Annotated in this window: 50 protein-coding genes (2 of these 50 only partly in view); 6 read left to right on the top strand and 44 right to left on the bottom strand. The window is 51.3% G+C overall.

Annotated elements, in window-relative coordinates; translation table 11 throughout:
• The 17 genes from OOT00_RS03570 to OOT00_RS03490 form a co-directional block, all read right to left on the bottom strand.
• A protein-coding gene (locus tag OOT00_RS03570) for an aldehyde ferredoxin oxidoreductase family protein (protein ID WP_265423918.1) crosses the window boundary here: on the bottom strand, positions 1 to 957 show its 5' portion. The gene continues 909 nt to the left of window position 1, outside the view; only the first 957 of its 1,866 coding nucleotides appear in the window; it begins with the start codon at positions 955 to 957; its stop codon lies off the left edge, out of view.
• Positions 958 to 969: 12 nt separating this feature from the next.
• The gene (locus OOT00_RS03565) at positions 970 to 2,559 is read right to left on the bottom strand and encodes an aldehyde dehydrogenase family protein (protein ID WP_265423917.1); all 1,590 of its coding nucleotides are present in this window, start codon (positions 2,557 to 2,559) and stop codon (positions 970 to 972) included.
• Between the two features lie 66 nt (positions 2,560 to 2,625).
• The gene (locus OOT00_RS03560; RefSeq protein ID WP_265423916.1) at positions 2,626 to 3,807 is read right to left on the bottom strand and encodes an iron-containing alcohol dehydrogenase; all 1,182 of its coding nucleotides are present in this window, start codon (positions 3,805 to 3,807) and stop codon (positions 2,626 to 2,628) included.
• Between the two features lie 27 nt (positions 3,808 to 3,834).
• Positions 3,835 to 4,356 (bottom strand): hypothetical protein, encoded by a 522-nt coding sequence (locus OOT00_RS03555; protein WP_265423915.1) that lies wholly within the window; start codon positions 4,354 to 4,356, stop codon positions 3,835 to 3,837.
• 71 nt (positions 4,357 to 4,427) lie between these two features.
• Positions 4,428 to 5,039, bottom strand: a complete 612-nt coding sequence (locus OOT00_RS03550) for a TetR/AcrR family transcriptional regulator (RefSeq protein ID WP_265423914.1) — start codon at positions 5,037 to 5,039, stop codon at positions 4,428 to 4,430.
• A 298-nt stretch (positions 5,040 to 5,337) separates the two neighbouring features.
• Positions 5,338 to 5,901: a gamma carbonic anhydrase family protein gene (locus OOT00_RS03545; RefSeq protein ID WP_265423913.1), complete on the bottom strand. Its 564-nt coding sequence runs from the start codon at positions 5,899 to 5,901 to the stop codon at positions 5,338 to 5,340.
• 111 nt (positions 5,902 to 6,012) lie between these two features.
• Positions 6,013 to 6,798: a GTP cyclohydrolase FolE2 gene (gene folE2, locus OOT00_RS03540; protein WP_265423912.1), complete on the bottom strand. Its 786-nt coding sequence runs from the start codon at positions 6,796 to 6,798 to the stop codon at positions 6,013 to 6,015.
• On the bottom strand, positions 6,795 to 7,586 hold the full coding sequence (locus OOT00_RS03535; protein WP_265423911.1) for a tRNA lysidine(34) synthetase: 792 nt from the start codon (positions 7,584 to 7,586) through the stop codon (positions 6,795 to 6,797). The genes folE2 and OOT00_RS03535 overlap by 4 nt, the downstream gene beginning before the upstream one ends.
• A gap of 2 nt (positions 7,587 to 7,588) precedes the next feature.
• Positions 7,589 to 7,804 carry a DNA-directed RNA polymerase subunit omega gene (rpoZ, locus tag OOT00_RS03530; RefSeq protein ID WP_265423910.1) on the bottom strand — a complete coding sequence of 72 codons (216 nt, stop codon included), beginning with the start codon at positions 7,802 to 7,804 and terminating at the stop codon, positions 7,589 to 7,591.
• A gap of 24 nt (positions 7,805 to 7,828) precedes the next feature.
• Entirely contained in the window at positions 7,829 to 8,296 is a 468-nt protein-coding gene (gene greA / locus OOT00_RS03525; protein ID WP_265423909.1) for a transcription elongation factor GreA, read from the bottom strand.
• A gap of 224 nt (positions 8,297 to 8,520) precedes the next feature.
• Positions 8,521 to 9,543, bottom strand: coding sequence for an aspartate-semialdehyde dehydrogenase (locus OOT00_RS03520; RefSeq protein ID WP_265423908.1), 1,023 nt, complete (start codon positions 9,541 to 9,543; stop codon positions 8,521 to 8,523).
• Between the two features lie 260 nt (positions 9,544 to 9,803).
• A complete protein-coding gene (gene pssA / locus OOT00_RS03515) occupies positions 9,804 to 10,568 on the bottom strand; it encodes a CDP-diacylglycerol--serine O-phosphatidyltransferase (protein ID WP_265423907.1) in 765 nt (254 codons plus the stop codon).
• Entirely contained in the window at positions 10,565 to 11,236 is a 672-nt protein-coding gene (locus OOT00_RS03510) for a phosphatidylserine decarboxylase family protein (protein WP_265423906.1), read from the bottom strand. The genes pssA and OOT00_RS03510 overlap by 4 nt, the downstream gene beginning before the upstream one ends.
• Positions 11,237 to 11,454: 218 nt before the next feature.
• Positions 11,455 to 12,132, bottom strand: coding sequence for a class I SAM-dependent methyltransferase (locus OOT00_RS03505; protein ID WP_265423905.1), 678 nt, complete (start codon positions 12,130 to 12,132; stop codon positions 11,455 to 11,457).
• 41 nt (positions 12,133 to 12,173) lie between these two features.
• Entirely contained in the window at positions 12,174 to 14,441 is a 2,268-nt protein-coding gene (locus tag OOT00_RS03500; RefSeq protein WP_265423904.1) for a DNA translocase FtsK, read from the bottom strand.
• A gap of 10 nt (positions 14,442 to 14,451) precedes the next feature.
• Complete coding sequence (locus tag OOT00_RS03495; protein WP_265423903.1) at positions 14,452 to 16,101, bottom strand: ribonuclease J; 1,650 nt, start codon at positions 16,099 to 16,101, stop codon at positions 14,452 to 14,454.
• Between the two features lie 154 nt (positions 16,102 to 16,255).
• Positions 16,256 to 16,576 carry a hypothetical protein gene (locus OOT00_RS03490; protein WP_265423902.1) on the bottom strand — a complete coding sequence of 107 codons (321 nt, stop codon included), beginning with the start codon at positions 16,574 to 16,576 and terminating at the stop codon, positions 16,256 to 16,258.
• Between the two features lie 461 nt (positions 16,577 to 17,037).
• Here OOT00_RS03490 and OOT00_RS03485 point away from each other — a divergent pair, with 461 nt between their 5' ends.
• Positions 17,038 to 18,282, top strand: a complete 1,245-nt coding sequence (locus tag OOT00_RS03485) for a M48 family metallopeptidase (RefSeq protein ID WP_265423901.1) — start codon at positions 17,038 to 17,040, stop codon at positions 18,280 to 18,282.
• Between the two features lie 56 nt (positions 18,283 to 18,338).
• Here the strand turns inward: OOT00_RS03485 and OOT00_RS03480 are convergent, their stop codons facing one another.
• From OOT00_RS03480 to ilvD, 7 genes are all read right to left on the bottom strand, one after another.
• Complete coding sequence (locus tag OOT00_RS03480) at positions 18,339 to 19,226, bottom strand: DMT family transporter (RefSeq protein WP_265423900.1); 888 nt, start codon at positions 19,224 to 19,226, stop codon at positions 18,339 to 18,341.
• A gap of 153 nt (positions 19,227 to 19,379) precedes the next feature.
• Complete coding sequence (locus OOT00_RS03475; RefSeq protein ID WP_265423899.1) at positions 19,380 to 20,921, bottom strand: 2-isopropylmalate synthase; 1,542 nt, start codon at positions 20,919 to 20,921, stop codon at positions 19,380 to 19,382.
• Positions 20,922 to 21,325: 404 nt separating this feature from the next.
• A complete protein-coding gene (cimA, locus tag OOT00_RS03470; protein ID WP_265423898.1) occupies positions 21,326 to 22,915 on the bottom strand; it encodes a citramalate synthase in 1,590 nt (529 codons plus the stop codon).
• 212 nt (positions 22,916 to 23,127) lie between these two features.
• On the bottom strand, positions 23,128 to 23,460 hold the full coding sequence (locus OOT00_RS03465; protein ID WP_265423897.1) for a CGGC domain-containing protein: 333 nt from the start codon (positions 23,458 to 23,460) through the stop codon (positions 23,128 to 23,130).
• A 191-nt stretch (positions 23,461 to 23,651) separates the two neighbouring features.
• Positions 23,652 to 24,140 carry an acetolactate synthase small subunit gene (gene ilvN / locus OOT00_RS03460; RefSeq protein ID WP_265423896.1) on the bottom strand — a complete coding sequence of 163 codons (489 nt, stop codon included), beginning with the start codon at positions 24,138 to 24,140 and terminating at the stop codon, positions 23,652 to 23,654.
• A gap of 14 nt (positions 24,141 to 24,154) precedes the next feature.
• Positions 24,155 to 25,849, bottom strand: coding sequence for a biosynthetic-type acetolactate synthase large subunit (gene ilvB, locus OOT00_RS03455; RefSeq protein ID WP_265423895.1), 1,695 nt, complete (start codon positions 25,847 to 25,849; stop codon positions 24,155 to 24,157).
• A gap of 60 nt (positions 25,850 to 25,909) precedes the next feature.
• Positions 25,910 to 27,580 (bottom strand): dihydroxy-acid dehydratase, encoded by a 1,671-nt coding sequence (ilvD, locus tag OOT00_RS03450; RefSeq protein WP_265423894.1) that lies wholly within the window; start codon positions 27,578 to 27,580, stop codon positions 25,910 to 25,912.
• A gap of 434 nt (positions 27,581 to 28,014) precedes the next feature.
• On the opposite strand from ilvD, the gene OOT00_RS03445 reads away from it, so the two are divergent.
• Positions 28,015 to 29,421: an amidophosphoribosyltransferase gene (locus OOT00_RS03445; RefSeq protein WP_265423893.1), complete on the top strand. Its 1,407-nt coding sequence runs from the start codon at positions 28,015 to 28,017 to the stop codon at positions 29,419 to 29,421.
• Between the two features lie 7 nt (positions 29,422 to 29,428).
• On the opposite strand, the gene OOT00_RS03440 is transcribed toward OOT00_RS03445, so the two are convergent.
• From OOT00_RS03440 to OOT00_RS03420, 5 genes are all read right to left on the bottom strand, one after another.
• Positions 29,429 to 30,286, bottom strand: coding sequence for an N-acyl homoserine lactonase family protein (locus OOT00_RS03440; protein ID WP_265423892.1), 858 nt, complete (start codon positions 30,284 to 30,286; stop codon positions 29,429 to 29,431).
• Between the two features lie 344 nt (positions 30,287 to 30,630).
• Positions 30,631 to 33,075 (bottom strand): heavy metal translocating P-type ATPase, encoded by a 2,445-nt coding sequence (locus OOT00_RS03435; protein ID WP_265423891.1) that lies wholly within the window; start codon positions 33,073 to 33,075, stop codon positions 30,631 to 30,633.
• A gap of 209 nt (positions 33,076 to 33,284) precedes the next feature.
• On the bottom strand, positions 33,285 to 33,881 hold the full coding sequence (locus OOT00_RS03430) for a hypothetical protein (RefSeq protein ID WP_265423890.1): 597 nt from the start codon (positions 33,879 to 33,881) through the stop codon (positions 33,285 to 33,287).
• A 74-nt stretch (positions 33,882 to 33,955) separates the two neighbouring features.
• Positions 33,956 to 35,080 carry a response regulator gene (locus OOT00_RS03425; protein WP_265423889.1) on the bottom strand — a complete coding sequence of 375 codons (1,125 nt, stop codon included), beginning with the start codon at positions 35,078 to 35,080 and terminating at the stop codon, positions 33,956 to 33,958.
• Between the two features lie 116 nt (positions 35,081 to 35,196).
• Positions 35,197 to 35,451, bottom strand: a complete 255-nt coding sequence (locus OOT00_RS03420) for a hypothetical protein (RefSeq protein WP_144684398.1) — start codon at positions 35,449 to 35,451, stop codon at positions 35,197 to 35,199.
• 592 nt (positions 35,452 to 36,043) lie between these two features.
• Here OOT00_RS03420 and OOT00_RS03415 point away from each other — a divergent pair.
• Both OOT00_RS03415 and OOT00_RS03410 read left to right on the top strand, forming a co-directional pair.
• Entirely contained in the window at positions 36,044 to 38,680 is a 2,637-nt protein-coding gene (locus tag OOT00_RS03415) for a 1-acyl-sn-glycerol-3-phosphate acyltransferase (RefSeq protein ID WP_265423888.1), read from the top strand.
• Positions 38,681 to 38,775: 95 nt separating this feature from the next.
• Positions 38,776 to 40,452, top strand: a complete 1,677-nt coding sequence (locus OOT00_RS03410; protein ID WP_265423887.1) for a sugar phosphate nucleotidyltransferase — start codon at positions 38,776 to 38,778, stop codon at positions 40,450 to 40,452.
• 58 nt (positions 40,453 to 40,510) lie between these two features.
• On the opposite strand, the gene OOT00_RS03405 is transcribed toward OOT00_RS03410, so the two are convergent.
• From OOT00_RS03405 to OOT00_RS03390, 4 genes are all read right to left on the bottom strand, one after another.
• Positions 40,511 to 40,972 (bottom strand): YaiI/YqxD family protein, encoded by a 462-nt coding sequence (locus OOT00_RS03405; RefSeq protein WP_265423886.1) that lies wholly within the window; start codon positions 40,970 to 40,972, stop codon positions 40,511 to 40,513.
• Positions 40,969 to 41,112: a hypothetical protein gene (locus OOT00_RS03400; protein ID WP_265423885.1), complete on the bottom strand. Its 144-nt coding sequence runs from the start codon at positions 41,110 to 41,112 to the stop codon at positions 40,969 to 40,971. Before OOT00_RS03400 ends, OOT00_RS03405 begins: the two co-directional genes overlap by 4 nt.
• Positions 41,113 to 41,300: 188 nt before the next feature.
• The gene (djlA, locus tag OOT00_RS03395) at positions 41,301 to 42,080 is read right to left on the bottom strand and encodes a co-chaperone DjlA (RefSeq protein ID WP_265423884.1); all 780 of its coding nucleotides are present in this window, start codon (positions 42,078 to 42,080) and stop codon (positions 41,301 to 41,303) included.
• Positions 42,081 to 42,353: 273 nt separating this feature from the next.
• Positions 42,354 to 43,964 (bottom strand): FumA C-terminus/TtdB family hydratase beta subunit, encoded by a 1,611-nt coding sequence (locus OOT00_RS03390; RefSeq protein WP_265423883.1) that lies wholly within the window; start codon positions 43,962 to 43,964, stop codon positions 42,354 to 42,356.
• A gap of 226 nt (positions 43,965 to 44,190) precedes the next feature.
• On the opposite strand from OOT00_RS03390, the gene OOT00_RS03385 reads away from it, so the two are divergent.
• Positions 44,191 to 45,150, top strand: a complete 960-nt coding sequence (locus OOT00_RS03385; protein ID WP_265423882.1) for a calcium/sodium antiporter — start codon at positions 44,191 to 44,193, stop codon at positions 45,148 to 45,150.
• 6 nt (positions 45,151 to 45,156) lie between these two features.
• On the opposite strand, the gene OOT00_RS03380 is transcribed toward OOT00_RS03385, so the two are convergent.
• The 7 genes from OOT00_RS03380 to OOT00_RS03350 all read right to left on the bottom strand — a co-directional run bounded on the left by OOT00_RS03380 (position 45,157) and on the right by OOT00_RS03350 (position 52,489).
• On the bottom strand, positions 45,157 to 46,053 hold the full coding sequence (locus OOT00_RS03380) for a mechanosensitive ion channel domain-containing protein (protein ID WP_265423881.1): 897 nt from the start codon (positions 46,051 to 46,053) through the stop codon (positions 45,157 to 45,159).
• A 23-nt stretch (positions 46,054 to 46,076) separates the two neighbouring features.
• Positions 46,077 to 47,780: a GspE/PulE family protein gene (locus tag OOT00_RS03375; RefSeq protein ID WP_265423880.1), complete on the bottom strand. Its 1,704-nt coding sequence runs from the start codon at positions 47,778 to 47,780 to the stop codon at positions 46,077 to 46,079.
• A gap of 495 nt (positions 47,781 to 48,275) precedes the next feature.
• Complete coding sequence (locus tag OOT00_RS03370) at positions 48,276 to 48,410, bottom strand: hypothetical protein (RefSeq protein ID WP_265423879.1); 135 nt, start codon at positions 48,408 to 48,410, stop codon at positions 48,276 to 48,278.
• Positions 48,407 to 48,790, bottom strand: coding sequence for a response regulator transcription factor (locus OOT00_RS03365; protein WP_265423878.1), 384 nt, complete (start codon positions 48,788 to 48,790; stop codon positions 48,407 to 48,409). The genes OOT00_RS03370 and OOT00_RS03365 overlap by 4 nt, the downstream gene beginning before the upstream one ends.
• A gap of 257 nt (positions 48,791 to 49,047) precedes the next feature.
• The gene (locus OOT00_RS03360) at positions 49,048 to 50,280 is read right to left on the bottom strand and encodes a carboxylate-amine ligase (RefSeq protein WP_265423877.1); all 1,233 of its coding nucleotides are present in this window, start codon (positions 50,278 to 50,280) and stop codon (positions 49,048 to 49,050) included.
• Positions 50,277 to 51,740 carry a RimK family ATP-grasp domain-containing protein gene (locus OOT00_RS03355; RefSeq protein WP_265423876.1) on the bottom strand — a complete coding sequence of 488 codons (1,464 nt, stop codon included), beginning with the start codon at positions 51,738 to 51,740 and terminating at the stop codon, positions 50,277 to 50,279. The genes OOT00_RS03360 and OOT00_RS03355 overlap by 4 nt, the downstream gene beginning before the upstream one ends.
• Entirely contained in the window at positions 51,737 to 52,489 is a 753-nt protein-coding gene (locus OOT00_RS03350) for a C39 family peptidase (protein WP_265423875.1), read from the bottom strand. Before OOT00_RS03350 ends, OOT00_RS03355 begins: the two co-directional genes overlap by 4 nt.
• A gap of 354 nt (positions 52,490 to 52,843) precedes the next feature.
• Here OOT00_RS03350 and OOT00_RS03345 point away from each other — a divergent pair, with 354 nt between their 5' ends.
• The gene (locus OOT00_RS03345; RefSeq protein ID WP_265423874.1) at positions 52,844 to 53,212 is read left to right on the top strand and encodes a hypothetical protein; all 369 of its coding nucleotides are present in this window, start codon (positions 52,844 to 52,846) and stop codon (positions 53,210 to 53,212) included.
• On the opposite strand, the gene OOT00_RS03340 is transcribed toward OOT00_RS03345, so the two are convergent.
• The 4 genes in view from OOT00_RS03340 to OOT00_RS03325 are tightly spaced (each overlapping or abutting the next) and all read right to left on the bottom strand, a layout consistent with a single transcriptional unit that may run on beyond the window.
• The gene (locus OOT00_RS03340; protein ID WP_265423873.1) at positions 53,202 to 53,987 is read right to left on the bottom strand and encodes a TIGR02757 family protein; all 786 of its coding nucleotides are present in this window, start codon (positions 53,985 to 53,987) and stop codon (positions 53,202 to 53,204) included. The two genes, OOT00_RS03345 and OOT00_RS03340, sit on opposite strands and share 11 nt — an antisense overlap.
• On the bottom strand, positions 53,971 to 55,308 hold the full coding sequence (locus OOT00_RS03335) for a sensor histidine kinase (protein WP_265423872.1): 1,338 nt from the start codon (positions 55,306 to 55,308) through the stop codon (positions 53,971 to 53,973). The genes OOT00_RS03340 and OOT00_RS03335 overlap by 17 nt, the downstream gene beginning before the upstream one ends.
• Positions 55,305 to 55,982 carry a response regulator transcription factor gene (locus OOT00_RS03330; protein WP_265423871.1) on the bottom strand — a complete coding sequence of 226 codons (678 nt, stop codon included), beginning with the start codon at positions 55,980 to 55,982 and terminating at the stop codon, positions 55,305 to 55,307. Before OOT00_RS03330 ends, OOT00_RS03335 begins: the two co-directional genes overlap by 4 nt.
• A protein-coding gene (locus tag OOT00_RS03325; protein ID WP_265423870.1) for an efflux RND transporter permease subunit crosses the window boundary here: on the bottom strand, positions 55,976 to 57,671 show its 3' portion. It continues 1,451 nt past the right edge of the window; only the last 1,696 of its 3,147 coding nucleotides appear in the window; the start codon falls outside the window, past its right edge; its stop codon occupies positions 55,976 to 55,978. The genes OOT00_RS03330 and OOT00_RS03325 overlap by 7 nt, the downstream gene beginning before the upstream one ends.

Genomic DNA, 57,671 nt, shown 5'->3' with positions numbered 1-57,671 from the left:
ATTGGTACCCAACAGGACCGTAGTTTCAAATTCCGGAACCGGCATACGTGTTCCACTATAATTACCCGAATGACCACAGAGAATGGTGCATGGCTTGCACGTATGGTAACGGGTATCATGAATATCTTTTGTCATTTCACCGGAAAGCTCAAAAGACCTGTCATGGCGGCCAGCCTGAAAATTATGAACCGGCAGGATATTGGCCTCATTACCAGGATTAAGGTTCATATTGGTACCATAGTTGCGAAGACCCACCGCGCTGGTTTCATTGCGCTGAATATAGGCATTTCCCCGTTTCTTCACCCTGGAAAAAGCTTTGGGACTGGCAGGAGCAATGGTAAAATTGCCCCCCTCTGCCACAATGCCTTTCACCTTTTTGGCTCCGAGGACAGCGCCTATCCCTCCCCTCCCCAGAAAACGATGCCCGGAAGCCACATTGGCAAAAACGACTCCCTTTTCTCCTGCCGGGCCGATAACCAGAGCTGATTCCTTCCCGTGAACCATCGCTTTCTGGCTTTCTGAGATATTCATACCCCAGAAAGGCCGGGCATCTTCAAACACCACCCCTTCCGAATCCACCCTTACAATCACAGGATCTGATGACTGGCCCCGGATCAGCAGGCCATCCCAGCCCGCTGTCTTCAACTGCATACCGAAAGGTCCGCCGCAGGAAGAAGAAGTCATAATGCCGGTCATGGGCGACCGGGTAACCGCATGGAAACGGCCGGAGCAGGGAGCCCCCGTCCCCATCAGTACCCCCGGCATCAGGGCAACCATATTATCAGGGCCAAGAGGGTCAGCATTCATGGGCATACGGTCATAGACAAGCTTCAGCCCAAGCCCCTTGGCGCCCAGCCATTGCCTGCGCTCTTCGCGGGAAACGATATATACGGAAAAGGAACGGGTTCCCAGATCCACCTCAAGAACCCGGTTGGATGTACCTGTAATACACTTCATGTTTTTCATTCCTCACGGTTTTAGCATTCTTGGCAGAATCCGGATCAGACCCCAGCTTCCCTTCAGGCGCTGCATGAGATCATGACCATAAAAAAAATGACAGGCTCCGCGAATCCCCTGATAAACGGAAGGACCGTGGGGATACCACCAGAGATTCTTTCTTGCAAAAAAGGCAAAACGGTCCTGCACCAGCACCGAAGGCAGGGTCATTTCATCAAACCCCTGCTGACCATGGGTGCGCCCTCCCCCCGTTTCCCCGGGACCTCCCCAGGGGGTTTCCGGCAACCCGTGGCTCATGAGGTGGTCATTGATGGTGGCTACCCCCACAAAAATTTTCCGGGCAAGGGTCTCCGCCCTCTTTCCATTGCGGGACCAGACGGAACAGGTCAGACCCAAAGTGGAGTCATTGGCCAGCCGGACTCCCTCATCCATATCCTGCACCTTCATCACGGCCAGCACGGGACCAAAGGTCTCCTCCCGCATCACCTTCATGGAATGATCCACTTCCGTCAGTACGACAGGAGTCACAAACCGGGAGGAATCCTTTCCTGAATATGATGCTGCACGGACGAATACGCTGGCTCCCTTCTCCAGGGCATCCGCCAGATGCCCCTGCACGGTTTCCACCTGACGCAGGGTCGTCATGCATCCCACATCCACCCCATGGTCAAGGTCATATCCTACTCTCAGTCTCAGGGTCTTTTCCTTCAGAATCTCCAGAAACGGGGCGTAGACATCTTTATGGACATACACCCGTTCCACCCCGCCACAGGACTGGCCCGCATTCTGAAAACCCGCCCACAGAGCTCCGGATGCGGCACGATGCAGGTCCGCATCCTCACAGACCAGCATAGCGTCATTCCCGCCCAGCTCCAGACAGACGGGAATCAGTTTTCTGGCAGCCAGTTCCGCAACCTGCTTTCCTGCGGAAACGGATCCTGTAAAAAAAAGTTTCTGCACTCCATGCTCCAGAAATGCCCGGGAAGCATCCGGTCCCCCCATATTTACATAGGAAAAAACTCCCTCCGGTAATCCCCCCGCATCCAGACACTCCTTCAGTGCCAACCCGGCCATCTGGGTTTCCGTTGCCGCCTTGAGCACCACACAGTTTCCCGCAAGCAGAGCCATCACCACTTCTGAAAACGGAATGACAAAAGGATAATTCCAGGGAGAAATTACACCCACCACACCAAAGGGTAGGCGCCGGATCCTGCTCCGTTTGTTCCAGAAAAGTAAAGAAGATGGCCCAACGGAACGGTCCTTGAGAAAAAAAGCCGCTTTTCTGCAATAATAACCAAGAGCGGCTATGGCTGGAAAGACCTCCGTTGCCAGTGCATCCATTCTCGTTTTGCCATTATCCCTTGCTATGCTCAGTGCCAGATCATCCAGATGATCCACCATGTAGCGGCGGATCTTTTTCATTGCTACGATTTTTCTTTTCAGGGGAAGGGCAGACCATTCGGAGTGCACCTCCTCCGCCTTACGGATAAAGCCTGCCACTTCCTCCGGACTGTGCAGAGGCGAATACCCCAGAACCTCATCCGTTGCAGGATTTCTGCACTCCGTATGGTGTCCATTACCCCCGACCCGATTCTCACGCATAGCAATCTCCTTCTGGTGGGTAACAAGCCTGTTCTGTTTACCCATAATACAAAGTCCGAAGCCGCCTCAGAAAGCTTCGGCAAGGAGCCTGCGGGCATCATCCATATCCATCTCTGCGGGGTTCATCATCAGCGCGCCATCATTTATGGCTTTCAGCGCAATGGCTCCCAGCTGATCGTCACGAACTCCCGCATCCTTCAGACGCATAGGCAATCCCGCTTTTTCTTTCAGGAAGCGCTGAAATTCAACCAGCAACGCAATGAGCCGGTCCGCTCTCTGGGCTGAAGGTGTTGCCGCATAGATATCGGCCCCCGCAAAGGGCAAAAGAAGCTCTCCGATGATATCCGCCCTTTTCAAAAGATTATACCGGAGCCCGTGGGGCAGAAAGATACCCATGGCCACGCCATGGGGTATATGGCAGACCGCACCGGCAGCATGTCCCAGAGCATGCACCATTCCCACCATGGAGTTGGAAAAAGCAGCCCCGGCCATGCAGGAAGCATTGGCAAGGGCCAGCCTCGCTGTGCGGTCTTTTCCATCCGCAATGGCAAGGGGAAGATAGTGGCGGATGAGGGTAATGGCTGCCGTGGCATGGGCATCACTCAGGGGATTTTTTTGCAGACCAACCCAGGCCTCCATGGCATGACTTAAAGCATCCATCCCCGTTGACGCCGTAATCTTTGCCGGCATGGTAAGGGTCATCCTAGGATCCAGCAGGGCTACATCCGGCATCAGATGACGCGAGACAAAAGCCATTTTCACATTATCCCGGGTATCCGCAATGACAGCTACAAGGGTAACTTCCGACCCCGTTCCGGCTGTGGTAGGCACCACAACCAACGGTTTCAGGGGGCCACTTAGGCGATCCGCCCCCATATAATCCTTCAAGGTCCCCTTTTCATGGGAAACCAGAATATTCACGCCTTTGGCCGTATCTATGGGAGAACCGCCTCCCACAGCCACCAGGCTATCACATTGGTTTTTCCGGTACACATCGGCTATGGCGTTAACCGTATCCACGGACGAATCCGGAGGAACATCATCATAAACAGCACCAATGGTCATACCGGAACTGTCAAAAGCAGAACGGACTATGCGCACAAGACCCGCCTCCACAACGCCCCTGTCCGTTATGATAAGGGGACGTTCAGCACCCATCTGCGAAAGCTCATAGGGCAGATTATCCAGTACTTTGTAACCGGAAATAATTTTAACCGGATTATGGAACTCAAAACTGGAAGGCAGCATGATTCTTTCTCCTTACGGTGGGTTCAATCAGATACCAAATGGAATTCCCAATACATACAAATAGAGCCTGCGCCGGAAGGGGCGTTTGATCTGAGGCATACGTTTCACCAGCCTGTTGCAGATAAATGCCGGGTACATATAAGCCAGCAGCCGGTCCAGACAGCGCACAAAGGACATGGAACGGGCCACATCCCCCACAAGCCCGATGCGATTCTCCGCAAAGGCTCTGGCAGAGCCCATCTGGGGCGTCAAAACAAGGAAGGCACTTTCGATATTTTTAAACCGGATCACCAAATCCGCATCCACTGAGCCTTCACCCACATAACGGATACGCCCATCTCTTTTCGTCAGCCCCATGGATGGACCATCGGGAAGAATTCTCATGGCAAGGCGAAACCCCTCCTCCCACTGGGCAACTTCCCTACGTATCCCCTCATCCATGCGCGCTGCTGATTGAAATGCTCTGCCCAAAACAAAAAAAACAATACGCGCAACCCCCTCCTTCAACCACTTACGTCCCGGTTTTACGGGGCCATATTCTCGCGGCACGGCTTTCTCCTCTCTGGTTTAGTGACCGATGGCTGACTCCTACTCCGTAAAGTAACGACTCACCTGCATATCTACCCCTTCCGGAAACTCTCTTCTTCCGAAATATCCTGCACCACAAAGCTCCTGTTCATAGCCATCAAAGATTCAATCAGCAGGGACAGCGGCAGCTCATTCTGCCTTATAAGATCCTGAATAATAAATCCGTCAATGATGGCTATCATAAGGCTGGCCACTGCTCCCGCCGCTCTGTGGCCTGGAAACAGGCGTAATAATGCGGCAGACAGCATTTCCTCCCAGCGCTGGTAGCTTGTTTCTATCCTTTTCCCCAATACGGAATTATCGCCTACGGCCTCACCAACCAGATGAAGATGAAGACGCCCTCTGGTTCTGGCCTCAAGGAGAGACGTCATAAGCAGAGAAAACAGCTCTTCTGGATTCTCCCCCCGATGATCCAGAACTCTCAACAGTTCTGCGGTAATCGACTCCATGTGGGCTTCCGTGATGGCAAATATCAAATCATTTTTAGATGCAAAATGGTAATGCAATGTCCCCTTGCTGACACCCGCACCGGAAGCAATATCCGACAAGGAAGCCTTGTCTACGCCTTTATCCAGAAAAAGACGGGTTGCCGCATCCAGAATCTCACTGCGGGCATATCCCCTGGTTCTTTCCAAAACCGTCATGGCCCCTCCGCTTTTTCGCTCGGCCGACCGGCCGAATCATTGTTTTGTCTTTTAACCATAGAAAAAACCTTCCTGTCAACCTCCATGATCAGAAGCGCGCCCATGCATGCAACCCGGTACTTCCGCACGAAGCCCTCAGATACAGCCGAAGGGTTTCGGCTGCTCGACCGAGCCGCACAAAAAAATACGAACGTCTGGACGTTCAAAACAAAAAAGCCTGAAAAAAACACCCCTTTATTTCAAAAGAGCTGATTTTTTCAGGCATCATTACCAGACACAAACCATGGATCACAGCATGTTAAAACTCATTGCTCAAGGCCTTGTATCCCTTTACCAGTTCATGGTTGGCACAGACAACAGATTCCGAAAACTCTGATGCTTCCGCATGCACCCTTGGAATATTATCCAGGTCGGAATCCGCATCCAGCTGCATGGTGGAAGGAACATAGAATTCCGGTGGCAGATCACAGCCATCCACCACGGCATTGTGGCGGACAACACAACCGTCTCCGACTGTGGAATTGAAAATAACGCTGTTGAATCCGATAAAAACCTTGTCACCGATGGTACAGGGACCATGAATAATCGAACGATGGGCAATGGATGTGGAAAAACCTATGGTTACAGGTGCACCGGCCTTGGAATGGATGACAACGCCATCCTGTATATTGGAATTGGCACGGATGACAATGGGATCCAGACTGCCTGATGCATCCGTTTCATCGGCTCGGATGACCGCATAAGGTCCCACATACACATTTTCCTCAATGATTACCTTGCCACAAATGATAGCTGTATTGTCCACATAGGCTTCCGGGTGGACCTGCGGCAAATCCCCACTGGGGTTACGACGAATCATCATTTCTCTCCTGTAAGGGGGCATAACAGAATTGCCCGCTGTTCAACAAAACGGATACCCCGAAGGTAACCGGACTGTTGCACCATACGCCCATGCTTCAGGAAAGAAAAGCCTTTAAAGAGCTTGCAGAGATTCGCTGGCAATCTGGGCAAAGGCACTGTGGTTATGAATGGATTCATAATTTTCCGCACTCACGGAAAACCAGGTAATGTTGGGATCTTCCTGTAAAGAAAGGGCCACATCCCGCACAATATCCTCTACAAATTTGGGATTCCGGAAAGCATGCTCCGTTACCGCTTTTTCATCCACTCTTTTCAGCACGGAAAAAACATCGCTGGAAGCACAGCCTTCAATTCTTTGAATAAGAGCCTCTATCCAGAAAAATTTCCGGAAACGCACAGAAACCGTCACCATCCCCCTCTGGGTATGGGCACCAATGTCGCTGATTTCTAACGAACAGGGACAAACCGACATTACCGGTACCCGAACCGTGGAAAGAAGATCCGTTCTGCCTTCTGCGGATATGGACCCGGAAATGGTGCAGGAATAATCCATCAGTCCCGGCTCTTTACTCACGGGTGCTTTCTTTTCGATAAAATACGGAAAGGTCACATCAATATGAGCTCTTTCTGCCTCCAGCAGGGTACGCATTTCCTGCAGAATGGTTGAAAAGGACCGAAGGGAAACCTCCTCACGGAAAAGATGCAGCATTTCCACAAAGCGGCTCATATGGGTGCCCTTGGCATCATGGGGCAGATCCACATACATGGATATATCCGCAACGGTCTGCTGCCTGCCCTTTTCACGGTCCAGAACCGTAATGGGATATTTCAGATTCTTGATACCCACCTTGTCAATGGGCAGATTACGCTCATCCCGCTGACGCTGCACATCTTTCATTCCTCATCCTCACCCGTATGCGGGTTGTGACAGTCTGCCTCCGGGGGAGACTGCAGCATGTACTCCATGCGCACATTGCCCATAGATCTGAAAACATTGTTTTTAATTTTTTTATCCTGACGATAGAGGGTTTCGAGAAACCCCTTAATCTGCCTGCGCTTGCTATGTGCCGCAGATGGGCATGGATTGCTGAACACGGGAAAAAGATCTGGAAAAGTCCGCGTCAATTTCACAATCTGCTGCTCATCCACCAGACTGAGAGGCCTTATAATGCGCAACCGTCCCTTAAAAAGATCCTGGCGGGGTACCATGGTACCGATCTTACCCGCGTAACACATATTCATAAAAAGTGTTTCAATGATGTCATCTTTGGTATGCCCCAGAGCAAGAGTCCGGCATCCCATATCTCCGGCAATGGAAAAGAGACGCTTCCGCCGCATAAGTGCGCAGAGAAAACAGGGACTCTTTTTACGGTTTTCCTCACTGTGGGCAAGGGGGCCATGGGTCGTTTTTTCTACGGTAAGGGAAAGTCCCAGTTCGGCGCACCACCGGACCAGGTCTTGATCGAAACCGCCGTCAAAACCAGGGTCCACATAAACGGGATGCAGCGTGTACGGGATGGCCGAAATGCGCTGCCGGTCCACCAGCACCCGGAGCAGAGTAAGGCTGTCTTTACCTCCGGAAAGGCCAACGGCTATACGCTCTCCTGAATCAAACATCCGATACTGAAAAGCGGCCCTGCCTACCGCCTTGGAGATTTTGGTATAATTTTTATTTTTTTCCAGCAAGCTTATTTATCACCCTTTTTGCTGCCGGAGTCCGTATCCGAGACAACCCGACCCGCGGCAATCTCCCGCAAAGCCATTACCACATCCTCATTTTTTGCCCGCTGTACCAGATACTCAGATCCCTCCCGCAGCTGGCGTACCCGTTTAGCAGCCATATGCACAAGCTTAAACCGGTTGGGAACTTTACTCAGACAGTCTTCAATGGTCACACGTGCCATGAACGGCTCCTTTGTTACTGGGTTTTATAAAATATCCACAAGCTCATAACAACGTTTACCACCGGGAGCATCCACCACAACCTCATCTCCGGGGACCTTGCCAAGGATAGCCCTGCCCAGGGGAGAGGATACGGAGATTTTGCCCTTACTGATATCCGATTCATCCGGACCCACGAGCTGATAGGTCACCTCAGCACCGGAGTCCACATTCTCCAGAAGGATGCGGCAACCAAACACCACCTTATCTCTGGTAACCTTCGATGTATCAATTACATCGGCATTAGCCAGCTTGAAGCTGAGGTCTGCAATACGGCCTTCAAGAAAGGACTGCCGCTCCTTGGCAGCATCGTACTCAGCATTTTCAGAAAGATCGCCATGGGCACGGGCAACCTCTATGGCCTCTATATTCCTGGGCCTTTCTACACTCTTCAGATGTTCAAGCTCCTTTTTAAGGTGCTCATACCCTTCCTTGGTAATGGGAATACGTTCCAATGGAAAAACTCCTGTTTTCTTTGTTCAACAGCCTAAGTAAAAGAAGATGAAACTTCTGCCATGATCGGATAAGAAGTTCCATCCTCTTTGATATTTCACCGATACTGTCTTCAGAATGAAGACATATGTTTCAGAAACGCCTCCGTCAGTGATCCCACGATGGAAGGCATCCCACACAGTAAAAACCGTACTTATTCAAAATAAAATTCTCACAAGAACAGATATCAAAGGTACTTTTCAGCCAGTATTTCGGCAATCTGAATGGTGTTGGTGGCTGCACCTTTGCGGATATTATCCGCCACAATCCAAAGGTTCATGGCATTCTCCATGGATTCATCCCTTCGAATACGTCCCACCAGAGTATCATCCTGGCCAGTCGCATCAATGGCCATGGGATACACATTACCCGCAGGGTCATCCACCACACGCACACCGGGTGCAGCTCGAAGCAGGTTCCGGACATCCTTCATATCAAAGGGCATACGGGTTTCGACATTCACAGCTTCAGAATGCCCATAAAAAACTGGCACACGAACGGTTGTAGCCGTGATACCGATGGTGGCGTCCCCAAGAATTTTTCTGGTTTCGTTCACCATCTTCATCTCTTCTTTCGTATACCCATTTTCCAGAAAAACATCAATATGGGGCAAACAATTGAAGGCAATACGATGGGGATACACTCCGCATACCGGATCTGCCCTGTCAAGAACAGCCTGTGTCTGTACGGACAGTTCGTCAATGGCTTTTTTACCCGTACCAGACACCGCCTGATAGGTTGAAACCACAATGCGCTTCAGCCCGTATGTACGATGAATGGGCGCCAATGCCACCAGCATCTGTATGGTAGAACAATTCGGATTGGCAATAATACCCTTACCCACATAGCCAGCAACAGCCTCCGGGTTGGCCTCAGGGACCACAAGGGGGACATCAGGGTCCATGCGCCAGGCACTGGAATTATCCACCACGACACACCCCGCTGCTGCCGCATGGGGGGCAAACGCAAGGCTCGGTCCACCGCCTGCGGAAAACAGAGCTATATCCACGCCCGTAAACGAATCTGCTGTAAGCTCTTCCACGGCTATATCCTGCCCCCGAAATGACAACGTCCGTCCAACGGAACGGCTGGAAGCAAGAAGTTTCAACGACTTAACGGGAAAGTTACGAGACTCAAGACCACGGATCATTTCATTGCCAACGGCACCCGTTGCACCGGCAACGGCAACATTCAAAAGTTTTCCGGACATGGTAATGCAAACTCCTTACGGTTTTCAAACAAGGGGGTATAAAGTCCGGCCTGCTTGCAGAGAGAGACTATTGGTAAAGGCCAACCGGAGGTTCCATAAAACTCTTCGGGCCTGAAAATCACCCGAATGACGGCAGGGACCAGACCGCCTGTCTTTTATACACCATTCTCAGAACCTGATAGAATTATAAAAATAAAGATCCATTCCCAATTCCTTCAGGATTGAAGAATGGATCCTTGCCTGTCTCTCTTATTCTCTGATCAGCTGTCCAGCTTTTCTTCTCCCAAAACCTCTTCTACCGGTTCATCCTTATGCCCCTTCAGCATCCCAAGGGGACCGGAAAGAACATAGATAAGGGAAATAAGAAAAAGGGCCACCGGTGGTTCGGCAGCAATGAACACAAAGATCAGTATGCAGGCCACCAGCACATGGAAGTTAAACCGTTTGAAAAGGCTGTGTTTTTTAAAACTGCTATAACGGACATTACTTACCATGAGAAAAGAAAGCGCATACAGCATAATCATGGGAATAAAAGGCCATTCCACAAAACTTACCAGCGTTCGTTCACACAAAAGCAGCGTTGTGGCCGCCATGGCCGCCGCTCCGGGAATGGGAAGACCAGAAAAATCACTTCCGGGAGTCGCGTCCACCATGGAATTGAAACGAGCCAGGCGCAAAGCTCCGCAGATCATGAAAAGAAAAGCAGCAAGCCATCCCAACCTTCCCATAGGCTGTAAAGCCCAGAGATAAATCAGCAGACCCGGGGCCAGACCAAAGGAAATCAGATCGGCAAGGGAGTCATACTCTATGCCGAATCGGCTGGTTGTATTGGTTGCCCTGGCCACCTTGCCATCCAGTATATCAAAAACAATAGCGACAAAAATAGAGATAGCCGCTGTCTCGTACTGCCCGTTGATGGCAGAGATAATGGCATAAAAGCCACAGAAAAGATTCATGGAAGTTAACATATTAGGCAGCACATACACACCCTTCCGGGCGCGGGACATCCCATTTGTTTTTTTCATCTCAGACTCCCCAGTGTTGTTGTGCCAGCGGACACACGCTCACCCACTTTGACGGAGCACGCAAAACCTTCGGGCAGATACAGATCCAGGCGGGATCCAAAACAGATAATCCCAAAACGAACGCCCCTTGATACCTGATCACCTTCCCGTACTCTGCAGATGATACGGCGGGCCACAAGGCCTGCCACCTGCACGGTCCAGAATTTTACCGAAGACGGGGTCTCTATGAGAAGTGCATTCCGCTCATTATCCTTTGACGCTTTGTCAAGACTGGCATTAAAAAAACGCCCGGGCTGATACCGAATCTCCCGTACAGTACCGTCAAAGGGAATTCTGTTCACATGAACATTGAAGACAGACATGAAAATACTGATCTGAAATGCAGGCCCATCTCCATAAGGATGAGAATCCACCCTTTGTGCTACAATTACTTTCCCGTCGGCAGGCGAAACCATGGCTTCCGGATCAGCCGGAATCAGACGATCCGGGTCACGAAAAAACCAGAAGCAGAAAAGGCTGGCGCAAAGCCCCAATCCAGTCAGCCATGCCCACCCAGCAAGGGCAGCAATGGCCGTCACAAAAACGGAAATCAAAATAAACGGGTATCCGGCCCTTGCAATGGGAAAGCCGCTTTCAGAAGGAAGTTCAGGTCGCAGAAAAGCATTCATGTGTCTGTATTCAATCCGTTTGTAGGAACGTTTACTGTAAAATAACATCCACCAAAATATCCATCCGCTCCGGTCAGATATTCAGTTCAGTCAGTTTCTGTCAGAATGTTCATACTTCATTCAGATTTTACTTTCAAAACTTATATAAACTAACAAAATACACAGAATCTGTCAATGCAGACCATGTTCACCCCTACTCCGGCCATCCCGCCCCCTGCTCATTCAGGAAGATCCGGAGGCAATTCCCCCGGCCGATAACGCCGCAGCACCCCAAGGGACTTTGTACGGGGCAGCTCTTCAAAAAGACCTGATTTTTTAGCCGTTTCATAAACATACCAGGGAGCCTGCCCCCCGTCCTCCGGACGCTCAAAAATATCATGCACCACTAAAAAACCACCGGGCTGCACATGGGAAAACCAGCTCACATAATCCGTATACGCCGCCTTGAATGTGTGCCCCCCATCAATAAAAACAAGGGAAAGGGGAGTATGCCAGAAACGGGCAATGTGGTCTGACCCGCCAACAAGGGGGACCACCGTATCTTCCAGTTCCGCTTCTGCCAGAACTTTCCGCAGAAAAAACAGAGTGTCCATACGGCCGGTACGGGGGTCAACCAGCTCCGGGTCATGATAGAGTTCTCCAGGCTGCTGCTCTTCATTGCCCCTGTGATGATCAATGGAATAGAGAATCCCCCCATGTGACTGACAAGCCGGCCCCATGTAAAGGGCTGATTTCCCGCAGTAGCTGCCTATTTCAAGGCAGGGTCCCATACGCCCTGCATCCAGCGCCAGCTGAAAAAGGCGCTCCCCTTCTTCCGGGTCCATAAAACCTTTTGTCCGTTCAATCAGATCAGTATTATACACAAAAACAACTCCCCTTCCTTGCACGTTTTTCATGCAACCGTATCCCGCATTGCCACGGGTGTACCATGGCAGACCTAGGGTATTTCGTCAAAAGCAGGAACCAGCACCTCTCTGGGCTTAGCTCCGTCAGCAGGACCGATTACGCCCTCCTGCTCCATGGCCTCTATGATTCTGGCCGCCCGGTTGTAACCTATGCGGAGATGGCGCTGAACCATGGAAATGGAAGCCTGACGATTCCTGGCTACCAGAGCCACCGCCTCATCATAACGGGCATCGTGATCCCCGCCACCACCTTCACTGTCTCCATCTCCATTACCCGCAAAGGCTTCCGTAACTTCCGACAGATACTCCGGCTCCCCCTGCTCCTTCAGGAATGCAATCACTCCCATCAGAGCATCTTCTCCTATATAAGCCCCGTGTATACGCTGCAAGCGGGCCGTCCCCGGAGGCATGAACAGCATATCCCCATTACCCAGCAATGCCTCCGCCCCGGAGGTATCCAGAATGGTTCTGGAATCGATACGGGAAGAAACCTGAAAAGCCATGCGCGTGGGGAAGTTGGCCTTGATGATTCCTGTCAGAACATCCACGGAAGGCCGCTGGGTTGCAAGGATGATATGGATACCCGCCGCTCTGGCCATCTGGGCAAGTCGTGCCAGAGCCACCTCCACATCCTTGGATGCCACCATCATCAGGTCAGCCAGTTCATCAATTACGATAACAATATAAGGAAGCTTTTCAGGAAGACAATCTTCTTCCGGTTCATTCGGTAATTTTCCGGGATCTTCCCGAACAGCCCTGACTTTTTCATTATACTGACCGATATTGCGGCATCTCAATCCTGCAAGGAGCTCATAGCGCCGCTCCATTTCTTTTACGGCCCAAAACAATGCCGCTGTGGCTTTTTTCATATCTGTCACCACCGGAGTAATGAGGTGGGGAATACCATCATATACAGACAGCTCAATGCGCTTGGGGTCTATCATGATCAGCTTTACCTCCTCGGGAGAGGCTTTGAAAAGCAGACTTGTAATCATGACATTCAGCCCCACGCTTTTTCCTGCTCCTGTGGCACCGGCAATGAGGAGATGGGGCATACGGTCCATTTCAACGGCAACGGGAAGCCCCACTATATCCTTACCCAGACAAACGGTTAAGGGCGATTTACTCTTCCGGAAAGACTCCGAAACCACGATCTCACGGAAATGCACCATCTCCCGCACGGCATTGGGCACTTCTATGCCGATGGCGGCCTTTCCCGGAATGGGCGCAATGATCCGTATGCTCATGGCCTTCAGTGCCAGAGCAAGATCATCGGCCAGATTTGTCACCTTACTGATTTTTACACCCGGTGCGGGCTTATACTCAAAGGTTGTAATGACAGGCCCCGGTGTTACGGTGACAACCCGGCCGTCAACCCCGAAGTCCGCCAGTTTTTTTTCAAGTATTTCAGATTGTGAACGCAGAAAGTCTTCATCCACGGGGCTGCTGCTCTCCGGAACCTTCTCCAAAAGATCCAGGGGAGGAAGCCGGAACACACCCTCGGAACGGGTAACCGGGAGTTCTTCCTGCACCGGGCATGGACGGCTTTTCAGCTTTACAGGCATGCGGGAGGTAATAACAGGTGTTTCTTTACGCCCCCCGACCTCCTTCGGAGGCATCGGTGGCGGCACTACAGAAACAGGCAGAGATCCGGCACTGCTCACCGGAGCATTTTTTCGGAGGGAAAATCGTTGTCCTAACCATAAAACCAGACCTTTCAGCAGGCTGCAAAAACGGAGAACACACAGCCAAAGAGCCCGTATACCGGCAAAAAACAGCCGCACACCCCAAACCCACAACCTGGCAAGGCCTGCCAGCACGCGCCCCAGAGAAAGCCCTGTGGCCACCATGAATCCAGCAACAAAAAGAAAAGCAAGAACCAGAAGGGCTCCCTGCTCCTTCACGTAATGCTCCAGCAGATCCCGCAGCAACCCGCCCACAAGACTGTTAACCGCAAAACGGCCCTGCGGAACGAAAGACCCGGACAGAATGGCTCCGGTAGCAAGTATCAGAAGAAAACCGCCCGCCGCCCTGACCCCCGGTGAAAAAGGATGCTCTTTTTTTCGCAGCACCCTCCATGTGGTTTCTCCGATAAGAACGGGTAACCAGAAAGAACCTGCGCCAAAACAGCCAAGGAGAAAACCCGAAATCCATGCACCGACAATGCCGAAATGGTTGTATACCGGAGTGTCTCCAACGGATCGGATAATGGAGGGATCTTCAGGATGAAAGCTTGCAAGACTTCCCAGAAGTAAAACCGCCATAAAAACAAGAAAAAGTGCCGTAAACTCCCGCCGCATGGGCGTCTCCCTAGACCTCAAAAATATGGGCAAGAATAATGGGCCTTCTCCGGATCGTAAAATAGAAATACTGGCGCAGGGCCTTCTGTAGCCTTGCCTTGATGATCTCTACCCTATTGGCCACCTCAGGGCCCACATCTTCAACAATTTCCAGGATAACACACTGCGCATCGTCAAGGACATGACCTGTCTCTGTCCAGAAAACAAACCCCCTTGAAACCAGTTCCGGCCCATATAACACAACTCCGGTTTCCTGATCAATCACCATGGTGATAACGGCGATACCGTCTTCTGAAAGAATCCGTCTCTCCCTGAGCACGCTGCGGCCCACATCGCCGATCCCCTTACCGTCGATCAGCACCCTTCCCGTGTGTACCACATTGCCCATACGCCCACCCCGCCCGTCAAAGAGGATGGTCTGTCCGTTTTCCGCAAGCAGAACCCTTTCCGATGGGATTCCTGTTTCCACGGCCAACCTCGCATGGTGCACAAGATGGCGGTATTCTCCGTGAATGGGAATGAAATACTTCGGCTTAGTCAGACTCATCATGAGCTTCAGCTCTTCCTGAAAAGCATGACCAGAAACATGAACTTCCGCCATCTTATTGTAAATGACATTCGCACCGCGACGGTAAAGGCTGTTGATGATAGCTGTTATGGCTTTTTCATTACCGGGTATGGATTTGGAGGAGAGAATAACCGTATCTCCTTTACGGATTCGGATCTGCTTATGTGAACCCTCCGCCATACGCGACAGTGCACTCATGGGTTCACCCTGGCTACCCGTGGTAATCATAATCACCTTACCATCACTGTTCTGGCCCATTTCCCCGAGATCCATTTCCATACCCTCGGGGATGGACAGGTAGCCAAGTTCCCGGGCTACCCGAACACTGAGCTCCATGCTGCGCCCGTTGATTACTACACGGGCTTCCCTTTTCCTTGCAATATCTACGATCTGCTGAATTCTGGCTACATTGGAAGCAAAAAGCGCCACAATCACCCTGCCCGGTGCATCATGAATCAGCTGTTCCAGAGTCCGGCCCACGGTTTCATCGGAAATGGTGTAACCGCTTTTTTCCACATTGGTGGAATCGGACAAAAGAGCCAGAACCCCTTCTTCACCGCAACGGGCAAAGGCATTCACATCAGTGATCATACCATCGATGGAGTTATGGTTGATCCTGAAGTCCCCCGTATGTACAACAAGGCCGACAGGCGTGCTGATCGCCAGCCCCACCCCATCCACCGTACTATGGCTGACCCGGATAAAACGAAGGGAAAAAACTCCGATATCCAGCACGTCTCCCGGATGGACTCTTTTCAAGTCCGCATCAATGGGATAATCAAAATCCGAAAGCTTGTGTTCGATCATGCCGATGGTGAAAGGCGTCCCATAGACGGGAACACTGATTTCTCTGAGCAGATAGGGCAGGGCTCCTATATGATCCTCATGGGAGTGGGTAATGATAACTGCTTTAATCTTATGGGAAAGCCCCTTGAGATACTCCATATCAGGGATGACAATGTCAACACCCAGCATGTAGTCTTCCGGAAACATAAGGCCCGCATCCACCACAAACACATCGTCTTCATATTCAAAGACCATCATGTTCAGACCAATTTCTCCGAGTCCGCCAAGAGGCACTATTTTCAGCATAGCAACATATCTCCAGAAATGATTAGCGTACAAGATATACCCGGCTCCAGCAAAACGGACAGGCCTGCCGGGATAAAGGAAAGTCAGCGATTAACGGAATCTATACAAAAAAGAAAATGCCTGAAGACAGGGCAGGAATAACAACAGGAGGAAATCAGACAATAACGCAGGCCTCTTCCAGCAGAGCATCCACAGTATCCATAATCCATCCTCGCTGGTTTGTGTCCGCATATCCCATACAACCACAGTGCATGGCTTTACGGGTACGGATCAGGAACTCACAGCAAAGACGGTTTTCTTCCAGATCCAGTGCAACCACATGGGGACGGCACTCCTCATGTTCCAACTGGAGGGGAGAACAGATAGTTTCAGGGAGAGGTACCCAGTAAACACCGCCCACAAGGGGTACTCCGTAGCGGGCTTTCAGTATGGCTTCCAGTTTCCGGTAATCTTCAAGCCGCAGTGAATCGACCATATATTGTTTCATAATAAAAAAACCACAAGCATTTCATTCCAAAAGTTTTTTCCCACAAGCATGCCCGGAGCAGATATCGACCCGGGTATTCTATCAATTCTGTTATACTATCATGATTTTTTTATGCGTACAAGATGAAGCAAAAACCGGCATAAAAAAATCTTCCTAAGAGTACTTTTTTACCCATAAAGAATTCACAATCAAAAACAGACCGGCAGCCCAGCAACATCCGTATCATTCTCCGTTCCATGGCAGCTGCACGGAGGAGAACCAGCGTCTTTTTACATTGCTTTCAGGCGGGCTTTCCACTAAAAAAACTTTTTTATGAAGTTGTTCCAGAGGGACCTGTCATCTGACCCTTCCGGAAATACGGAAGCCTGATTTATTATACAAGATCCGAAAGCATTTTTCCCAGATCTCTACAGGCCTTCTTATAATCAATCTGCATCCACGGAGCACCCATGAATACCAGTTCGCTTTTTTTCCTTTTTCTACTGCCCTACCTCATTGCAGCTGCCTTTGAGCACTTCCTTGTCTGGTGCAATGACAGTCATCAGGCCAGAAAAAACGATGGGATCCCCAAAGCCTTCAGAGGATCCCTTGACAAAAAAAGTATAAGACAAATGCGCCGGTATGGTGTGGACCGGAATCGATTCAGCACCTTTCACCGGATCAGCGCAGACACCCTGCTCATCGCAGCCCTGTTCTCAGGCCTTATTCAGGGCTTTGATACCCTTCTGCTTTCCCTGCATCCCATTATGGCAGGTCTGTTTTTTTTCGGTGGTATCGGCCTTACCTCTTTTCTTATCAGCCTGCCATTTGACTGGGCCCATAACTTCATAGTGGAAAAAAAACATGGCTTCAGCACCAAAACCCTAAAGGTATGGCTGTCTGATCAAGCCAAAAACCTCCTCCTTTCCCTTATCCTCGGAGGTATTCTTCTAGGAGGCATCCTTGCCGCTTTTCTGTTTGCCGGCAATCTGTGGTGGCTGGCAGCCTACTGCCTCTTCATGGGATTCCAGCTTCTCATGATTCTGGTGTACCCAACGTGGCTCGCCCCGCTTTTCAACACCTTTACCCCCCTGCCCGAAGGTTCTCTGCGGGAAGGAATCCGTTGCCTATGCTCGCGTACCGGGCTCCACCTGAAAGACATTCTTGTAATGGATGCGTCCAAAAGAACAGCCCATACCAATGCATACATGACCGGCCTCGGAAAAAGCCGCCGTATAGTACTGTATGACTCCTTACTCACCAAGCACCCTGAAAATGAAATCCTTGCCATTCTTGCCCATGAAATCGGTCACTGGAAAGGTCGCCATCTTACCCGGCAGCTTCTCTATTTTTCGATTATCTCTCTTCTCATTTTTTCTATCGCAGGTCAGCTGATCTCATGGCCCCTGCTGTACGAAGCCTTTGGATTCCAGCAGCCCAGCGCCCACACAGGGCTGTTCCTCCTTACCCTCATCTGGACACCCGCTGCACTTATTCTGGCTCCTTTATCCAATGCCCTTTCAAGAAAGGCCGAATACAAAGCCGATGCCTTTGCCAAAAAAATAACCGGATCACCCGAAGGGCTGCAAAACGCCCTTCGACGCATGGCAAAGGATAACCTTGCCAATATCACACCCCACCCGCTGTATGTTTTTTTTCATTACAGCCACCCGCCCCTGGCAGATCGAATAGAGGCCCTTGACAAGCAGGGATGAGTATGGACTGGCGGAAGTATCGGGCAGAGCAGCATCCAAATAAAAAACATTACGAATCAAACACTTCTGCCAGCCATAATGCCACCGGCAACAATCAGCAGCCCCCCTGCCAGAGTCATGGGATGCAGTATTTCACCCCACACGAATGTCCCGAGTATGCTGGCAAAAAAAACCGTAGAGTAGGTGAAGGGACCAATCCGTGCTGATGGAGCCATGCCATAGCCGCTGGTGAGGCATATCTGTGCCGCAAAGCCCACCCCGCCCAGACAGACAATAAAAACTATCAGACCCACATTCATTGCCTGCCATACAGGCAGAGCCGCCGGTGCTGAAAACAGCGTGGCAAGAAGGGTAAACCATGCAACCGTCCGGAAGGGGGGCTCTGTTGCGCCCATCTTTCGAACCGTTGCCATGGCAATGGAGGCAAATGCAGCTGAAATCAGTGCCACCACAGCAGCCGGATGCACCTCATGAAAACCCGGTCGCAGGATCATCACAATACCAACAAACCCCAGCATACCGCCCACAACATGATGCCCTTCCAAAGGCTCTTTCAGCCAGATACGGGCCACCACCGGAGTCAGCAGCGGACTGGTATAAGAAAGCAGCACGGCTTCACCCAGAGGAAGCACGCTCAGGGCATAAAAATAGGCATACATGGCCACAAGACCGCTGAGAGAACGCAGAAGGTGGAGGCCGAAAGAGCCGGTACGCAGACCGATGCGTGCCCCGGGACCCCAGAACAGCTGAGGCAGAATGAAAAGACAGGTGGCCGCATTCCGTAAAAACACAACCATGGCCGTGGGCATATCTTCTGTGGCAGACTTCACCATGGCTCCCATGACCGCCAGAAAAAAACCTGCCGCAACAAGAAAAAGGGCTCCGGCAACCACCGCACCGGATGGAGATCGCAAAAAAGCCCCTACTTCATTTTTCTTCATCATCCCATGCCGCCTGAATCCGAAAACCGATATCCTGATTACAAGGATACCGGTTTCTTAGATTGATCAGTCCCTCACCGAATCCCAGCACCGACAAATCCGGCCCGGATTCCACACAAAAAACAGGGCTCAGACACCCGAAGCACGGTTACATTCTCAGATACTCTCCATGGACCGGTCCGGATTATTCTTCATGGCAACCAGACGGTTGAGACCATTAACAAAGGCCCTGGCACTGGCTGTGACAATATCCAGATCCGCCCCTCTTCCCATGGCCACACGGTCACCTTCCTTAATACGTACGGTCACTTCCCCCTGGGCATCCGTTCCTCCCGTAATGGCAGAAACGGTGAAGCGCAGAAGCTCCGGGCACATACCCGTCAGCTGCATAATGGCATTAAGGACAGCATCAATGGGACCGTTACCACTGGTGAAAACAGGCCCCAGAAGCACACCTTCCCTGCGGATGGTAACGCCCGCCATGGGATGAAAGGTATTGCCGCAGGAGATCTGCACATCCCCCACTTCAAAGAGATCATTGGCCCGCAGCACGTTCTCCGTAACCAGCGCTTCCAGATCCTCATCCTGTATACTCTTTTTCTTATCCGCAAGATCTTTGAACTGGGTAAAGATAACATTGATCTGATCAGGCTCCAGCGTATACCCCATGGCTTCAAGGCGGGCCCTTATGGCTGCCCTGCCCGAATGCTTGCCAAGCACCAGATTATTCTTGGCAAGACCGACCGTTTCCGGCTGCATGATCTCATAGGTCATGGGGTTTTTCAGCACACCGTCCTGATGAATACCGGACTCATGGGCAAAGGCATTGGCTCCCACTATGGCCTTGTTGGGCTGAACAATCATACCCGTGATCTCCCGTACCGTACGGCTCACGGGATAAATTTTGGTGGTATCAATACCCGTCTCCAGACCAAATACATTTTTGCGGGTGTTGATAGCCATGACCACTTCCTCAAGGGCCGTGTTGCCTGCCCTCTCACCGATACCGTTAATGGTCACCTCCGCCTGCCTTGCACCAGCAGCCAGAGCAGCCAGAGTATTGGCCGTTGCAAGCCCCAGATCATTATGGCAGTGAACCGAAAGTACCGCTTTGTCCATTCCCGGTGTCCGGGTCATCACATAACGGACCAGCGCAGCATATTCTTCCGGAACAGCATAACCCACCGTATCGGGCAGGTTCACCGTTGTGGCACCCGCCTCAATCACGGCTGCGAAGACCCTGCAGAGAAAATCTCTGTCCGAACGGGAGCCGTCCTCCGCAGAGAACTCCACATTGTCCGTCAGGGTTTTTGCATACCGAACTGCTTCAACAGCTTTCCGGAGAACCGTTTCCCGATCCATCTGCAGCTTATATTTCATATGGAGCTCAGATGTAGCAAGGAAGGTATGAATTCTTGGATGTTTTGCTTCTTTGATGGCTTCCCATGCCCGGTCTATATCACCCTTTGATGCCCGGCACAGTGCGGCTACCTGCACCCTTTCAACAGAGGCAGCAATACGACGTACCGCATCAAAATCCCCATCACTGGCCGCAGGAAAACCGGCCTCAATGACATCAACCCCCAGCTCCTCCAGGCGCCTTGCTATACGGATTTTTTCCTGCGTATTCATACTGGCACCGGGTGACTGTTCGCCATCCCGCAGGGTAGTATCAAAAATAATTACACGGTTATTCATCGGGAGTTCCTTTCAGGACCATACGAAACAGACAGATTCCTCTGCCCGTCATTTTTTTATCTCAAAAAAATTCTCACAAGTACGACAGACGCATCCCGATATTGCCAAGCATGGGCCGCAGGACAGGGGCCTTTGCCTTGCCTGCGGCGTATACGCTCCATGGACTCAAAGTGATTGCTCCTTTCCCGGTTTATAAAAAAGTAACACCCTGACTACTCAGCACGTTTTTTCATGAAACTCCGGAACCGTAATTCCCGTGACTTGGCACCCCCGCTTAGGGCCCTGTCCGCCAGACAGATCCCTTACCAGCAACAGGCTGAATACCAGCTCACGCCGGGGTTGCGGCACTTTGCCTATAAAGTAACCTGTTATGTTACTCAGAAGTTATGTGCCATACTAACGGCTTAAATCTCGGAAGAGCCCAGCTTATAATGAAAGCTGTCCGCCAGGGCCTGCCAGCTGGCTTCTATGATATCTTCGGAAACACCAATGGTGCTCCATATGGTATCCGGATCACGGGAATCTATAAGTACCCGTACCTTAGAAGCTGTGCCACCGGAACCGTCCAGCACCCGAACCTTGTAGTCCACCAGTTGCATATGGGCCATATCTCTGGGATAAAAACACTCCAGGGCTTTACGCAGGGCATTGTCCAGAGCTGAAACAGGTCCGTCTCCGGATGCAGCGCTCATCTCCTCACCAAAGGGAGTGTCAATGTGCACAACAGCATGGGACCGGCAGTGTCTGTCCTTATCCTTCTCCACGGTAACCCGGAAATTCTTGAGCTGAAAGCGGGGCTTGAAACGACCGGCCATACGTTCCACCAGCAGACGGAAAGAACCTTCTGCCGCCTCAAACTGGTAGCCTTCCTGCTCCAGGCGCTTAATTTCAGACACCACCTCCCTGGAATCCACCCCCTCCATGTCAATGCCCATTTCCCTTGCTTTATAGGTAACATTGCTCTTTCCGGAATAATCACTCATGATAACCCGTCTCTCATTGCCCACAAGCTCAGGCACCATGTGCTCATAACCCCTGGGCTCTTTCAGAACGGCGGAAACATGAGCGCCTCCCTTATGGGCAAAAGCACTCTTACCAACAAAAGGACGACTGTTCAGTGGAGGCACATTGGCCGTCTCACTGACAAAGCGGGAAAGACTTTTCATGCGAGCCAGCCGTTCCGGACTCATGCAGTCAACATCCATCTTCAGCTGCATCACAGGAATGATGGAAGTCAGATCCGCATTTCCACAGCGCTCTCCGTATCCGTTAATGGTACCCTGTACCATAACCGCTCCGCAGCGAACCGCCGTAATGGTATTGGCAACGGCAAGGCTTGCATCATTGTGGGCATGGATACCCAGCTTGATGGGCCGGGCGTCTCCGGAGAACCGGTCTCCCAGCCAGACTTTTACATCTTCCATCACTGTTTCAATCTCGTGAGGGAGGGAACCGCCATTGGTATCGCAGAGAACCAGAACCTCTGCCCCGCCTTCCCATGCCGCCGTCAGGGTTTCAAGGGCATACTCCCCGTTATCCTTGTACCCGTCGAAAAAATGCTCTGCATCGTATATCACTTCCCGGCCCAAAGAAACAAACCAGGCCACGGACTCACGGATCATACGCAGATTTTCTTCCAGGGTGTTCTCCATGATACGCTCGATATGGAGATCCCAGGTTTTGCCGAAAAGGGTTATTACCGGTGCCTCACTTGCGGCCAGCGCCTTGAGGAGAGGATCATCGCCCGGCTTCATGCCCGGCCTGCAGGTGGAACCGAAGGCAGCAAGCTTTGCATTTTTAAACGTAATGGATCTGGCAGCCTCAAAAAAAGCCGTATCCTTGGGATTGGCTCCGGGCCATCCGCCTTCGATATAATGAAAGCCCATATCATCAAGGCGCAGGGCTATCTTCATTTTGTCTTCAGCGGAAAAATTGATGTGTTCTCCCTGGGCGCCGTCCCTCAGGGTGGTGTCGTAGAGCAGCATGGATGTCATGGTAACCGCCTTTATGGTTCATACCCGGCCTGTAACCGGGGAAAGGGTCTTTTTCACGGGAAACCTTATTCTGAAGAAAGGCCCCTTACCGGAAAAATCTAAAAAAAAGATCTTTCCGGCTGCCTGTATTACCCGGATGCGGATCCGGGCAATACAGAAAACCGGAACAATTACTGTTAAGAGACTCCCATAAAAAAGAAGATACAAATTACTCAGTGGGTATAATCAAGGATTTTAATATCCGGACCAAGCTTTTTCCTCACGGCTGCCTTCATGGTTTCAAAGTGGGGACAGGCAAAATCAATGGGGTTTCCCTTTGAGATACAGGAAGCAAAAGCAATGACCTCCGCACCTTTATCCACCATCATTTTTGCCCGCATCACAGCCTTTTTTCCCGGACATCCGCCACAGGAAAGAAAACCCAGCACTTCCACTGGGCCTGTCTGTTCAAAGGCAAGCTTACCTTGCCCTGCCACCTTGAAGTCCGTTGCTCCTGCACAGAGATCCTCCGTCTGCTGGCATCGGATAATACCTGCTTTTTTCATACAGATCCTCCTTTCACATCATTTATTACATAGTACATAAATTTCACGCAAAGGCTTAAAAGACCTGCCCTCTTGATTAAGGAAGAACAGGTCTTTTTTCAAAATCTACTCCACTGTCAGCTACTACAAAAAAATGCATCCCTTACCCCTGAAGAGCACCTTCTGCCCTCCAAGGGTAAATTCAAAAAAACTTAATGCATTTCTCTGACAAGGGCGATGCTACCCGTACGGGCAATTTCCTTGATCCCCATGGGCTGCAGCATATTGAGAAGAGCAGACAGCTTATCTTCATCCGCCGCCACCTCAAGGGTGTAGTGCTCAGGACCGGAATCCACAATTTTACACCGGAAAATATCCACGATACGCAGAACTTCCGCCCGATTTTCCGACCGTGCATGCACTTTGATCAGGGCCAGCTCCCGAAGTACATGACGCTGCTCCGTGAAATCAAGAACCTTAATCACATTGATCAGTTTATTCAGCTGCTTTTTAATCTGCTCCACAATGGGCTTGTCTCCCCGGGTAATCATGGTAATGCGGGAAATACCCGGTTCCATGGTTTCCGCAACGGACAGGGATTCAATATTGTACCCTCTGCCGGAAAACAGACCCGTAATACGCGAAAGAACACCGGGCTCATTGTCCACAAGGATGGAAAGAATACTTTTGTCTCCGTTCATTTGTCGCCTCCGTATCAGACCAAAAGCATGTTGGTGATGGGGGCTCCGGCAGGAACCATGGGATAGACACACTCCTCACGGGAAACCATAAACTCCATGATCACGGGACCGGGAGTCTCTATACCTTTTTTCAGTACGGCTTCCACTTCATCGGGCCGGGTTGCCCGGAAACCGGCAGCGCCATAAGCCTCCGCCAACTTTACGAAGTCCGGGGCATGGGTCATATCCGTCTGAGAATAATTTTTCTTATAAAACAGTTCCTGCCACTGCCGCACCATACCGAGATACTGATTGTTCAGGATAACAATTTTTACCGGCAGCTTATTCTGAACAGCCGTGGCCATTTCCTGAATATTCATCTGAATGGAACCGTCACCTGCCACATCTACCACAAGCTTGTCCGGGAACGCCATCTGCGCACCGATGGCTGCAGGAAAACCATAGCCCATGGTTCCCAGCCCCCCAGACGTCAGCCACTGATTGGGTTTCGAAAAATGATAATACTGGGCCGCCCACATCTGGTTCTGCCCCACCTCTGTACTGATTATGGCGTCACCCTTTGTTATCTCAAACAGTTTTTCCACCACATACTGAGGCTTGATCGTCTCACAGTTCTGCTGATCATATTTCAGAGGATTGGTATCTTTCCATTTTTGAATCTGCCCAAGCCATTCCCTGCGCTCCGGCCCGATTTCCTCCGGATCCTCCGCATCCAGAAGCTGATTCAGGGCTTCAAGGGTAAGACGGCAGTCACCCACCACAGGCACATCCACAGTCACATTCTTATGAATGGACGTGGGGTCAATATCCACATGCACGATGGTGGCCTGATTGGCAAACTCATCGGTTTTTCCCGTTACCCTGTCATCAAAACGAACTCCGATGGCCAGCATCAGATCACAGTCGGAAATAGCCATGTTGGCTCTGTACGTCCCATGCATGCCCAGCATACCCAGCCACAGCTTTTCATCCGTCCCCGGAAAAGCTCCAAGGCCCATCAGGGATGCGGTAACGGGAATATTCGCCCGCCTTGCAAGGTGGGTAAGCGCCTCCGATCCTTTAGAAAGCACCACACCGCCACCGGCAAAAATAATGGGCTTTTTTGCCTGCTTGATCAGGCCCACAACCTTGGCCACCTGCTTGGTATTCGGATAATAGGTGGGATTGTAGGATTCCATCTGGATATCCTTAATCCCTTTATAAAGGGTACGGCTGTTCGTTACATCTTTAGGGATATCAACAAGAACAGGACCGGGCCGACCGGAACGGGCAATATAAAAAGCCTCTTTGATAATACGTTCCAGCTTCGTGATATCTTTCACAAGGTAGTTGTGCTTGGTACAGGGCCTTGTAATCCCGACAATATCCACTTCCTGAAAAGCATCGTTACCGATGAGACTGGTAGGCACCTGCCCTGTAATCACAACCATGGGAATGGAATCCATGTAAGCCGTGGCAATACCCGTTACGGTATTGGTAGCCCCGGGACCGGATGTTGCCACACAGACCCCCACCTTGCCCGAAGCTCTGGCGTAGCCATCTGCCGCATGGACAGCACCCTGCTCGTGGCGGACAAGAATGTGCCTGATGTCATAGTTTACCAATGCATCATAAAAATCGATGACAGCGCCGCCGGGATAGCCGAAAACCGTATCCACGCCCTCGTCCTTGAGCGACTGCCAGAGAATTTGTGCGCCTGTCAACTCCATGGGAATCATCCTTCGTTTGGGTAAAAAAACTATTGCTTTATCAATGAATTCTTATAAAAACTACCCGTCCAGCACCGCACCTCTGCTTGCGGAAGATACCCTCTGGCTGTAACGGGCCATGTACCCTCTGGTTATTTTGGGTGGGGGCGGCACCCAGACGGCCTTCCTCTGTGCGAGAACCTCATCCCCCACCCTGAGAACAATACTTTTCTCCGGAATGTTAATGGCAATAAGGTCTCCTTCTTCCACAAAGGCAATGGTTCCACCACTGCTGGCTTCGGGAGATACATGCCCGATGGCGGCCCCCCTTGTTCCACCTGAAAAGCGACCATCCGTGATCAGGGCCACGTCCGCGTCCAGCCCCATACCCGCAATGGTGGATGTGGGAGTCAGCATTTCCCGCATACCGGGCCCACCCTTAGGACCTTCATAGCGGATCACCACCACATCGCCTTTGCGTATATCTCCTGCCATAATGGCTGCCGAAGCGGCTTCCTCGGAATTAAATACACGGGCAGGCCCTTCATGGACCATCATTTTATCCCGAACCGCCGACTGCTTCACCACACAGCCTTCGGGTGCCAGATTGCCGAAAAGAACGGCAAGACCTCCCTGCTCATGGTAGGGGTTATCCAGAGGCCGTATCACCTCCGTATCCAGCACCCGGCTTGCGGCAATATTCTCTGCAATGGTTTTGCCCGTAACCGTCATGCAGTCTCCGTGAATCCGTCCCGCATCGGCCAGAACCTTCATCACCGCTGAAATACCGCCCGCACGGTTCAGATCTTCGATATGGTCCTTGCCGCCGGGACTTAAGGAGCAGAGATGGGGAGTTTGGGCACTCACCTCATTAATCATATCAAGATCAATCTGCACCCCGGCTTCACCTGCGATGGCCGGCAGATGCAGAACGGTATTCGTGGAACATCCCAAAGCCATATCCACAGCCAGGGCATTCTCAAAGGCCTTTTTCGTCATGATGGTGCGGGGGGTAATACCTGCCTCAAAAAGCTCCATCACCTTCATGCCCGCGTACTTGGCCATACGCTGCCGCTCCGCCATGACCGCAGGTACCGTACCATTACCGGGAAGCCCCATGCCAATGACTTCCGTAAGACAGTTCATGGAATTAGCCGTAAACATACCGGAACAGGAGCCGCAGGTAGGACAGGCCGCATCTTCAATCAGGGCCAGCTCTCGCTCATCCATAGCACCGCGCTTCACCGCACCGACGGCTTCGAAAACAGAAATCAAGTCCACCTTGGTTCCAGGCTTCTCCGGGTGTCTGCCCGCCAGCATGGGACCACCACTGATGACCACTGTGGGCAGGTCAAGGCGGGCAGCAGCCATGAGCATGCCCGGAACGATTTTGTCACAGTTGGGAACCATGACCAAACCGTCAAAGGCGTGGGCCGTGGCCATAACCTCAATGGTATCCGCAATCAGCTCCCGGCTTCCCAGGGAATAGTGCATACCCGTATGATTCATGGCAATACCGTCACAGACACCGATAACACCAAAGGTTACGGGAAGCCCGCCTGCCATGTAAATTCCGGCCTTGACAGCTTCCACAATCTTATCGAGGTGCACATGACCCGGAATAATATCGTTGGCTGCATTGGCAATACCAATAAGAGGCCGCCGGATCTCCTCATCCGTATAGCCCATGGCCTTGAAAAGGGATCTGTGGGGAGCCCGCTCTATACCGTCCTTCACTTGCCCGCTGCGCATGGTCACTCCTTTCATGCTTGAAAAACAAAAAAACCGTTATCAGCTGTCAGGCTGATAACGGTTCTGAATCTTCCGTTCGGCGTTTATAATGCCATTACCAAGCCTGACCCTCGAGCGGTGGCGCCACCACCACGAGAACGATAATCACGAGAATAAGGCTGATAAGTATAAGAGTAAGCATGGGACTGTCTTTCTCCATTTTGTTTGAGTGTGTGCTTTAACAACAGCCCATTTTAATGTCAACACTCTTTTGCATGAAAAATCCGTACCTTCATATTTTTTTCTGTACTTGAGAGCCAATGGATTCTATAACGCCACCTGTCTGATATGTAAGTTCACCAGCAAAAAATTCCAATCCACCATTGCCATTCCCTTTTGAAAAAATGGGACTGAAAAGACAGCATACCGGCAAAACATGTAAGGAAGGGAGTATCATGGGGGGCGTGTTCGGCGTGGCCCGGAAGACAGATTGTGTGGGAGACCTTTTTTACGGAACAGACTACCTTTCCCATCTCGGCACCCGGCGGGGCGGCATGGCCGTAGCCGGGCCATCGGGATTTACCCGCAAAATCCACAATCTGGAATCAAGCTATTTCCGTACCCAGTTTGAACCGGATCTAGGTCTTTTTTCCGGCAATATGGGAATCGGAGTCATCAGCGATACGGATGCCCAACCCATGGTCTTTTCATCTCACTTGGGACGTTTTGCCCTTGTAACCGTTGGGAAAATAACCAACATTGACACCCTTGCCCAGAAAGCCCATTCAACCCGCTATGCCTTCAGTGAGTCTTCCGCCGGCAAAATCAATCCCACAGAAATTGTGGCTATGCTCATCAGTGCGGAAGAATCCTTTGAGTCGGGAATTCTGGCCGTACAGGAAAAACTCAAGGGTTCCTGCACCTTTATCCTGATGACGGAAAAGGGCATTTACGGCTGCAGGGATCTTCTTGGCAGAACGCCACTCATCCTCGGCCAGAGAGATGGTGGTTATGCTTTTTCTTCCGAATCCAGTGCTTTTGTAAATCTTGGCTATGAACCAGTCAGGGATCTCGGACCGGGAGAAGCGATTTTCATCAGTCCGACAGGCTGGGAAGATCGTATTCCTGCAAAGGAGCCCATGCAGGTTTGCTCTTTCCTCTGGGTCTACTACGGCTACCCTTCTTCCAGTTACGAAGGCATCAACGTGGAAGCATTCCGCTACCGCTGTGGCGCAGCCATGGCTGCAAAAGATACGGTTCCGGCAGACTTTGCAGCCGGCATTCCGGATTCCGGCATCGGTCATGCCGTAGGCTATGCCAATGCCCGAGGGATTCCCTACCAGCGCCCCATTGTCAAGTATACCCCCACATGGCCGAGAAGCTTCATGCCCCAGAACCAGAAAACCCGTTCTTTGGTCGCCCGCATGAAACTGATCCCCAATCGCAGCCTGATCGAAGGAAAATCCATGGTTCTCATGGATGATTCCATCGTCCGGGGAACCCAGCTCGCCGACAATGCACGGGTACTCTGTGCCTATGGTGCCCGCCATGTTCACATGAGAGTGGCCTGCCCCGCACTGATATTCCCCTGCGAGTTTCTTAATTTCTCCAGCTCGCGCTCTTCCCTGGAACTCATCGGGCGTAAAGCCATACTCGCCCTTGAAGGGGATGAAGCCATGGATCTTCATCGATACGCAAATGCCGCTGATCCAAAAAACAAAGCAATGACAGCATGGATTCAACAACGGATGGAACTGACTTCTTTACAGTTTCAGGCTTTGGAAGATCTGGTGACAGCCATCGGCCTACCCAAAGAAAAACTCTGCACCCACTGCTGGGACGGATCAGGTTTCGGCTTTTAATTTTTCATCAGGGCAGCATCCTTCTGCTGCCCTTGCCGCTGTCAGGCCGGCTGTTTCCGCTCTTCACTGTCAGGATAAAGGGCCCCGGATCATGGGTCAGCAGTATCCGGGCACACCCCCTGCGCAATCGCGAAAAACTCACTTCCCTTGTTCCGCATGGCGCATCCATTAATTTGTTTTTTTTCATAAAAGCCCGCAATCTTTTCCACTGTTCATCAGACCACCCTGTTTTTTCCCCTTTGCACCTACGGTAATCCTCCCAAAAATCTGCAGGCAGTGACGACCAGAGACCGGAATAGTCAAAGGGCAGATCTCCCGCCAGAGCAAGGGTTCCCTCCTCCGTTTCCACGAGAACGACCTGATGCCCCGCGCAGTGCCCTCCCGTACGCCGCACCCGAATCCCCGGTACAATTTCTTTGTCTCCTTCGATGAGCACCATGCGATCCAGCAGTGGAAGCCAGTGTTGAGGCCGGTAATAAGTTTCTTCATTGGGCTTCAGACATAAAAAAGCCCGGAAGGCATCGGCCTGAACATGGAAACGGGCATGGGGGAAAAGCCGCATCCCTGCCGTATGATCCCAGTGCAGATGGGTCATGATCACATCACCGACATCTTCCGGCACAAGGCCCAGACTTTTCAGCAACTCCTCCAGAGATTCGGTTCTTTTCTGTGCCGCGAAAGATCCATGACCGCCTACATCTTCAGGGTCAAAACCCGTATCCACCAGAACCAGCCCCGATGCAGAATACGCAAGAAAAATACTGCTGGGGATATTTTCCATGGAAGGCAGAAGATCCCCCCCCCATTGAGTACGAAAACGTATGGAAAAGCGGCCATTAGCCAAAATATGTATCTGCCAGCTCACCCGACACCCTCCTTTACTGACGCACTTATGCCGAAAAATGATAAAATAGTGGTTACTCTTTGTGCCAAAAGCCCCGGAAATAAATCACGCAAAGAATCACGCCACTCATCTGTTTCCGGCCAACCGGTTACCGCCATCCAGGAAACCACCGCAAAGGACAAAACCCTCCTACCCGCAATATGACGGAAAACCGCGTCATGGTTTCCACGGTCTGGGAGCTGCCTCCGGGCAACCTCCGCTCCTTTGCCGCCTTCCCTAAACCGCCTCTGCCCGCTCAGGAGAATCCATGAACATCCTCTTTTGATCCGATAAAACAGAAAGCATCCCCCTCTCCATACTCCGCATCAGCGGATCAAACTTCGGGAACGATAAAGACGCAGAGAATTATTCACCACCGTAAGGCTGCTCAGGGCCATGGCCAGCGCTGCGGCCATGGGATCCAGATGCCGCAGCATCATAGGAAGAAGAGTAAAGGAAGCCAGCACACCTGCCGCAATGGGAATGAGCAGTACATTATAACAGAAGGCCCAGAAAAGATTCTGCCTGATCACACGAAGGCTGGCCCTGCCTATTCTGAAAACCATGGGGACCTGAGACAGTCGCCCTCCGGCCAGAACCACATCTCCAGTCTCCATGGCCACATCCGTTCCGGATCCCATGGCAATGCCCAGATCGGCAGCGGCCAGTGCAGGTGCATCATTGATGCCGTCTCCCACCATGGCAACCCGCCTCCCTCCTGCCTGAAGGAGCTTTATGGCCCCGGCTTTTCCTTCGGGGCGCACCTCGGACAGCACTTCCCCTATACCGCAGAAAGCGGCAACAGCTCCCGCACTTTCCGGGGTATCGCCTGTCATGAGAACCGTATGCATCCCCATGGCCTTCAAGCCAGAAATAACAGAAGGCGCTTCCGGTCGTGGAGTATCCGCCACAGCAATCAACCCTGCAAGACGCCCTTCCACAGCCAGTCCCAGTACGGTTTTTCCCGCTTTCCTCAGTTCCTTTATTGCCTCTGTTCCGGATTCCGTACTCACCCCCGTATCCCGGAGCCAGTCCGGACGGCCTATGGCTGCGGACCGGCCTGCTGCCACAGCTTTCACCCCGGCCCCTCCCACACTGGTAAAAGCCGAAACATCCGGAAAAGAAAGCCCTTGCTTTTCTGCCCTATTAACGACAGCCCGTCCCACAGGATGCTCCGATCCCTTCTCCACCGCAGCAGCCAGTGCAAGGATATCGTCTTCCGACATTTCCTCCGACACAGAAAGAATGTCCGTCACCTCAGGCTTACCGTAGGTCAGCGTACCGGTTTTATCAAAAACCACCGTCTGAACTTCTGCCGCATCTTCAAGGGCCATGCCGTTTTTGAACAAAATACCATTTTCTGCAGCCCTGCCCGTTCCTGCCATAACCGCCGTGGGTGTTGCCAGACCCAGGGCACAGGGACAGGCAATGACAAGAACGGCAACCAGACGCACCATGGCTTCCACACCATCTCCCGAAGCCAGCCACCATACGGCAAAGGTGAACAGCGCTACCATCACCACCGCAGGAACAAAGACTGCCGCCACCCTGTCCGCAAGGGCCTGCACCCTTGTGCGGCTGCCCTGCGCCTCCCGCACCATACGGATAATGCCTGCAAGCACCGTTTCCGCACCTACCCGTTCCGCAATGAAGACAAGATGTCCATCATGATTAACGGTTCCGCCCGTCAGACCGTCTCCCGGCTTTTTATCCACAGGAATGGATTCGCCCGTAAGCATGGCCTCATCCACCGAACTCAACCCTTCCTCCACAATGCCATCCACAGGAACAAGACTGCCCGGCCGCAATACCAGCCTGTCTCCTTTACGGATTGCAGAAACAGCCACTTCCACTTCCCGGCCTTTTTCCAACCGTATGGCCATTTTCGGCGACAGATCCATCAGCTTACGGATGGCTTCGCCACTTTTGCCCCGGGTTCTGGACTCAAGGAGCTTGCCGAACTTAATAAGGGTAATAATAACAGCAGCCGTTTCAAAATAAACGTGCCCATCAAGGCTGGAAAAGAGAATCACGCACACAGAATATCCATAGGCAACGGAAGTACCCATACTGACCAGAACATCCATGTTGGCGCTCTTATTTTTCAGGCTCTGCCAGCCGCCCCGGAAGTAATCCAGCCCCGTATAGAACATCACCGGCGTTGCCAGAAACCAGAGAAAATAATTTACCCAGACCCCATGGCTCCATGCACCCATAAGATCAAAATCCCTTCCCATGGAAAGAATAAAAAGGGGAAGAGTAAAAAAAGCCCCGACCAAAAACTTTTTCTTCTGATCGGCAACGTCTGCTTCTCTGGCCGACGTCTCCACATCATCGGCATCCGGACCGTTCTCTTCATCCATGACCGGAGTAAAACCTGCTTTACGTATGGCCTCCATCAGAACAGACGCTCCGGTCTCTCCGGGCAGGTATCGGACCTGTGCTTCTTCAAGGGCGAAATTGACACGGGCATCCATCACACCCGCCACCCCCTTCAGCGCCTTTTCCACACCATTGGCACAGTTCACACAATGCATGCCCATGACAGGAATACGAAGACTTGCTTCGGGAATCTGAAATCCGGCCTTTCGTACGGCTTCGGCAATATCCCCTGCAGAAACCTTTTCTTCATCCACTTCGGCATCCAGCAACTCCGAAGCTAAATTCACGCGGGCCGTCTGGACGCCGTCCAGGGCAACAACCGCTTTTTCCACACCATTGGCGCAGTTCACACAATGCATGCCCATGACGGGCAACCGTATTTTCCTCATCAGAAAACCTCCTGCCTTTTCTGCATTCGGCCCCTAAAGACCTCAATGCTTCACTTTGCTCTACCAATGAAGAGCCGCTGTATTTTCTGCCGTCGCAGGCTGCACAAAAAAAGACAACAAAAAAACTTTTGCTTGCCGAGAAAACTAGGCACAAAACATACGGAACGCAAGAAAAAAGCATCCTATAGACATGGTTCGCTCTTCCGGATCTAAGGCTCCTGCCCGGAAATATCCCGCAACACCGGCATACCCTCCATCCGGCCTTCTACGCAGACGGCCTCTTCAGCACTACCATGCCCGCCACCGTCAAGGTGACCGGCACAATCCGCACACAGAATCACTTTTCCCGGGCGGATCCGTCCGTCAGGCCTCACTCCATCCAGAGGATAAAAATAATGACCGGGAAACCTCGCAGAAGGAATCAGCCCCTTCTTCTGCAGAAAATCACGCATGCTTTCCGTTGTGGGCAGAGCGTAAAGAAGCCTGCCCCCTGCGGCCATGAGATCCGAACAGATGGCACAGAAAACCTCTCCCCCTACACCCATGCGCATACGATACAAAGGGGCCGTGTCCCCGTTGGGATAAAATATACGCAGATGACCGATCCACTGCCCTGGCTTCACGCCGCAGGCAATGCAGGTATCATAGATGTCATCCGTGGGAAAAAACTTAGCCGACCGATAGGCCTCCAGCGGCTTGCACACCATCTGAGCCCTGCCCACCCAATGGTCTCTGCCGCCGTCCACATCCATGTAGTAAAAAAAAGTGCTCCGGGAAATACGCCGACGAATTGCTATATGGTACACGCAGCCTCTCCACCTAAAGATCCTTCATGAGAACCCATACACAACACCACGGAGACCGCAACAACAGATAATTATCAACCCGAAGGACCCTCTGAGTCCAGATGGAGAAGACTTTCCCCCCCAGGATAGGCACGGGTCCGGTACTGTGTCAGTGTCATCAGCCTGCGCGTCAGTGCTCCCATATCCTGTACAGCCTGCAGAACATGATCCGCATACAGATCCTCCCTGCTGCGTACTACGGCCTGTGACTTCAGAAGTTCGGCATAACCGCTGATTTTCTGAAGAGGCTGATTCAGCTCATGGCAGATCGTAGCGGCCATGCCCAGAGCTCCTTCCAGCTTTTGCTGTCGCTCCTTTGCCACCTGGTTCACTTCAAGATCGGCAATGGTTTTACGCAGCTTGCGCGTAAGAAGAGTCCGCTCCAAATGCACATTGACCCGGGCAAGGAATTCTTCCTTGAAAAAAGGCTTAACAAGATAATCCGTACCACCCGCTGCAAAAATCTTCAAAAGCTCTTTCTGATCCGCAAGGGCCGTCAGAAAAATAAAAGGAGTATCCTCCAGATTCTTCTGTCGGCGGGCCTCACGGCACAGGGCTATACCGTCCATCCTCGGCATGACAAGGTCGGTGACCACAATATCCATGGTCCAGTTGAGATCCGTCAGAATATCGCAGGCAGCCTGCCCGTCTTCTGCTTCCGAAACCTGCAGACCCTCACGTCGCAGATTTTCCGCCACGATGGCCCTGGCTGTATCGCTGTCATCCACAACCAATGCCCTGAGACCGGCCATGGGCTGGGGAGGCTTCAGTATGGATTCAACAGCCGCTTTCAGCTCGCCCTTCCGAAAAGGCTTGGTGATAAAATCGGCGGCTCCCAGAGAAAACCCTTTCTGACGAACATCCAGGGTGTCATTGGCCGTAACAAAAATAATAGGTATGCGGGAATCTTCCACATGGGTAAAAAAGCGGCGGTAATGTTCTTCCTGGAGTTTACGGAAGGTTTCAAAACCACCAAAACCGGGCATATCAATATCAAGGGTAATCAGATCCGGCGGGGGTGGCTCCGCGGCACGGGCAAGGGCTTCAAAACCATTACACGCCTCACTCACCCTGTATCCGGCAAACTGCAACTCTTCCCGGATAAGCTTCCGGATCAGGGCACTGTCATCCACCACAAGTACTTCAAGAGGACGGGACATGGCGCTCTCCTGTCTGCAAAGGGGCAAAGGCGTGTGTCAGCCTGACGACATGAAAAAAGGGACTGAACGCTTCATAAAGCGCAGCCCCCTTTACATTCAGCTGTAGGGATATGGAATCAGGCTTTTTTAAGGGCTTCCAGCTCTTTTTCCAGCTCTTCAATACGGTCTTTATCGCTTTTTACTTCCACACCTTCTTCATTTTTCCAGCTGTCCTTCAGTTCATCGAACCCAAGGTAAAGGGCAAGGCCGCCACCAATCAGAAGCATGATCGGAAGGGCACCCGCAATCAGCTGAAGAAAGGCACCAAACCACACCGCAAGACCAATCACACCCAGAACAGCGGCAACTGCACCACCCACTAACGTTTTCATTGGAAACAAGCCTCCTTTAAAATAAGTATCATTCCTGGCGATCCACAATGTAGCCTGATCCTTCTTCAATGTTCCATCCAGTCAAAAACATTGTATTTCCGGTATTCAAGGTTTACCTGTGTCATCGCCCTCTTTGGGTTGCTTTTCCGAAAAACACCCGCATTTTACTGAATCCTGATAATTTTCGGGGAAAATATCATAGCCCAGAGGGCAAGACAAGCCTGAAAATAAATTCTGCGTGTCTTTATGACCTTGCCACAAGCCACTTTATCCCGCAAGAAAAAATATACCCGAACGGTACTTTGACCGAAAAGAAAAGCACAAAAATGAAACCGTTCCTTACTTTCCATACCAGCCATAAAACGCCTTACGCCCAACCGGAACTGCCATGGTATCAAACCGTGCATTACCTGCCATCCCTCCCAACCGCATCCCTGCTGTATCAGAGGGTGTCCGTCCATCTTTCAGGCCTTTACCCGTTGCCACTGAGGTCTTTCTCTGCTAATGGATTAAAGTGGATACAATATCATTATCCATGTATCTTTTACCCTGACGTGAACCCAACATATCCGGCAGAAAACAAGGATTTATAATGCCTGAAACTCCTGATCCAGAAAAGAAAACAAAACCTGCCTTTTCCTTCCGCATATGGGCTTACCGCCAGATGGACAACGACAATGAGCCCTATGCCGCAGCCCTGTCCCCAAAAACCGGATGGTTGTCGACTCTCGTCTTCCGCTTTTTCTTTCGCAATATCACCACCGGCCCTGAGCTCAAGGAAACCACGGACAGGCTTCCTGATGATGCCATCCTGATTTATGCGACCCCCAGACGCAGCTCGCTGGAATTTCTGTTCTCATGGTTTCGCTATGCAAAACTGGGAATGCCTGCGCCCCGCATTGGCCTCGATTACAGGGTATTCTTTTTTCAGCCATTTTTCAGGACGCTGCGCATACTGACAGCGCAGACCCTTTATTTCCTGAGACATTTTCGAATGGCAGACCCCTATGAAAAGGGCTTTTACCGCAACCGCCTCAGGCAAGGACATACGGGCTTTCTCTACCTCTCCAGTAAAAAGGGATTTGAACGCCGTTTCCTGAAATCCCGAACGGACTCCATTGCTCACCTCCTTGATATGCAGAAAAGCGGCAAAGAACCCATCTACATTCTTCCTCAGACACTGTTCTTCGGCATTAACCCCCACAGGGACACACCCTCCATTCTCGACATTCTGTTCGGTTCTGCGGAAGAACCCGGTAAAATACGGCGCCTCATCACTCTTATCCGCAAAAACAACAGCAAGGTTTTTGTCGATTTTTCCGATCCTGTCTGCCTGAGGGAATTCCTTCTTGAACCAGAGGTTCAGGGCCTTTCCTCTGAAAACCAGGCCCTGCTTCTCCGGCGCAGGCTTCACGAAATATTCACCCTGCACCGCCAGAGCATTACCGGGCCTGTTCTTAAAAAAAGAGCAGAACTCATAGAATCCATTCTGACCAGCAAAAAAGTACAGCAGATTCTGGAAGAAGAGGTCAATGAGACAGGCAAAAGCCTGCAGAGCGTAAGAAAAAAAGCCAAGGATTACCTAGACGAAATTGCCGCCAACTATTCCATGGGCTGGATCAAAACCTATGATATCGTCCTGACCTGGATGCTCAAAAACATATTTGAAGGCATATCCGTTGACCAGGAAGGACTGGCCAAAGTCAGAAAAGCAGCAAAAAAAGGTCCCCTGATCCTGGTACCCTGCCATAAAAGTCACCTGGACTACCTTATCCTTTCCTATCTCTTCCATCATAACAAAATGCCCTGCCCCCATATTGCCGCAGGCAAAAACTTAAGTTTCTGGCCTCTGGGTCCTATTTTCCGAGGAGGCGGGGCTTTTTTTCTCCGGCGTACGTTCAAAGGCGACCGGCTTTATTCCCGTATATTTTCTTCCTATGTGGAAAAACTGCTCTCCGAGGGTTTCAATCTTGAATTTTTCATTGAAGGCGGCCGCAGCCGGACGGGCAAGCTTTTGTCTCCCAAAATGGGCCTTCTCTCCCAGACACTGAATGCCTATGGTCAAGCTGTGTCACCGGAGCTCTCCATCGTTCCCATATCCATAGGGTATGACCGTGTCCTTGAAGAAAAATCCTATCTTCATGAGCTGGGAGGGGGAGAGAAAAAGCCGGAAAGCATGGGAGAACTGGTCAAAGCACGAAAATCCCTGAAGGTCCGCTACGGAAAAGTCTACGTCAACTTTGACAGCCCCATTTCCTTAAACCAGTATTTTTCATCCAGAAATCTGCATGCAGCAAACCTGGACAAAGAAACCCATCAGGCAATTTGCACAGACCTTGCCTACCGGTGCATCCATGCCATCAATCAGGTAAGCGTGGCCACACCCTACGGGATTGTGGCCGGAGGCCTTCTCAACCTGTTTCAGCCCACCATTCCGTACTCCCGCCTTCAGGAAGTTATGGAGGCCTACCTTTCCTATCTCTACCATATGAATACCCGCATGGCTGACACCCTGCAGGTCAATCCGGACTATGCCCTGAGACAGGTAACGGAGGCCTTCATTCAGCGCGGCTTTGTGGACTCTGGCAATCCCGAGAACAACGAAGATCTGCGTATTGTTCTGAACGAAAGCAAGCGCCCCATACTGGACTACTACAAAAACAATGTTATTTCCTTTTTTATTCCAGCCGCCTACACAGCACTGGCCATACTGGAAAAGGATGCCCTGCAGTTCACATCCTCGGATCTGCACCTTACCTATGCGGAACTGACAGAGTTCTTCAGTGATGAATTTTTTCAGGATCCGGACCGCAGCGCAGAAGTGCTTGTACGTAAAAACCTGAAAGCATTTATTGATGATGCCATTCTGGTCCCCCACCCCACCCTGCCGGACACCTACAATGTAACAGCTTCCGGACTGCGAAAACTGAAACTCTTTGCAGCCTTTCTGCTTACCTATCTGGAATCCTACTGGGTGGTTCTCAATTTCTTCATGCGCTATCCCGGAGACTCTGTGGAACCCAAAAACAGACTGAAAAAAATCCAGTCCATGGGGCAGCGTATGAGCAAGAGGGGGGAAGTCAACCGCATAGAAGCCCTTTCCGGCGTCAACTATAAAAACGGCCTTGCCTTTTTCCTGCGCTGCGGACTCAGCGGCTCCGAGGATAAAGAATCCATTGCACGCCACGCAGACCGCATACAGCACTACATTAATCTCATTGTAACCTGATAACTGCCAAGCGCCGGTTCAACCCGAACCGGCGGCAACATGCAGGCCCCACAACCAGCGGACTGACCTCAGACTGTCATCGGAAAAACGATCTCATGCGCGCCATTCTTCTTGCTGCAGGCCGTGGAACCCGGCTCAGACCCCATACGGAGATCCTTCCCAAACCCCTCTTTCCTTCCGGCGGCATCCCCATCATCGACCGGCTTATCCATCATCTGGCGGAACAGGGTATACAAAGCATCCTCATCAATACCCACCACCTCGCCCCTCTGCTGGAAAGTCATCTGATCCGGACACCCTGGCCCATCCCCGTTTTTTTTCGCAGAGAAAGAGTGCTTCTCGATACGGGAGGTTCCATTGCCAATATGAGGAATTTTTTCACTGAGCAGACCATGCTCGTAATGAATGCAGATATCGATACGGACTTTGAGCTGGCCCCTTTTCTGAATTTTCATGAGCAAAACCAAGCTCTGGCAAGTCTTGCTCTCATGCCATCGGCCGATATGGCCCATGTGGCCGTATGCACGGAAAGGGTTACAGGCTTCCGGGATGACCCCGTTCCAGAAAATTGCCAGCGAATGGCGTTTACCGGGATCCAGCTACTGTCTCCCGAAGCACTTGTTTTTTTTACCAAAGACCGGACCTTCTCTTCCATTGAGGCTTACAGAATGATGATCCGGGCAGGAAAAGCGCCCCACGCCTTCACCCTCCCCCCATCAACCCGCTGGTCGGATCTGGGTTCTCCCGACCGTTTCACGGAAGCTGCTTTGCAGCAACTTTTCCGCCGCCTGAAACAGACTCCGCCCTCCTCACAAACGTCCCTGTCCGGTGACGGATCCGACCGCCGGTGGATTCGGGCCTGCTGGCCTGACAATGAAAGCGTTATCATTGCCGACCACGGCATCCAGGGACTCAGCCGACCCTCTGAAGCCCAGGCCTTTGCAGCCATGGGCCGCCACCTCAAAGCCTCCGGCATCCCCGTGCCACAGATGCTGGGGTGGGATCTTTTCGCCGGCCTTATCGTAACGGAAGATCTGGGGGATGAACGGCTGCATGACCGGATCCTTTCTTCCGGAACGGATGCGGCCCTTCCCTTTTATGAAAAAATACTTTGCCTTTTTCCTGCTATGAAAAAAGCCCTCACAGGCTTTATTCCAGAAATGGGCTTCACCTTTCCTGCCTATGACAAAACACTCATCCTCAAGAGGGAGTGTGCATACTTTCAAGCAGCCTTTCTCGAAGACCTTCTAGGACTCCAGCCCCTTCCCCATGGACTGGATGAGGCCTTTTCCCATCTGGCAGACCAGACCCTTGCCTTCTCCTGCAACGGCCTCATACACAGGGACCTGCAAAGTCGCAATATCATGATCCGTGGAGAGGATATCCGCCTCATTGATTTTCAGGGGGCCATGCAGGGACCCTTACAGTATGATCTTGCCGCTCTTCTGCTGGACCCTTATGCAGGGCTTTCACCAATCATGCGCCACCACCTGCTGGATAAGGCCGTAAGCCTGATGGCAGCCGAAGGGGTATGTCCTGAATTCTTCCGAAAAGGATACGGGTATGCAGCCATCTGTCGCAACCTTCAGATGCTCGGCGCCTTTTCATTTTTGTGGAAAGAAAAAAAGAAACCTTTTTTCAAAACCTTCATACTCCCGGCCCTACAGACGCTGATGGAGCAGAAAGCCTTCCACGACAAAACACTTCTTCCCATACAAAAAGCTGCGCATGCCGCCATGGAACGCATTGCCTCCCTGCACCAGAACTTCTGAATCCGGCAATCTTACCCATAGGGACTCAATGTACTGAGCTGGCACGACATCCTTCCGCTCACTGGGCCGACTTTCTGCGCATGGCAACCTGAACCATCTGATCCATCTGCTGCAGGAAACGGGAGCGATCCCTCTGGACCATAGGAGGAGGACCACCGGCTATCTCACCGTTGCCCCTGAGATCGGAAAGAAGATTTCGCATGGCAACTGCAGAGCCGATATTCTCCTCTGTAAAAGGCTTCCCCACGGGGGACAGAACAAAAGCCTCTTTGCGAATACACAGATCTGCCAGCAGGATATCGGCCGTCACAACAAGGTCATGGGCCTGAACATTGTCAACAATCCATTTGTCTGCCGCATCCGATCCGCTCCCCACCACCTGCAGATGCAGCCACTGTTCGTGGGGCATCCGCATGAAGGCATTGGCCACAAGGGTAACCTGAAGCCTCAGCCGACGGGCAACCTTATAAATCTCTTCTTTCACAGGGCATGCATCCGCATCAACATATATATGGATCACTCCACATCCTCTCCCGGGTGACCCGGACTTTCCGCCATTGCCAACGGAACCTCCCTGACAAGGACATTACGAACTTCTTTCAAAAAAAATACAAGATGGATCGTCTGCCAGTTCTCATCCATACCCAGTTCTGCAACCATGATAACCGCCACCCATGAAGCTATCTCCCGGATGCCCAGTGCCTCCAGCGCAAAAACCCATATCTGCCGGTCAGAACACCTTCCGGGATACCTGTGTTTTTATAACATACGGCAACCGGTCCCCCCGGAATTCCCTTTTGTCTATCCATATCCCTCCGCTTCACACAGGAAATTCCTGTCCCGTATGGTCAGGGTATTCCCCTTGCTTTTTTGATACTCTCGTAAGCTTCCTGTATGGTCCGGAACTTTTCTTCCGCCAGTTCCGTAAACTCCTCGGGCAGTCCTTTAGAAGCAATGGTATCCGGATGATATTCCCGGACAAGTCTGCGATATTGTTTTTTCACCTCTTCATCCGTAGCGGAAGGATCCAGCCCCAGCACATCATAGGATCCTGTGCCTTTTTTCATATAACGCGAGCGGAGCTGCTCATAAAAGGAGGCGGAAAGGCCGAAAATCTGCACCGCACGGCGAATCAGCCGCTCCTCCTCAGAGGTCAGCTTTCCGTCACTCACAGCCACCCGCATCAGGATATCCGCCATCAGCTCAAGAATCTGACGCTGATGGCGAAAAGCCTCAGCAAACTGACCTGCAAAGGATTCAAAGCTGTCCGGTGACTGCACCGCCGTACGGAAAATCTGTATGGCAATTTTCCGGGAATCCACATTAAGCCGCAGATCCTTTTCCATTATCTCTTCTATGGTACGAATCTCCACATCAGAAATTCTGCCATCAGCTTTGGTCAGTTTGGCCAGCATGGAAAAAGCTGCCACAAAAAAAGTCATGTGACGGGCATCATCTCCCGCTTCAATGCGACGGCTCCCGTAGCCTGGCCGCCCTCCCTTTCCAGAGAGGTACAGATCATCTTTTTTATCAAACCCATGGCCAAAAGCCGCTCCCAGAATGGCCCCCAAAGGTCCACCAATGGCAAAACCAAGGGTACCTCCCACAAGCTTTCCAATCCAGCCCATATATCCTATCCTTATTATTTTGATTCCCGGTCCTGTTGATTCAGCGGCTACCCCGGCCATAATCATTCAGAGACAGGGGGCCTGAAACAGCTGCATAATGTGACCTTGTCCTGATTCAGACAAGCACGGATAAAAGAAGCAATCATCCTGTTTTTTTATCAGTTCCGCCAGAACCCCATGGGACAGCGTTTTCCGCAATCCTGTTTTATCCCTCCCAGACAAGCGGATCTATCCCCAGGCTGGCGGAGGGAACCCTCTGCCCATTCTTTACGGTTATCTCAAAAAAGACGCATAAAAATCATTGCCCTTGTCATCCACAATCACAAAAGCAGGAAAATTTTTCACCTCAATACGGTACACCGCTTCCATACCCAGATCCTTGCAATCTATCATCTCCACCTTTGTAATGCAGTCTTTTCCCAGACAGGCCGCAGGACCACCGATGGAACCCAGATAAAAACCACCATGCTTTCTGCAGGACTCCCGTACTCCGAAAGAACGGTTCCCTTTGGCCAGCATGACAAGAGAGGCACCTTTTTCCTGAAAACAGGGGACATAAGGATCCATGCGCCCTGCGGTGGTTGGTCCGAAAGAACCCGAAGCGTGACCGGCGGGTGTTTTAGCGGGGCCTGCATAGTACACCATGTGATCCCTGAAATACGCGGGCAGCTCTTCACCCCTGTCCAGCATGGCCTTCAATCTTACATGGGCAAGATCCCTTGCCACGACCATTGGACCGTTCAACATAACCCGGGTCGCAACCTTCAGTTTTGTAAGGGCGGCCCGGATGGCATCCATGGGCTGATTCAGGTTAATGGAAACGGCATCTCCAGGATCAAATGCAGGATCAGGAAAAAACCGGGCTGGGTCCCTGTCCAGCTCTTCCAGAAAAAGTCCGTCAAGGCAGATTCTGCCCAGAATATTCCGATGGGCCGAACAACTCACACCGACTCCGATAAAACAGGAAGCCCCATGACGTGGAAGGCGGATCACCCGTACATCATGACAGAAGTATTTTCCACCAAACTGGGCACCAAGCCCCAGCCTTCGGCTCATGGCAAGAACCTCCGCCTCAAGGCTTCTGTCCCTGAATCCCTGCCCCTGAGAGGTACCTTTATCCGGCAGGGAATCCAGGTACCCCGTTGAGGCCAGCTTCAGGGTTTTCAAGGTATATTCCGCACTCATCCCCCCCACCACCACAGCCAGATGGTAAGGCGGGCATGCGGAGGTACCGATCTCCTTCAGGCTCTTACCAAGAAAAGGCAAGAGCTCCTCAGGTGAGAGGGTCTGGGCCGTTTTATTGTAGAGAAAGGTCTTATTGGCTGATCCTCCACCCTTGGCCACAAAAAGAAAATCATAGGCTTCCCCCGGAACCGCATCCATATCAATCTGTGCAGGCAGATTATTCTGCGTATTCACCTCCTCATACATGGACAGGGGAGCCATCTGGGAGTACCGGAGGTTCTCTTCTGTGTATGCCTCTCCGATACCTTTTGAAATCCACCAAGCATCGTCAGCACCGGTCAGCACCTGTTCACCCTTTTTAGCCATAACAAGTGCCGTTCCCGTATCCTGGCACATGGGAAAAACCCCGCCCGCGCTGATGGCCGCATTTTTCAGAAGCTCCATGGCCACAAATCTGTCATTGGCCGAAGCTTCGGGATCTTGAAGAATGACAGCCAGCTGTTCCAGGTGGCCGGTTCGCAGAAAAAAGGAGACATCCCTGAAGGCCTCCCTTGCAAGCAGAGTCAAACCTTCCGGTGCAAGCTCAAGAAAAGTCCTCCCCCTGCAGGAAAAGGGCTGCACAAGGTTATTCCCCAGAAAACGCCATCGGATATCCGCATCCGCCGGACAAAGCACATTATGACAGACAAAAGATTTCATTTTTTTCCCATACCCATGACTGACACCATACCCGGATAATCGCCCTTCACCTCATACCACCCGGAAAAGGGAAATGATCCAACCACAAGCCTTCATGGTTTCCTGAATCTTCTGGCAAAAGTCAAAGAAATAGCATACTTTTACCATGCTTTTTTTAAGCCAACCGGCTGCTTCATGGCAAAACTTCTTCCATCAGATTCTTTTCATATCAGAAAAGGATTACAAAATGAGCATGTTGTGGGCATGGGCTGCCTTGGGTGCCGGTCTTATCATACTGGTCATGAGTGCGGACCTTTTTGTGGATGGCGCTGCAGCACTGGCTCGCAAACTGGGCATGTCGCCCCTTCTTATCGGCATGGTCATTGTGGGCTTCGGCACTTCCGCACCGGAAATGCTGGTTTCAGCTATGGCTTCCATGGACGGACAGGGAGGCCTTGCACTGGGCAATGCCTATGGATCCAACATAGCCAACATCGCCCTTATTCTGGGCCTTACGGCCATCATCCGCCCCATACCCGTAACTGCGGATGTGCTGCGCAGAGCTCTGCCGGTTCTCATGCTTGTGACGCTTTTGGCCGTAGTTCAGCTCATGGACCTTGTTGTCTCCCGATCCAATGCGGCTGTCCTGCTGGTCACTTTTGTCCTTCTCATGTACCTGAGTATTTCCGGGAATCAGCAGGAAAAAAGTTCTGAACTAAGGGATCTTTCAAAGCAGCAGAATTCTACCGCAGGTCTCACCTTCCGCCTTGTACTGGGCCTCACCCTTCTCATTGCAAGCTCCCGCATGCTGGTCTGGGGTGCTGTCTCCATTGCCGAAGTCATGGGTATTTCGGATCTGATGATAGGGCTTACCATTGTCGCCCTTGGAACCTCACTGCCTGAACTTGCCTCAAGCCTTGCGGCTGCGCGCAAAGGTGAGGATGCCATCGCTCTGGGTAATATTCTGGGCTCCAACCTTTTCAATACGCTGATTGTGGTGGGCATTGCCGGTATCATCCGACCGGTGGCGGCCGATCCTATGCTCCTCACACGTGACCTCTCCCTTATGACCGCTCTTACATTTTCCCTGTTCATTCTGGGGTACGGATTCCGCAAACCCGGCAATATCTCACGTTTGGAAGGAATCCTGCTTGTACTGGTCTACATTTCCTACACAGGCTGGCTCATTCATACCGTACTTAGATAATGGTTTTCAGTCTTCCCTTTTTCCGAAAGGTGCTGGCACCAGACCGGAGAGTCCATGGGATATTTCTTCCTCACCCGATCCCCCGAACTGAGCCGTGAGATAAAGCCTCAAAATATCCGCTTCAATGCGGCCCCTTCTCCGGGCAGGTACGGGTACCCTGAGCTGAAAGGCAATTTTTTCATGGTCCGGCATCTGCAGATTAATCCGGGGTTCCACAGCGGGAGCATCCAGAGCATGCCGCCTTGATATGGTGTGCATGCGTGCCCTTGCCTTCTCCAGATAGGGCGTACAGACTGCGTTGGCAGCTTCCAGAAGCAAAGCCTCCGCATGGGGCCAGTCTTCACCCGCCTTTACGGTTATGGTAATGATATGAAAGACGTATTCCTCACCCGCATGGGTTTCATTCCGGACGGCTGCAGAGAGAAAAATCGCGTTAGGGATAAAAACACTGACCCCCGTATACTGATGGGTCCGGATACCTGACCCCACTTCCATAAGACGAATTCCCATCAGATTCTGATCCAGCACATCGCCATGGATACCATTAACTTCAATGCGGTCTCCGATGGTAAAAGCATGACAGGCACTTCTATAAAAATACCCTATAATATTAAGAAGAAACTCCTTTGTTGCCACAACCACAGCCGCCGCCACCAGCACAAGACCCGCACCAATAGCCTGCAGCTGCTCGATCCATATCACCACGATCAGAAAAATAACAAAAAAAATTGCCGCATTCCGTACCGTAACCACCCAGCGTCTTCGTACGGTGCTGTCCAGATTTTCATGACCAAGGATACTGCGCACCGCCCCATGACGCAGAAGAAGAATCGCCCCTACCACCACAAAACTGGTAATGGTTTTTGCAAGAAAGGTATTATCAACAACAAAATGCCATTCCAAAAATAGGTACTCCTGCCCTGTGTTCAGTCCAGAATCACGGCCTTATCGATGACCCGATTCACTTCTTCCATGGTAGTCATACCCCGCAGCACTTTTTTCAAGCCATCATGGTAAAGACTTTTAAATCCCTGCTCTCTTGCAATCGCCTCAATCTCCACAAGGGAGGCATTCCTTGCAACAAGATCCCTTATTTCATTGGTTATGAGAAAAACTTCATGCAAAGCCAACCTGCCAAGATAACCCGTAAAATTACATCTTACACAACCTTTTCCCCTGTAAAACCGCACTTTTTTTCCGGACTCTTTTATAAAATACAGATCTGCCTCCTCATCGGATAACAGCCTGGATTCCTTACAGTGGTCGCAAATGCGACGGACAAGACGCTGGGACATAACACCCAGAAGGGCCGGGGATACAATATAGGAAGGCACGCCGATATCCATCAGCCGCGTACTCGCCTGTAAAGCTGTATTCGTATGCAGAGTTGAAAGTACCATATGACCTGTGAGGGCTGCCTGACATGCAATTCTGGCTGTTTCCAGATCTCTGATCTCACCGACCAGCATCACATCGGGATCTTGACGCAAAAACGAACGCAGCACAGTGGCAAAATCCAAACCTACGGCTGTATTGGCCTGAACCTGATTGACACCTTCCAGGCGGTATTCCACGGGATCCTCTACCGTGAGAATATTAATTTCATCGGTATTGAGACGCTTAAGAACGGAAAAAAGGGTTGTTGTCTTACCAGAACCCGTAGGACCTGTAACAAGAAAGACTCCGTTGGGCGAACTGACCACTGCCTCTATATGACGAAAAGTTCTGTGAGAAAAATCCAGATCTTCCACACTGGGAATATCCTGAACGGCCAGCTGACCGAGCAGCCTCATGACAATTTTTTCACCGGCAATGGAAGGAGCAGAGGCAAAGCGTATGTCAATGGAACGATTTTTCAGCTTCATGGAAATGCGACCATCCTGAGGCCGTCTTTTTTCCGTGATATCCAGGCCTGCCATCACCTTCAGCCTTGAAACAACAGGGGGCAACAGGGAAAGATCCATTTTCAAACGAGTCTGAAGCATACCGTCTACACGGAAGCGTATCCGAACAAACTCATCACCGGGGTCAATGTGAATATCTGTTGCCCTTTCCTTCAGCCCCAAAAGAATTACCCCGTTGGTAAAATCCACCACGGCTTTATCGCCAGCAATTTTTTTCAGCTGTTCGTCCGTAATTTTACTGGTACCTTTAAATAACGAGTTCTCAGAAAGCTTATTGATGAACTCTTCCACACTTTCTTTGGACTGATACTGAACCTGAATAGCGTCCTCAATATCTTCAAGAAAGGCAAAAACAGGGCTTACGGGAACCCCCGCCACCTTTGCAACCATATCCAGAACCGCAATATTCTGAGGATCGGCCGTTGCCACTGTCAGGGCATTTCCCAGATGATACAGAGGAACAACCTGCTTCTGCATGGCCAAATCCCGCTTGATCATGGCTATTGCATCGGGCTGAAAAATACTTTTGACCAGATCCACATAGGCATAGCCAATGGCATCGCCCCACAGCTTTCCTAAAAACCCCTTGGAAGCCACTCCACCTTTGTGCAGAAAACTCAGGATATCCAGATCATTCCCCTGAAATTTTATCCGAAGATTCTTCGCATCCTCTTCGGTTAGGAAGCCAAGCTCAGCAATTTTCCTGACAAATAATGGATTGTGCATGGCAACATGTCCTTTATGGGCTAAGGGTTTTCTGCAGTGCGGTATTAACGGGGCATACCAAATTTTTTATCTGCTCTTCGAGGTCAACGATAGCAAAATCAGCCCCATCGATCCGGGCGGCCATGGCAGCCCGGATCATTCGAAAGCACACTAAAAACCCATGCGTGTGCATGCATATAATTTCTTTGTGCCTACCATGGCAAATCAGTTTCTCGATATTAACAGTCTGTTCGCTAGTGGGAAAAGTCATCTGTACAGGCAGGATGGTGCTTCTTTTTACATCGGATACATATCTGCTCTTTTTGTGGAGACTTCAGACCGCGGCCATGGCTTCCTGCGCAAACCTTGGTGGTTCCATATACAAAACGATTGTTCTGTTCCGCAACCAATGCCTGTCTATTTTATTGCAAGGGCAACCTGCACAAGCTAACCATACGCCACAAAACTACAGCACTGAATTTATTACAACATCGTTAAAAATAAAAAAGAGTATCCTTACTTTTGCTTTAGCTCCTTTAACATTTTTCTGATCTGCTCCTGAGACAGTTTTCGTTTCATATCCTGCTTTTTTATCTCTTCATCCTTACGGATCTCATCGAGCAGCTCGGAAAGACGGTATTTTTCCCTCATTTTCCAGCCTCCATGCCAATGACGATGGATTGAATAAGTTCCACCATCTCCTGATATGGTGTGTCTTTTCTGATATAATCATCGGCTCCGGCTTCTATGCACCGTTTGATGGTCTCCGCATCGGCCACGGAAGTCAGCATAATAATTTTTATCCCAGGAGATTTTCGTTTCATTTCCTCTATGACATCATCCCCTGTCCTTATGGGCATATTGATGTCCATCAAAACCAGATCCGGCAATTCTTTTTCAAGGAGAAAGAGGCCTTCCTCCCCGTTGGAGGCCTCTCCGACCACATCAAGACCTGCCCTCTGCAACACGGTACGCATAAAAACACGAATATGCGCTTCATCTTCAACCACAATGCACCTGATTTTTCGCATCCCACTCCCCTAAAAAAAACAGAAACCGCCCCCTTTAGTTTCTGATTATGTAGACTCAGCTTTCACCATATTCACAACAATTGATATTATGCCTGAAAAAAAAAACATAAGCGACCTCTTTTCCCAGTCATACCTGAAGACTCAAGAATTTGCAGAACTCCATTCCTCTCGCCATCGGCATCAGAACATGTACGGAAACGGCTGCTTCATGCCAACCATCAAAAGACAGGTTTCTCCCTATTCCTTATCTCAAGCCCTCAGAAGCCGCAAAACAAACGACCTGTAGCAAGGCAGTCCGCAAGCTTGCCATAAACGGCCCTCACCCTTTCCGGCGAAGGATGCTCTCCCAGGGACTGGCGGATACGACTGGAAAGCGTTCCTTGCTCCAGCCTTTTTTCAAGAAAAGAAGCCACAGGCAATAACTCGGGACAGTGAGGCAGCAGTCTGTCATACCAGGCTTTCCAGATATCACCGGCCCTCTTCGGGCGGTCCAGACCATACAGGGCAATGAGCCCGGGATCGGATACCAGGGCACTTTCCCCATCAACGATGGCCTGATTCAGACAATCGGCAAGCATCCGGGTCCCGGCCTGCTTCTGAATATTCAGAGGTGCCAGCCTTTCCTCAACAAATCCCCGTACCACTGCGGCGACCAGACCCATCACAGCCACATCCGCCTCCACATTCTCCTGGGTATCCACAAGACGGATTTCAATGGCATTTCGCTCAAAACGGGCGATGGCACCTCTGGAATTCAGCCATTCTCCCCGGAGCACCTCATCAGGATCCATGGGAGCAATGGCATGGTACATGGGTAGAAGAATCTCCCTTTCATAGCTCCGGGGGTCAAAAACCGCCTCAGGAATAATACTGCCCGCTATTTCAGGGATTCTCTGCTGATTTTTTCTGTACACAGCCAGGCGGGTATCGCAATAGGGAGTCAGCTGCCCATCGGCCATGGGCGTACTGGCACAGAGTCCGGGCAACAGGGGCAGCACGCATCGAATGGCGGCGTGAAGACGACCAAACTCATCCGCGCCGCAAAAGGGCAGGTTCAGATGCACACTCTGCAGATTCACCCACCCGTGTCCCCTGCAATCAAAAATACGGTGGTAGGCATTGTAAATCTCCTTTTGTCCATGGGGCCAGAGGACAGCCTCTTCAAAAGGGTTCATGAAAGGATGCATCCCCGTACCGAGAAGCCTTGCTCCATGGACTTTCAAAAGGCGATTCACCTCATCAACGGCCGACCTGAAATCTTCCGTTAAACCCGTAAACCCTGCAGCCGGGCCGGGAGTTTTGAATTCTATCACATGGGCAGCCAGCTCATTGGATATCCGCACTCTACCAAGGGAACGCTCATTGCTTACCGGTCCGTTTCCCTCCCGGAGCAGGGTTTCTGCCAAAGCACGCACCGTGAGTGTGGCAGCATCCACAATCATCAGCTCAATTTCAATCCCGTACCCCTCAAAAAGATGCAAGGCCTTCATTTACCGCCCTTTCTGCGCATGATCTCATCATAAAAATGCATCATGATCCGGTCATACAGACCATCCTTTAAAACAGCATCCTCAACACCCGCATCAATATTGGGATTATCATTAATCTCTATAACGTAGGCTTTTCTACCGATGAGTTTCAGGTCAATACCATACAGACCGCTGCCCACCAGTCTTGCCGCTTTAATGGCAGTTTTCAGAACCACGTCAGGCACAGCTCCCAGGGCCAGCGTATCCGCATCTCCCAAGCGGCTGTCTCCGCTTTTTGCCCAGTTTACGATCTGCCAATGGCTACGGGCCATGAAATATTTACAGGCAAAAAGGGGCTGCCCTCCCAACACACCAATGCGCCAGTCATACTCTGTGGGAGTAAACGCTTGAGAAATAATCAGATCTGAACGATCCAGAAAGCGTTCCGCTTCCCTCAGAAAAGCATCCCTGTCCTCCACCTTCACCACACCCTGGGAAAAAGCACTGTCCGGCTGTTTCAGAATACGTGGCCAAAGCCCCGTTTGGGACGCCTCTGCAAGGGACTGCCGGGAAAGAATCCGGGTTTCCGGCGTGGCAATACCATGATGGGTCAAAAGCTCGGCCAAATACACCTTATTCGTACATTTAATAATGGAAAGGGGGTCATCAATCACCACAAGACCTTCCGCCTCCGCCCGCTGGGCAAAGCGGAAGGTGTGATGGTTCACGGAAGTAGTTTCCCGAATAAACAAGGCATCAAAAAAACCGATACGGTGATAATCATTGCGTGTAATCAGGCTGACATTCAGACCCGCCCGCTGCCCCGCCCGGATAAACCGCTTCAGGGTCGCCGGACTGGAAGGCGGCATCTTTTCGTCCGGATCCGTGAGGATGGCCAGGTCATAGCCCCTTTTCTCCGGCCTCTTCGGCCTGGAATTAGGAGCGGAAAGATAGGCTTCGGCAAAACGCACCAGCTCCGGAAAATGGTCATCGGGAATCTCACTGACACCAATCATCCGTATGGTGCGCAGCTGCCACTTTTCATCCTTTTTCACAAAATGAACCCGCAGCAGAGGGCATTGAAAAAGGTTGAAAATTTCCATGGCGATTCTGTCATAGCGCTTGGCAAGATTGCAGCCGAAATAAATACTCAGCTCAAAATCTTCCGCATGAAGGTGGCCCAGACTTTTCTGAATCATCCGGTCCAGATCTTCCGTAACAAGACGCACCACGGGCATGGATTTAATATCCTGCACCGTGGCAATGGTGGGAAAAGCCTTGTGCCCCCTTGCTGCTGCCAGCAGGGAGACATAGTAACCTGTGGACTGGTAACGGTATGAACGGCAGAGGTTGAACACCCTGGCCCGCTTCATGGTGAGAAAACGGGCATCCATCAGGTAATCCCGGGAACCGACCACTTCAGCTCCGGATATGGAGACAGGCCAACGCGCGGGCATATCCACCACAATAATATCATTCATGAAATCAAAACCTCCGATTCTTTTTCCGGAATCAGGACAAGAAGGTTGGCGTCAAATGTGAGCACACCCAGAAGCACCGCATGGATCAGGCGGCGCATGTTCACAGCATAGTACGGTTCATTGTAACGGGGATTTCTGGCGTAAGGGTCGGCAATCAGAACTTTTCTGCGAATTCGGTCATACCCTCTGAGCACAACAAAGTGACCGCAGGGACGTCCTTTGAGGTCATCGGATTGATTGGACTCCGGTATCTCCCGCATGGTGTTGTACAGATAGGTTGCTGAAAGCCCCGTCAGAATAGGAATTCCTCTGTCCAGATATTTTCGAATCAGATCGGGGGTAAAATCCCGGAAACGGATCTTCCCGCCGGATGCCAGAAAACGGGTATAACCTTCCGTTGCACTCCGGAATTTCTGGCTTCTCCGATTGGCCACCTGCCGGAGAAGTTTACCCGTCAGAAAAACCGGGTCCACATCCCTGTGTTTTCCCACAGGTACCGGAAACCAGGTTGGATCAAACATCTGCAGATCATTGGTATAAAGAATGCTCCGATAGCCTCGTCTCAGGGCATGAGAGCCCAGATGTACGGCAAGGGTTCCTCCGGTTTCCACACGCAGCACTTCCCCCAGCACTTCATCCAGAGAAAGAGACTCCTTTTCCCAGTAGCTGTAAATGGCATGGAGGCAGGTAGGACCACAGCTTTCATCATCGGGCTGAGCCAGAATGGCCAAGGGAAGTCTGGACGTCATACGTCCTCCATTGCAGAGAAATCAAATACAGAGAATTTACAACAAAAAGCACTCCTCATCCAGAGGATCAGAACGCACAACATGCAGAGCAAAAAAGAAAAAACTATCATAAGGGAAAAATCACCGGCAGGGACCATGGCAGTGACTCCGGCTGCTCCGGAAAAAGAGATTCAGCCGACCAGACCGATGGCCTGCTATCTCTTACGCCAAAGTCTTTCAAAAAAACAGTCTTAAAAACAGGCCGCCTTTTTATTTTATTTACCCTTCCCATCCAGCACTTTATGTTTTATTATAAACACAGTTCAGCTGCATGGTGGTTTATTCCCCACCCCGGAGCACCCAAGGAGGTTCCCAATGATTCAGCCCATTTCCGGCAACATCAACCCATACAACGTATCTCCCGTACAGCAGGTAATGGCCCGCCCTCCCCATAATCAGGGAGAAGAACTCATACCGCAGCAGGCGGTACAGGATGCGGCTATTTTCACACCTTCTGAAACAGCACGGGCCATGATGACCTCCGGATACGGCCCCGAAGGAACGGTTACATCATCCACCACTCCGCCTTCTGCTGCAGCACCTGCGCAGGAAGCCCAGACAACGGCATCTCCTGCGGAAAGAGCGCAGAATCTCTACCAGCAGCCGGAAAGTGTAATCCGTGAATTCACACAGGCTGCCAGCCATTCCATCCAACAGGGCCAGCAGGTGGATATCATGGTATAAACCCGGCGAGAAATGCGGCAGGCTCCTTCTTCTCCAGGATGCCCGCACGGGTCAGAGCAAAATCATAGCGGACCGGATCTTCAGGCGTAAAACGGGCAAAGCCCCGGGTAATTTCCCTTGCGGTTTTTATATCCCCTGATTTCCGGTCCGTCATTTCTGCAAGCAGGGCCATTCGGTGCATATGTACATCCAGAGGCACAAGCAGTCTGTGAGCCCCCACGTCTTCCCAGAGTCCCGTATCAACAGCATCCTTTCTCACCATCCAGCGCAGAAAAAGGTGAAGCCTTTTGCAGGCACTCCCCCTTGATGGCCTTGGGAGCAGATGACCCGGATCCATGGGGGCATGGCGAAGGATTTCATCCACAAACCCCTGCAGCCCTTCTTCAATATCCCCTCCCCGGTCTCCAAGGGCAAAGACAGCTCTCAGGCTGCCATGCTGACGCAATACCGTCTGAACCCCGCAGAGAAATCCCGTCATCTGAGGGCCATGGGCAAAACGATGCCTGAAATTCATAAAAGCCTGCTCCAGACCGTACCTGTCCATATCCAGTAACCAGACCGCAGGGCTGGGGCCTGAAAGGGCAAAAAAACCTTCCAGAGATTTGAGAATCTGCTCCACCCGGCCATAGGCAAGAACGGCGGCTACCAGACCGGCCACCTCCATATCCAGCGGGCTGTCAAAGGCATAGAGTGTTTCCAGAGGATCGGGATGCACAAAGGCTCTGTGCGTATAACGATCATAAATAGCTTGCAGTATCTCACGGGTAAAAAGCATGTTCCTTCTTTTCTGGAAAATCCCTGCAAGGTCTGTGGAGTCTGTCTCCATCCATAGAAAGGCAGACGGAGTGCCTGCCATCGGATACCTTACTGGTGTACGACCATCCGAGCCGCTGGCTTAAATTTTCTGTCAGCTGCAACCCAAAACCGAATCCGCTGTCTCTGCTTTCTCCATGCTCTGGGGTGCAACAATTGCTTATCCACACCATGGCCCCTTTCTGGCGGATCCGAATATCCCCTTCCCAGGTATGCTGAAAGGCGTTCCGAATAAGATTTGCCAATACAATACGGGCCGGAATTTCCGCAAGCATTATACGGCAGGGCTCTGTTTTTATCACCAGATCTACCTTTTTACCATTCAGGAGATAAAGAATTTCCGTAAGCACGGAACGAATCACCATTTCAAGATCCACCTTTTTTACAGGCAGTTCCCGTTCCGGCTCCCAGCTGAGCCAGAGCAGGGTTTCCGTAAGATTCTTCATGGTCAGGCTGGCCCGGTCAATACGATTAAGGCACTGCCTCTGACGGGAATCTGATGTATCCATCCCCCGTTCCATGCGCTTGTATAGCAGCTCCACATTACTCCGAATCACGCTGATGGGAGTACGGAGCTCATGGCTGCTGTAGCGAAGAAAACGATACTCTCTTTCCAGGCTTTCCTGCACGGAACAAAGGCTTGTACGGATCAAAGCGGCCAGGGTATTGAGCTCGGCATAGGCAAAATCCGGTGGTGCTTCCAGCAGCTTCTTTTCATCCAGCTCCCGTGCCCATCGCCCGAGATCCCCCACCCGCCGTTCCACCTGCCTGAGCATCACCCAGATAATGGAAACAATGGCTGCAAGGCTGCACATACTGATACCGGCAAGCAGATGCAGACTCTTTTTACTTTTATTTCCAACAAGGGCGGAAACGGTCTCCCTTGTTGCCGTATGGACAACAAAGTAAGACGTTCCGTCATGATCCACAGCCATCAGAAAATGCATTTTATCCGGAGGCTCCCACCACCGCGATGCCACCCTTTTCTTCACCATCAATCCGGTTTGCTCCGGTTTGGTCAAAGAATGACGAATATTCTCCGGCAGCCCTCCCCATTCCGCCGCAATCCAGTATCCGCTGAAGCGATGCGGCTGCCGACGGTTTTCAGCAGGCGTGATCTGAACATAGGTTGCCACCACTTCTGCCATATTTCCTGCTATGATGTTATCCATTCCGCGCACAAAAAAATGCATACTGAGCAGCGAATACCCGCTCACAAGAATCAGGGCAATGGTGAGAAAGGAAAGGGTAACAAACCATTTCAGACTTATCTGATATTTCATGGGCTGCCTTTTTCCCTGATTGCAAAACCATGACCGGGGACAGTCTGAATCATGGATTGCTCAAAGGGTGCATCCAGTGCTTTTCGCAGATGGAAAAGATGCACTTTCAGACTGTCACTGTCCGGCGGGTCTTCTCCCCATACGGCCTCCGTCAGCTTCTGCCGTGAAACTGTTTCCGGTGTTGAGCGCATCAGGGCTTCCAGAATCTTCCACCCTGTGGGAGACAGCCGGATTTCTTTTCCGGCCCGCGTAACCCTTCTTGCCATCATATTCATTTCCAGATCTCCGCATCGCAGCAACCGGGTCTGACCGCTGCGCCTTCCTGCCAGTGCATGGATTCTCACCACCAGTTCCTTCAGTTCAAAGGGCTTGACCAGATAGTCATCCGCACCCGCACCAAATCCTTCCAGCTTATCCTCCAGCTGCCCCCGTGCCGTCAGCATCAGTACAGGGGTTTCTTTCCCTTCCCTCCGGACAGTTTCACAGACATGAAGTCCGTCCATACGAGGCAGGTTGATATCCAGCAGAATCACATCGTAACAGTTATTCCGAATGAGCTGCATCCCTGCCATACCGTTACCGGCATGGTCACAAAGGACGGATTCAAGGGCAAGGTAATCAATCAGGGTTTCGGCAAGATCCAGATCATCTTCAACAAGAAGCACACTCAGCATAGACTTTGTCTTTCCCGGGAAAACCGAAGAAAATACCGCATCCTTTTCATTCGCATACAGACATCATCGTGAATCATAAGAAGCACGGGGATCAGAACCAGAGTCACAATCGTACCGAACATGATGCCATAGGCCAGAGAAACCGCCGCAGGAATCAGAAACTGAGCCTGCAGGGAGGTCTCCTTCAAAAGGGGAAACAGGCCGGCACAGGTGGTGAGCGAGGTAAGGAGTACCGCACGCAGCCGACTGCTGCAGGCCTCACTGATCGATTGTTTTATATTCTTTCTCTTTCTTTCAGCCGAATTAAAGGTCACGACCAGCAGCAGACTGTTGTTCACAATCACTCCCGCCAGAGCAATGATACCATTCAGGGAAAGAATACCCAGAGAAAGATCATTCAGCCAATGGCCCAGCATCGCACCGATAATACCGAAAGGAATGGCTGTCATGATCAGCAATGGCTGCACGTAGGATTTCAGGGGAATTGCCAGCAAAAAATAAATCATGAGCATGGCCAGAAGAAACATCCGTATCATGGAAGTCTGGGTTTCTGACTGCTGCTCCGCTTCTCCGGCAAAATGGATGTCCAGGCCGGGATACTGCCGCTTCAGTTCCGGCATGAACTCCTGAAGCTGAACAACCAACTCCGTTGCCGACAGAATATTTTTGTCCACATCCGCCGAAACATAAACCGCCCTTTTACCGTTGATACGGGTGATTGTGTCACGGGTGTACCCGTAGCGCACTGTGGCAACGGCAGACAAGGGTACGATACGGCCATCTTCCGTGCGCAGACGGGCCTGCAGGACATCCCCCATATGCTCACGTGACGAGTCCGGATACCGTACCCGAACTTCCATCTCATCATTCTTTCTCTGAAAACGCTGCACCACCTGCCCTTGAAAGGACTGCAGCACCTGCTCTGCCAGCATCTCCATGGTAAAACCCATGGCACGACCCTCCCGTGTCAACTGCAGATGAAGCTGGGGTTGACCCGGTTCAAGATTATCATCCATTCCACTGACAGCAGGTATGGCCCGGAGCCTCTTTCTGACTTCCCTGCCAGCGGCAACCAGAATTTCATCATCATCAGCCCGCAGTTCAATACGCAGGGCATCCACCATGGCAGGCTTGTTCTGAATACTCAGGGAGTGTGCTCCTTCCGGCATGCCTGCCAGCTCACGCCATCGCAAGGTAAAAGAACTGATATCATAGGAGGTATTGCTTAGAAGCTCCACCTTTATGGAACCGGACTGATCCGCCTCCGATATAACCTGAAGGCTGGCAATACCTGCGGGGCTGCCTGCCCCCTTACGCAGATCAAGGTCGGTCTGTATGGCACTCTGTTCAAGGAGCAGAAGTGCCGCATGGGTCTGGCCGTAGCTGCTGTCTTTTTCCATGGTAAGCTCTGCGCGCACAATATCACCGGCCATATCAGGAAAAAAACTCATCCGCACAGCACCCGTCAGGGGCATGGTGATAATCACCATAAAAACAGCCATAAAAAGAATCAGAACAGCATAGCGGTAATGAAGTGCCTTTTCGACCACAAAACCATAGCCGTGAATGGTAAATCCATTCAGAGCCCTGTCTGCTATTGACTGCACACGCTGCCAGGCTCGTATAACCCGATTTCTGCTGCGATAAGGGCGGGTATTCAAATGGGCCAGATGAGCTGGCAGAATCAGC

The sequence above is a fragment of the Desulfobotulus pelophilus genome (genome assembly GCF_026155325.1).
Taxonomy (GTDB): domain Bacteria; phylum Desulfobacterota; class Desulfobacteria; order Desulfobacterales; family ASO4-4; genus Desulfobotulus; species Desulfobotulus pelophilus.
Note: the sequence above shows the minus strand (reverse complement) of the source record. Positions and strands in the feature narration are given on the sequence as shown.

Coding starts and splice junctions, on each gene's coding strand:
- OOT00_RS03565 (WP_265423917.1), bottom strand. CDS start 2,559: ATGCGTGAGAATCGGGTCGGGGGTAATGGACACCATACGGAGTGCAGA.
- OOT00_RS03560 (WP_265423916.1), bottom strand. CDS start 3,807: ATGCTGCCTTCCAGTTTTGAGTTCCATAATCCGGTTAAAATTATTTCC.
- OOT00_RS03550 (WP_265423914.1), bottom strand. CDS start 5,039: ATGACGGTTTTGGAAAGAACCAGGGGATATGCCCGCAGTGAGATTCTG.
- OOT00_RS03545 (WP_265423913.1), bottom strand. CDS start 5,901: ATGATGATTCGTCGTAACCCCAGTGGGGATTTGCCGCAGGTCCACCCG.
- folE2 (WP_265423912.1), bottom strand. CDS start 6,798: ATGAAAGATGTGCAGCGTCAGCGGGATGAGCGTAATCTGCCCATTGAC.
- rpoZ (WP_265423910.1), bottom strand. CDS start 7,804: ATGGCACGTGTGACCATTGAAGACTGTCTGAGTAAAGTTCCCAACCGG.
- OOT00_RS03520 (WP_265423908.1), bottom strand. CDS start 9,543: ATGTCCGGAAAACTTTTGAATGTTGCCGTTGCCGGTGCAACGGGTGCC.
- pssA (WP_265423907.1), bottom strand. CDS start 10,568: ATGAAAAAAACAAATGGGATGTCCCGCGCCCGGAAGGGTGTGTATGTG.
- OOT00_RS03510 (WP_265423906.1), bottom strand. CDS start 11,236: ATGAATGCTTTTCTGCGACCTGAACTTCCTTCTGAAAGCGGCTTTCCC.
- OOT00_RS03505 (WP_265423905.1), bottom strand. CDS start 12,132: ATGAAAAACGTGCAAGGAAGGGGAGTTGTTTTTGTGTATAATACTGAT.
- OOT00_RS03500 (WP_265423904.1), bottom strand. CDS start 14,441: ATGCGGCGGGAGTTTACGGCACTTTTTCTTGTTTTTATGGCGGTTTTA.
- OOT00_RS03495 (WP_265423903.1), bottom strand. CDS start 16,101: ATGCTGAAAATAGTGCCTCTTGGCGGACTCGGAGAAATTGGTCTGAAC.
- OOT00_RS03490 (WP_265423902.1), bottom strand. CDS start 16,576: ATGGTCGATTCACTGCGGCTTGAAGATTACCGGAAACTGGAAGCCATA.
- OOT00_RS03485 (WP_265423901.1), top strand. CDS start 17,038: ATGAATACCAGTTCGCTTTTTTTCCTTTTTCTACTGCCCTACCTCATT.
- OOT00_RS03480 (WP_265423900.1), bottom strand. CDS start 19,226: ATGATGAAGAAAAATGAAGTAGGGGCTTTTTTGCGATCTCCATCCGGT.
- OOT00_RS03475 (WP_265423899.1), bottom strand. CDS start 20,921: ATGAATAACCGTGTAATTATTTTTGATACTACCCTGCGGGATGGCGAA.
- cimA (WP_265423898.1), bottom strand. CDS start 22,915: ATGACATCCATGCTGCTCTACGACACCACCCTGAGGGACGGCGCCCAG.
- OOT00_RS03465 (WP_265423897.1), bottom strand. CDS start 23,460: ATGAAAAAAGCAGGTATTATCCGATGCCAGCAGACGGAGGATCTCTGT.
- ilvN (WP_265423896.1), bottom strand. CDS start 24,140: ATGAACGGAGACAAAAGTATTCTTTCCATCCTTGTGGACAATGAGCCC.
- ilvB (WP_265423895.1), bottom strand. CDS start 25,849: ATGGAGTTGACAGGCGCACAAATTCTCTGGCAGTCGCTCAAGGACGAG.
- ilvD (WP_265423894.1), bottom strand. CDS start 27,580: ATGCGCAGCGGGCAAGTGAAGGACGGTATAGAGCGGGCTCCCCACAGA.
- OOT00_RS03445 (WP_265423893.1), top strand. CDS start 28,015: ATGGGGGGCGTGTTCGGCGTGGCCCGGAAGACAGATTGTGTGGGAGAC.
- OOT00_RS03435 (WP_265423891.1), bottom strand. CDS start 33,075: ATGAGGAAAATACGGTTGCCCGTCATGGGCATGCATTGTGTGAACTGC.
- OOT00_RS03425 (WP_265423889.1), bottom strand. CDS start 35,080: ATGTCCCGTCCTCTTGAAGTACTTGTGGTGGATGACAGTGCCCTGATC.
- OOT00_RS03420 (WP_144684398.1), bottom strand. CDS start 35,451: ATGAAAACGTTAGTGGGTGGTGCAGTTGCCGCTGTTCTGGGTGTGATT.
- OOT00_RS03415 (WP_265423888.1), top strand. CDS start 36,044: ATGCCTGAAACTCCTGATCCAGAAAAGAAAACAAAACCTGCCTTTTCC.
- OOT00_RS03410 (WP_265423887.1), top strand. CDS start 38,776: ATGCGCGCCATTCTTCTTGCTGCAGGCCGTGGAACCCGGCTCAGACCC.
- OOT00_RS03400 (WP_265423885.1), bottom strand. CDS start 41,112: ATGGTTGCAGAACTGGGTATGGATGAGAACTGGCAGACGATCCATCTT.
- djlA (WP_265423884.1), bottom strand. CDS start 42,080: ATGGGCTGGATTGGAAAGCTTGTGGGAGGTACCCTTGGTTTTGCCATT.
- OOT00_RS03390 (WP_265423883.1), bottom strand. CDS start 43,964: ATGAAATCTTTTGTCTGTCATAATGTGCTTTGTCCGGCGGATGCGGAT.
- OOT00_RS03385 (WP_265423882.1), top strand. CDS start 44,191: ATGAGCATGTTGTGGGCATGGGCTGCCTTGGGTGCCGGTCTTATCATA.
- OOT00_RS03375 (WP_265423880.1), bottom strand. CDS start 47,780: ATGCACAATCCATTATTTGTCAGGAAAATTGCTGAGCTTGGCTTCCTA.
- OOT00_RS03370 (WP_265423879.1), bottom strand. CDS start 48,410: ATGAGGGAAAAATACCGTCTTTCCGAGCTGCTCGATGAGATCCGTAAG.
- OOT00_RS03365 (WP_265423878.1), bottom strand. CDS start 48,790: ATGCGAAAAATCAGGTGCATTGTGGTTGAAGATGAAGCGCATATTCGT.
- OOT00_RS03360 (WP_265423877.1), bottom strand. CDS start 50,280: ATGAAGGCCTTGCATCTTTTTGAGGGGTACGGGATTGAAATTGAGCTG.
- OOT00_RS03355 (WP_265423876.1), bottom strand. CDS start 51,740: ATGAATGATATTATTGTGGTGGATATGCCCGCGCGTTGGCCTGTCTCC.
- OOT00_RS03350 (WP_265423875.1), bottom strand. CDS start 52,489: ATGACGTCCAGACTTCCCTTGGCCATTCTGGCTCAGCCCGATGATGAA.
- OOT00_RS03345 (WP_265423874.1), top strand. CDS start 52,844: ATGATTCAGCCCATTTCCGGCAACATCAACCCATACAACGTATCTCCC.
- OOT00_RS03340 (WP_265423873.1), bottom strand. CDS start 53,987: ATGCTTTTTACCCGTGAGATACTGCAAGCTATTTATGATCGTTATACG.
- OOT00_RS03335 (WP_265423872.1), bottom strand. CDS start 55,308: ATGAAATATCAGATAAGTCTGAAATGGTTTGTTACCCTTTCCTTTCTC.
- OOT00_RS03330 (WP_265423871.1), bottom strand. CDS start 55,982: ATGCTGAGTGTGCTTCTTGTTGAAGATGATCTGGATCTTGCCGAAACC.